Here is a 47,852-nt window from a genome sequence, read left to right on the forward strand (position 1 = left end):
TCCCGGACCTGCCCGACCTGCCCCGCGCCACCCGCGAGGGCGCCGCCGGGCTGCTGGACCTGGTCGCCCTGGACGCCGTGCGCACCCGCGCCGGGTACACGGCGCACACGGCGGACCCCGTCACCCCCGACGCACCCGACACCCGTCCGGACGTCGGGCCCGCCGCGAACCACCGGCTGGACGTCATCCTCACCACCCGTCCCGAACTCCTGCCCGAGTGGCTGGGCCGCGCCGCACGGGGCGGACGGAGGGTCAGTCACGTCCACGTCCCCGACCTGCTGGACCGCGCCTCCCGGGACAGCTCGCTGCGCCCCCTGGTCGCTCCCGTCGTCGGGGAGCGCGGCACCTGGCTGGCCTCGCACAACACCGCGTGGTCGTTCATCGCACGCGAACCCCTGCCCACCGACGTCCACACCGACGCCGCCTGGAAGGAGGGCACGTCGGCGCGACGCCGCCGGTCCCTGTTCGCCCTGCGCGGCACCGACCCCGCAGCCGCCCGCGACCTCCTCGCCGAGGTCCTGCCACAGGAGAGCAGGAGCGAGGAGAGACGCGCACTCCTGGAGGCCCTGGCGGTCAGCCTCGGCCCCGACGACGAGGCGGTGCTGGACCAGGCCCTGGACGACCGCGCCGCCAGCGTGCGCGGCCTCGCCCTGGCCCTGCTCACCCGACTGCCGGACAGCGCCCACGCGCACCGGCTCCGCGCCCACCTGCGGGCCCACCTCGGGCGCTACCAGGGACCTCCGCGCGCCGTCGACGTGGTCGACATGGACGTCCCGACCGCCGACCAGCTGCGCGACCTCGCCCTGGTGCCGCCGAAGAAGCGGCCGGAGGCGCGCCGGGCCCGCTGGGAGCTCGGCCGCGTCCTGATCACCCACGCGCCGCTGGACACCTGGACGGCGTTCCTGGGAACCGACCCCGCCGGAGTCCTCGACCTGGCCGAGGACGAGCAGGACCTGCGCGAGGCCCTGGCCGACGCGGCCTGCCTCCAGGCCGCCCCCGACTGGGCCCGCGCCGTCCTCGACCACCCCGGGGCCGGGCTGGCCCAGCTGCTCCGCGCCGGAGGCCGCAACCGGGAGTGGCCGCGCACCCAGGAACTCCTGGCCGCGCTGCCGGTCGGGGAGCGGTGCGACCGGGTCGTGGCCGCACTCGCCTCCGTGGCTGCCGGCCCGACCACCGGGAAGACCGACCTCCACGTCCTCGGAGAGGTCCTGCGCACGGTCGACGCCCCGTGGACCCGCGCGCTCTCCGACGAGGTCACGCGCCGGCTCATCGGCCCGATCGGGACCCGCGACTCACGCGGCTACCGCTTCCTCTGCGAGGCCGCCGCCGAGCACATGCCACCCGAACACCTCGACCTCCTGCCCAAGGAACCACCCCTCGAGGAGGAGGGCCCCGCCTACCTCCGCCTCCGCGACACCCTCCGATTCCGCCTCGACATGCACAGGGAGCTCTAGTTGACCACCTCCGCCACCGGCTCTGGCATCAGCACCGACGCCGCCAGCGCGCTGCGCCCGCACGCCGAGCAGACCTACGCCGCCGAGCTCGAGGCCCTGGCCGGGGCCGACGACCGCCAGCGCCCCCCGGGCTGGCGGCTCTCCCCGTGGGCGGTCACCCAGTACCTGCTGGGCACCACCCTCGACGACGGCACCGAGATCACGCCCAAGTACATCGGCTCGCGCCGGGTGGTCGAGGTGGCCGTGGCCACCCTGGCCACCGACCGCGCCCTGCTGCTCATCGGTGTCCCCGGCACCGCCAAGACCTGGCTGTCCGAACACCTCGCGGCGGCGGTCTCCGGTGACTCCACCCTGCTGGTCCAGGGCACCGCCGGGACCTCTGAGGAGGCGGTCCGGTACGGCTGGAACTACGCCCGCCTGCTCGCCGAGGGACCCTCGGAGGCCGCGCTCGTCCCCAGCCCGATCATGACCGCCATGGCGCGCGGTGCGATCGGCCGCATCGAGGAACTCACCCGTATGCCCTCCGAGGTGCAGGACGGCCTCATCACCGTGCTGTCGGAGAAGGCGCTGCCCGTGGCCGAGCTCGGCGTCGAGGTGCAGGCCCAGCGCGGGTTCAACGTCATCGCCACCGCCAACGACCGTGACCGGGGGGTCAACGACCTCTCCAGCGCGCTGCGCCGCCGCTTCAACACCGTGGTCCTGCCCGTCCCGGACAGCGCGGAGGACGAGGTCCGCATCGTCACCCAGCGGGTGGAGCAGCTGGGGCGCTCACTGGAACTGCCCGAGGTACCCACCAGTCTCACGGAGATCCAGCGCGTCGTCACCGTCTTCCGCGAGCTGCGCTCCGGAGTCACCGAGGACAACACCACCAAGGTGAAGTCGCCCAGCGGAACCCTGAGCACCGCCGAGGCGATCTCCGTGATCACCAACGGCATCGCGCTCGCCGCCCACTTCGGTGACGGGAGGCTGCGTCCCGCCGACGTCGCCGCCGGAATCCAGGGCGCCGTGGTCCAGGACCGCGTCTCCGACGGGGTGGTCTGGCGCGAGTACCTGGAGACCGTCGCCCGCGAGCGCGACGGCTGGGACGACTTCTACCGGGCCTGCCGCGAGGTGGGCGCCTGATGGGACGACCCCGACAGGGCACCGACAAGGTCAGTGTCCTCGGTGTCCGCCACCACGGTCCGGGTTCGGCCCGGGCCGTGGCGGCCGCCCTGGACGAGATCAAGCCCGACATCGTACTGATCGAGGGCCCGCCCGAGGCCGACGCGATCACCTCCCTGGTGGGCGGACTGGAACCGCCGGTGGCCCTGCTGGTCCACCTGGCCGACACCCCCAAGGCGGGGACGGCGCGTTCCAAGGAGGGGTGGGGGTTCTGGCCGTTCGCGTCCTTCTCCCCGGAGTGGGCCGCCCTGGTGCACGCCCACGGACGCGGAGTCCCGGTGCGCTTCTGCGACCTGCCCGCCGCCCACACGATCGCCGAGCGCATCGAACGGGCGGAGGCAGCAGAGAAGGAGGCCGTCGAGAAGGAGGCGGGGCAGGAGGAGGACGACCAGCCCGCGCCCCCGAGCGAACCCCCCAGGGTCCGCACCGACCCCCTCGGGGTGCTCGCCGAGGCCGCCGGGTACGACGATGCCGAACGCTGGTGGGACGACGTCGTGGAACAGCGCGGTGACGGCGAACCCTCGCCCTTCCCCGCGATCGCCGACGCCATGGCGGCCGTCCGCGCCGAGAGCGGGCCGGAGACCGGTCGCGACGCGCGCCGCGAGGCGTACATGCGCCAGACCCTGCGCGCCGTGCTCAAGGAGGGGTACGAACGGGTGGCCGTGGTGTGCGGTGCCTGGCACGCGCCCGCCCTGCGCGACCTGTACGACTACCCGGTCAAGGACGACGTCGCCCTCCTGAAGGGCCTGCCCAGGGTGCGGACCACCGCCACCTGGGTGCCGTGGACGCACGGGCGGCTCGCCACCGCCAGCGGCTACGGCGCCGGAGTGACCTCACCCGGCTGGTACCACCACCTGTTCACCGCCCCCGACCTGCCGATCCACCGGTGGCTCACCGACGCCGCCCGCCTCCTGCGCGAGGAGGGTCAGCCGGTCTCCTCCTCGCACGTGATCGAGGGCGTCCGGCTCGCGGAGAGCCTGGCCGTGCTGCGCGGACGGCCGCTGGCCGGGATCGACGAGGTCTCCGAGGCGGTCACCGCCGTCCTCTGCGAGGGCGAACAGAGCCGGGCCGCCCTCGTACACGGGCGGATGGTGATCGGCGAACGCCTCGGCTCGGTGCCCCCGGACACCCCCATGGTGCCGTTGCAGCGCGACCTCATGGCCGCGCAGAAGCGGCTCCGCCTCAAGCCCGAGGCCTTCGACCGCGACCTCGACCTCGACTTGCGCAAGGAGAGCCAGCGCGAACGCAGCGTCCTGCTGCACCGGCTGCGCGTGCTGGGGGTCGAGTGGGGGGTGCCGCGCGCAGCCGAGCACCACTCGAAGGGGACCTTCCGCGAGTCCTGGCGGCTGCGCTGGGACCCCGACATGGACGTGGCGCTGATCGAGGCCGCACCCTGGGGGACCACCGTGGTCTCCGCGGCCACCGCCCGCGTGGTGGAGATCGCCGCCGAAGCGGAACTCCCCACCCTGACCGCGCTCACCGAACAGTGTCTGTTCGCCGAACTCGGCGACGCGCTGCCCGACGTGCTCTCCCTGCTCACCGACCGCGCGGCCACCGACAGCGACATCACCCACCTGATGTCGGCGCTCCCCCCGTTGGCCCGGTCGGCCCGGTACGGGAACGTGCGAGGGACCGACGGCGCGCACCTGCGCGCGGTCGCCCGAGAACTCCTGGCCCGCGTGTGCGTGGGCCTGGCCCCGGCGGTGCGCGGGCTGGACGACGACGCGGCGGCCCGGTTCGTCCGGTCGATCGACCAGACCCACGGCGCCGCCACCCTCCTGGACGAGGACGCGCGCGGCTGGACGGAGGCGCTGGAGTCCCTCGCCCGCCGCGACCAGGTCCCGGGGCGGATCGCGGGGAGGGTCAACCGCATCCTCGCGGACGCGGGCCGGATCACCACCGAGGAACTGCACCGGAGGCTCGGCCTGACGATGTCGCCCGGCACCGAACCCACCCGCGCGGCCGCCTGGCTGGAGGGCTTCCTCCAGGGGAGCGGGCTGATCCTGGTCCACGACGAGCGGCTGCTCGGCCTCATCGACGCGTGGCTGCTCAGCCTGTCCGAGGAGCGCTTCGTCGCGATCCTGCCGCTGCTGCGCCGCACCTTCGGGGCCTTCGGCGCGGCCGAACGCCAGGAGATCGGTACCGCCATCACCAGGGCGGACGGCGGCCGGACCACCACCGCGCGGGTGCGGCGCCCCGTCGACACCCGCCGCGCCGCCCCGGCCGTGGCCGCCGTGACCGCACTACTCGAAGGGAGCCGCGCGTGAGCACGGAAACCACCGAACGCGCCCGCCGCTGGCGCCTGGTCCTGGGGGAGAGGTCCCAGTGCGCGACCCTGACCGGGCGCGACCAGACCATGGACTCCGCGCTGGCCGCCCTGTACAACAAGGGCGACGGGTCCGCCGCCTCGGGCGACGACCGCGCCGGTGACCTGAGCTCCTCGGCGCCCCGGGTCGCGCGCTGGCTGGGCGACATCCGGGAGTACTTCCCGTCCACCGTCGTGCAGGTGATGCAGTCCGACGCCATGGACCGCATGGGGCTGCACCAGCTCCTCCTGGAACCGGAGATGATGCAGGCCGTCGAGCCCGACGTGCACCTGGTCGGGAGCCTGCTCTCCCTCAACCAGGTGATGCCCGCCGAGGCGCGGGAGAGCGCCCGCACGATCGTGCGGGGGGTCGTCGACGACCTGGAGAGAAGGGTCGCGCAGAAGACCCGGTCGGTCATCCGCGGTGCCATCGACCGCTCGGCGCGCACCCACCGTCCCCGCCGGGTCTCGGACATCGACTGGAACGCCACGATCCGCCGCAACCTGGCGCACTACCTGCCCGAACACAACACGGTGATCCCGCAGACCCTCGTGGGGTACGGCCGCCGCAGCCAGGGTGTGCAGAAGGACGTGGTCCTGGCCATCGACCAGAGCGGTTCGATGGCCTCCTCCGTGGTCTACGCCAGCGTCTTCGGTGCGGTACTCGCCTCCATGAGCACGCTGAAGACGTCCCTGGTCGTCTTCGACACCGCCGTCGTCGACCTCACCGACCAGCTCACCGACCCCGTCGAGGTCCTCTTCGGCACCCAGCTCGGCGGCGGCACCAACATCAACAAGGCCATCGCCTACAGCCAGACGCTCATCGACCGCCCGCAGGACTCCATCTTCGTCCTGATCAGCGACCTCTACGAGGGCGGCGTGCGCGCCGAGATGCTCCAACGAGTGGCCGCCATGAAGTCCGCGGGTGTTCAGGTGGTGGTCCTGCTGGCCCTCTCCGACGAGGGCGCGCCGTTCTACGACCGCCAGAACGCCTCCGCCCTCGCCGACCTCGGCGTCCCGGCGTTCGCCTGCACCCCCGACGCCTTCCCCGAGCTCATGGCCGCGGCGATCCAGGGCCAGCCCCTGGACGCCTGGGTCGACAAGCACCTGGACGAGTGACCCGACCCCGGGCGGGGCCGAACCCCCTGCGGCCCCGCCCGGCACTCAGTCCAGGCAGAACTCGTTGCCCTCGATGTCCCGCATCACGATGCACGACTCGTTGACGCCGTCGGCGCGCATGACACGGACGCACTCGGCGCCGAGGGCCTCCAACCGTTCGCACTCGGCCTGGAGCGTGGAGAGGCGTTCGTCCCCGACGAGACCGGTACCGGCACGCACGTCGAGGTGCACCCGGTTCTTGACGGACTTTCCCTCGGGGACGCGCTGGAAGAACAGGCGGGGACCCTTGCCCGAGGGATCGACGCAGGCGAACGCGGAATCCTGCTGCTCGGGCGGGAGCGCGCGGTTGAACTCGTCCCAATCGGTGAATCCCTCCGGGGGCGGTGGGACGACGTACCCCAGCACCTCGCACCAGAACCGGGCCACACGCTCGGGACTGGCGCAGTCGAAGGTGACTTGGAACTCTCTGATCGTGGTCATCGGCCCACCCTAGATCGCGGACCTCCGATCGCCCAGGGAATATCGCTGGCTTCGGGCGGGCGGGTGGGGCTAGCCTGCGTCCATGCCGCTCGCGAAAGAGCTGGCCGCCCTCTAGCGGCGGCCTGATCCCTCACACAGTTCCGACCGCCGCATCAGCTTCCATGCCGGTGCGGTCCTTCGGGCTGCCCGGTGTCCTCCTCTCCACACCGGACGTACCCGTGAACACTTCTCTGTCCACAGGCAGGGGCGGCGGCACCACCGTGCTCGTCACCGTCCTGCTCTCCACCCTCCTCCTGCCGCTGGCGCTGACCGGGGCCTCCGTCGCGCTGCCCGACATCCAACGCGACCTGGGCGTGGGGCTCACCTCCGCCCAGTGGGTGGTCAACTCCTACAACGCCTGCTTCGCCGCCTTCCTGGTCAGCGCGGGGTCGATCGCCGACGCGGTCGGACGCCGCCGGGTCTACGCCTTCGGCGTGGTCCTCTTCTTCGTGAGCGGACTCCTCAGCCTCCTCGTCCAGGACATCGGGGCGCTGGTCGCCCTGCGTGCCCTGGGCGGTGTGGGGGCGGCGGCCGCCGTGGCCGGAGGGGGGTCGATGCTCGCCCTGGCGTTCGAGGGACCGGCGCGCGCGAGGGCCTTCGGACTGCTCGGCACCGTGCTGGGCGCCGGAACCGCCTTCGGGCCCGCGGTGGCCGGACTGCTGGTCGAGAACCTGGGCTGGCGGTTCGCCTTCGCCGGACCCGCGCTGGTGGCCGGGGCGGTCCTGCTGCTGGTGACGCGGGTTCCCGCGATGCGCGGTGACGGACGGCCCGTGGACTGGCTCGGCGGAGCCCTGTTCACCGCCGCCCTGCTGAGCCTGATCGGCGGCCTCGTCGAGGGTCCGAGCCGGGGCGCGCCGGTACTGGCCGGTTTCCTGGCCCTGTCGGCGGCCCTGTTCGGCCTGTTCACCCTGGTGGAGCGCCGTCGCGACGAGCCCCTGGTGGACCTCGGCCTGCTCGCCAACCGCCGGTTCGTGGCCTACGCGCTGGCCGCCGCGACCTTCATGTCGGTGCTGGTGCCGCTCCTGGTCTACCTGCCGTCCTACCTGATCAACGTGGTCGGTCTCGGCGCGGGCACGGCGGGGCTCTGGTTGCTGTTCATGACCGTGCCGACCCTGGTGCTGCCCACGGTGGGTGCCGAACTGGCCCACCGGTTCCCGCCCACGGCGGTGGTCGTCGGCGCGCTGCTCCTGCTGGGAACGGGTGTCCTCGGCTTCACCACGCTGGGCCCGGACTCCACCCCGTGGACGGTCATGCTGCCGTTCCTGTTGGTCGGAACGGGTGTGGGCCTCACGGGCGGGATGATCGACGGCCTGGGGTTGGGTGCGGTCCCGCCCGAGCGGGTGGGCACCGCCGCAGGGGTGTTCAACGCGACCCGGCTCAGCCTGGAGACCGTCTCCATCGCCGTGGTCGGCGCGGCCCTGGCGGTGCTCACCGGCGGTCAGCTCGTCGGCCCGGCGTTCACCGGGGCCCTGCACGGCGTCGCCCTGTCCCTGGGCGGGTTCGTGCTGGTCGTGATCGTCGCGGTCCTGGTCCTGACCAGGGCGCCGCGCCCGCGGGTCACCACGGGGGCGTAGGAGCGGGCCCGTGATCCGGGGTCCGACGCCGTGGCGCGCCGGATCCCGGACCGGTCCGGGACCTCCTCTGACACCGTGGACCGGGAAAACAAGATCCGCCGATTTCGTGCTTCTCCTGCGGAACTGGGTACCACCTGGGCATCGTTGTGGGGATGATCGGAGGACGCATGACCGACTGGCCGACGGGCAGCTTCGTGTCCAGGCTCGGTCCCCGGACCGTGGACCGCCTCCTCGCGCTCGCGCCGCCGAGGCACATCCCCACCAACCGGGTCCTGATCTCCCAGGGAGACGCGGAGGAACAGGTCATGCTCCTGTGTCCGCCGGAGAACGGCACCACGGCAGACCCGGCGTGCGTCAAGATCACGTCGGTGCTGCGCAACGGCACCGAGGCGATGTTCGGCATCCGCAGGTGGGGCGACCTGGTCGGTGAGTTGGGCATGTTCCGGGACACCCGGCCCAGCGCCACGGTCACCTCGTGCGCCCCGCACACGATCCGGATCTACCCGCACCAGGTCTTCGAGGGCTTCCTGGAACAGCACCCCGAGGCCTGGCGCGCGATGCTCGCCGTGATGGGGGAGCGGCAGGAGTGCGCGGACCGCCAGCGGGCGGAGTTCGCGGGCTACGAGGTGGAGGCGCGGGTGGCCCGCATCCTCGTCGACATGGCGCAGCGACACGGTGTGCCCACGGAGGAGGGCGTCCATCTCGGGGTGCGACTCTCCCACACGGACCTGGGGAAACTCGTCGGCGCACGCACGGACGCGGTCGGCAACGCGATCCGACGCTTCCGGTCCGAGGGCATCCTGATCACCAGCTACCGGCGTGTGGTGATCGTGGACATGGAGCGCCTGAACGGTGTCTTCGAAGCCGCTTTGTAATCCATTTTGTCCTGAATTGCCGATTGATCGGTGGTCCGACGGTCACCGTAGGCGACAGACTTCACCTGGGCATCACGCCCAACCTCTCGCTCCGCACTGTTCGTGCCCTCTCCTCCGGGCCCCTCCCCCTGTGCGGAGAGGAGTGGTCGGGCTGCCGGAGTGGTGAGGACGGCACCATTCCGGCAGCTACCCCCCGTCTCCACACCGCCCCGGTGGCCGTCCCCCTGCCACCGGGGATCTTCGTGTCCTCCTCGACGACCGACCACGCCGCGCCGAGCCTTCCGACCCTCGATGCGCCACGTCGCAGTGCCGGGCAATTCGTTGGGAAACGGACCCATAACCGGGGTTCAACGGGGAACGACGGCTACGGTGTGTGGTCACGAAGGAACGGGGGCGAGGATGTTCGAAGGACTGCGCAACGGGATCAGGCGCGCCCGCCAACGACGCGGGTTCGAGCGCGAGACCGCCGTCATCATCGTCAAGTGCACGATCGCGGCCACCGTCGCCTGGGTCGTGGGCACCTTGCTGGGAGCCTCCAGCCAGGTCGGATTCGCCCCCTTCACCGCCCTGCTCGTGGTCCGGCCGAGTGTGTACGGCTCAGTGCTCCAGTCCGGTCGCTACGTGGCGGCGGTCTTCGCCGGAGCCCTGCTCGCCGGATTGACGGGCCTCACGGTCGGAGCCCAGGTGTGGTCCTTCACCGTGCTGCTCCTGATCGCGCTGATCGTCGGACAGGCCAGGTTCTTCGGTGGCCAGGGCACGCAGCTGCCGGTGGTGGCCGCCTTCGCCCTCGCGGGCGGTACCGCGGAGAGCGCCTCCGACCTCGGATACCTCCTGCTGATGGTCTGCGTCGGCGCAGCCTCGGCCCTGGTCACCAACACGGTCCTGGCCCCGGTCATCCGGTTCCGGGACGCGGAGAACGCGGTCCGGGACCTCGCCGACGGACTCCGCTCCCTGACGGGGGAGATCGGCGAGGGTCTGCGCCAGGGGTGTGGGGGACTCGACCTGGACCACTGGGTCCGGGCCAGCGACGGGCTCGACGGTTCCGTCCGCAACGCCCAGGAAGCAGTGCGGCGTCAGGAGGACCGGGCCCGGCTCAACCCCCGGAAGCTGGTTTCCGGCGGCCGTGTCGACCCCCGCGCGCTGGAGACCTACGGGGAGTGGATCTCCGCGCTGAGCCGGGCTTCCCGGCACGTGCAGTCCATCGTCCGGACCCTGCGTACCACCACCCGACGCGGGACGCGGTTCCCCGAACCCGAGGACGCCTTCCTGCGGGAGTTCGCGCCGCTGGTCGAACGCGTCTCGGACGTCTTCCGTACCGTGCACGACACCGAGGAGCCCGGGCACTCGACCGCCTCCGACGATCTCCGCGCGAAGGTCGACGAGGCGCTGCGCCTGGTGGACGAGGAGCGCGACGCGCTGCGCGAGCGCTGGGACGACCGGAACTGGCCGGTCTACAGCGCCCTGATCACCGACGTCGAGCGGATCTTCGAGGAGATCCATCAGGGGCAGGAGAACACCGAACGCCACGATGGCGGGTGAGCCCGCCCGGGGGCGTACCCGCGTGCCGAACGGGCAGGGTTCGGACATGGATCGGACACCGACACACACGGGGACCACACGGCCCCTCCTGCTCACCCGGACCCTCTCCCTCCTGGGAGTCGCCCTCCTCGTGGGCGCCTGCTCCACGACCGACACCAACGGCTCGGGTTCGGGCGGCCAGCCCGGAGACGGAGCGACCGGGAGCGAAGGCCTCGGACAGCCCGAGACCCTGGCCACCGACCTCGACGTCCCATGGGGGATCGACTTCCTTCCCGACGGGTCCGCCCTGGTCGCCCAACGGGACTCCGCCGTCGTCGCGCACGTGACCCCGGAGGGCCAGGTCACCGAGGCGGGCACCATCGAGGGCGTCCGGCACGGGGGCGAGGGCGGCCTGCTCGGCCTGGCCGTCGACCCCGACTTCCCCGAGCAGCCCCACGTGTACGTCCACCACACCACCGACACGGACAACAGGGTGAGCCGGGTGGAGTACGACTCCGGCACGCTCGGCGCATCCGAGGTGATCCTGGACGGCATCCCCGCCGCGAACACCCACAACGGCGGCCGGATCGCCTTCGGGCCCGACGGGTACCTGTACGTGGCCACCGGCGACGCCCAGGAGACGGACAGCTCACAGGACCCCGACTCCCTGGCCGGGAAGATCCTGAGGATCACCGATGACGGCGAACCCGCCCCCGACAACCCCTTCGACAACCACGTGTACAGCTACGGCCACCGCAACGTGCAGGGCCTGGCCTGGGACGTCGAGGAGAACCTGTACGCGACCGAGTTCGGCCAGGACACCCTGGACGAGGTCAACCTCATCGAACCGGGCAACAACTACGGCTGGCCGGAGGTGGAGGGGCCCGGCGGCGGTGACGAGTTCACGGACCCACTCGTCACCTGGGAGCCCGCCGAGGCCTCACCGAGCGGCGCCGCGATCGCCGGGGACTCGCTGTACGTGGCGGCGCTGCGCGGCGCCCGACTCTGGGAGATCCCCCTGAACGGTGACGGCACCGTGGGCGAGCCGGAGCCGCACTTCGTCGACGAGCTCGGCCGGCTGCGCACGGTGGTCGCCCACCCCGACGGCGACACCCTGTGGTTGAGCACCAGCAACCTCGACTCCTGGGGGTCGCCCGCCGATGACGACGACCGGATCATGACCGTGCCGCTGGAGCGAACCGGGAACTAGTCGAGCAGGCCCCGGGCGACGACCTCCTCGGCCAGGACACGCCGGATCTCGTCGTCCTCGCCGACGTGGCCGGGGTGCTCGGCGCCCTCCCTCAGGCGATCGCGCACCGCGGCCACCACCTCGTCGCTGACCAGGACACCGGACAGCGGTGCGGCCTCGGCCGCCTCGCGCCAGCGGCGCATCGCGTCCAACCGGCCGTGCTCGACGGATTCGCGGGTGAGGAGGAACAGGCCGTCGACGTTGCGGTCGTGGGAGTCCTCGTCCAGCAGGTCCACGTCGACCACGACGACCGGCTGCGGGGCACCGCCGTCGGGGGCGGGCCGCAGGTGGTAGACCCGCCAGACGCGGCCGTTGGTGAGGAACACCCAGTCCACGCCCTGCTCGACGGCCAGGCGCCGGGCCATCTGGATGTTGCGCAGGTCCAGGTCCTGGCCGATCCGGCGTACCTCCACCGGGGCGAACAGCTCACCGTCGAGGACGATCGCGTAGTCGATCGAGTCCCCGCTGGTGCGGTACTCCGTGGTCAGGTCCTGGTACTTGCTGAAGTTCAGGCCGACACTGAAGAAGTCGGCGACCAACAGGCGGGTGTCGCCGTCGTTGGCGTCGCGCTCCGCGAGGTCGGCGAGAGGACCGGCGAACCGGTCGACCGCGGCGGCCACCCGACCCCTGACGGCGGTCTCCCAGCCCAGAGTGGTGGTGAACTGGCCAGTCCTGGCCATGACCTGGGTCTCTTCCGTGTCCATGCCGTCCGTTTCCGTGTCTGGGGCAGCCCCGCCACACGGTCTTCTCCGGTGGCCGGGGAACACGCGGGCGAGGGGGAGAATCCGCCTCAGATGCTACATCTCCGGTGCGTGAACGCCGTCCCCGAGGGCCCGCGCCAGCGCCTGTTCGGCGTCCCGGGCGGAGGCCAACAGGAGTGCGTCCTCGTGGTGCCGCGCCACGAGGTGCAGGCCAACGGGGAGGCCGTCCTCGGTGATGCCCGCGGGCAGGCTCAGAGCCGGGTGCCCAGTGAGGTTGAACAGCCAGGTGAACCCGACGCTCATCACCTCGCCCGGTCCCGAGTGCGGGTGGGCCCGGTTCGGAGTCGTGGGAGTGGCGAGCAGGTCCACGGAGCGGAGGAGGCCGTCCAGTGCCGACAGGTCCCGCCGCCCGACGGCGGCGAGACCGGCGCGGGTACCTCGTTCCCTGCGTGTGTGCCAGGTCCTCGTGGGATCGGTGAGCGCGATCTCGGACCGCGTCACCGTCACCCCGCCCGACCGGGCCCAGCGCCGCAGTGCCCGTTCCGCGAGCTCCACGACCTCCGGTTCCGGCTCGTTGAACCCCAGCGTCGGCGACCACGCGACTCGGATGTGTGGACGCACCGCGACGGGACTGCCGCCGAGTACGGCGCTTCGGTACAGCTCAGCGTCCGCGACCGTGCGGGTGATCGGCCCGCCGACCGTCAGCCCGGCCCGGTCCCGCGCGGGAAGCAGCCCCGTGGTCGGTTTGTAGCCGATCACCCCGCACCAGGCCGCGGGGATGCGGGTGGACCCGGCACCGTCGCTCGCGGTCGCCAACGGCACGGCGCCGGTGGCCACCGCGACGGCCGAGCCCGCGGAGGAACCGCCTGGGACGCGCTCGGTGTTCCAGGGGTTGAGTGTGGGGCCCTGGTCCGTGCTTCCCCAGGTCTTCCACGGGGTCCCGGGGCCGGGCACCGAGGTGGCCCCGATCGGCACCGCCCCGGCGGCGACCAGTCGTCGGGCCTGGTGGGATCCGGTCCCCTCCGTGGCCTTGACCGCCAGGGGTACCCCCGCCAGAGGAAGGGGGACGCCTGCGGCCAGAGTCGCGTCCACCCGGGCCGCGCACTCCAGCGCCGCCTCCGGCCAGACCTCGACGAAGGCGCGCAAGTGTCCGGTCCGGTCGACGGCCTCCAGTGCCTCCCGGACGGTCTCGACCGCGCTTGCGGCACCCCGCATCACCCTGTCGGCGATCGCGTCCGCCGTGGACGGTGGCTGCTTCTCCATGCGCCCGAGGGTAGGGGCGGCAGCCAGCGGGGGCGGTGGTCCGCACCGCTCCCCTCGACCCCTTCGAGGCCGGGACGGGTATCGAGGACGACCTCGTCACGCGTGGCGGCGAGTGCCGCGCGGGCCTTCCGGGGGTCACGACGCGAGAGCCTCCTGGGTCATGCCGTGCGGGGCGTCCACCACCAGGGCGCCGTCCGTTGACGCTGTGCGGGGCCACGTACTCGGACAGGCAGCTGTTGTCTCCGTCCGGTGAGGCTTCAGGCGTGCGGCATGTCCACCCTCTCAGCGTGTTGGCGGTGTTCAGGGCACGAGCGCCTGTTGCCGGACAGGCACCTGATCCCTCTCCCGACTCTGGGCCCTGCCAGTCGGTCTGGTCGGCTCAGGCTCGTGTGGCTCCCTCCCGGACGACGCGTCGGTGGAGGAGGACGAGCACACCCAGGGTGAGGGTGAGCGAGGCCAGGGTGATCCCCGCCGCGTGGAAGGGCTCGGCCCCGGTGGCGGGGGCGGTCGGCGGTCGGGCGGGGTCGTCCGGAGCGGACAGCCTCGTGGCCGTGAGGCCCACGGCCCAACCCACGAAGACCACCGCGAGGGCGGCCTCCACGCACAGCAGACGCCGGTGGGTGGCCAGGAAGCCCCACCCGCTGATGTGCCGGGCGAAGATCTCCTGGGCCCGGCTGCGCACGTGGACCACGCACGCGGCCATGGCGGTCAACAGGAGTACGGCGCCCGCGCCGACCAGGTTGAAGGTCTCCGTGCGCAGCGCGTTCACTGTGAGCGCGTGGGCTCTGCGCGCACTGGTGCCGAGAGTCTCGACCATGGAGATGTAGCGGGAGGCCTCCGGGCTCCGCGCACGGAAAGCCTCCACCACCCCGGGATCGGGGAAGACCGTCTGTCTCGCGGACAGGTGATTGACGTAGGAGTTGTCGGACAGGACCTCCCCGTTGGGCAGGACGATGACCACGGGTTCGTACAGCAGGGGCAGGGTGCCGCCCAGGCGTTCCTCCGCGCCGTAGGTGAACAGGGACTGGCCGTCGGCGGCGGGCTGGACCCGCACGTCGAACACTCCGCCCGGGGACCCGTTGACGCCGAGCCAGCCGGTCACTCCCTCGGCCAGGGCTCCGGAGTGGCCGGAGGCGGAGGCAGGGAGGAGGACCCGTACGGTTTCTGCGGGGGCGTACGGTCTTCCACCGGGAGAGAGGACCTCCTCCTCGTCCAGGTAGGTGTCGTTGACCAGCAGCACCGGGTTCTCCAGGGGCGCGGGGCACTCGGGGGTGGACGCGACGATCTCGGAGGGGTGCATCTGGGCCGCCAACACCAGGTCTCCGTCCGTGTCGGTTCGCCGCAGCCACGGGCCGAGGGTGTCGTCCACCGCCTGATCGTCCGCCCAGCCGTAGTTGGCGCTCAGCGCGGGCCGGGAAGTCTGTCCGTACGTGTCATGCACCTCCACGCCGAGCCCCTGCTCCCGGGCCTCCCGGGCGGTGGTCACCACCGAGCCCAACAGCACCAGAGTCAGTGCCAGGGCAGGGACACGCACCAGGTAGACGGCGGCCACGGTGCCGCGAACGGGCAGCCGCCCCCGGAGCGCGGGCAGGATGCCCGTCGCACCCACCAGGGCCAGGAACACCGTGTGGGTGAGCAGGCAGGCCAGGGTCAGCGCGGCCAGGAACCCCAGCGCCAGCAGCGAGTAGTAGCCGAGCTGGTTCCCGCCGTTGTAGACGCCGAGGAGCGCCAGCACGGCCACGGCCGACACGGGCAGGACGAGCGCCCACAGCCGCAGGACCCGGCCCAGCTCACCAGCGAGCAGCCGACCGTAGGAGTGCCCCTGGAGGCGCCGGACCGCGTGGTCGCGCGAGTCGAGCAGGACCCCGGCGCCCGTGGCGGTGACCGTGGTGAGCACGGCGACGGCCACGAGGTGTGACAGGTGGCCGCCGGTGAGGAAGTGCCACAGCTGGGTTCTCTGGATGCCGGGTGCCTCGGACAACCCGTGTTCGGCCAGGGCCTCGCGCAGTGCGGGAGCGGCCTCCGGCGCGCCGAACACCAGGTAGTAACCGTGGGGGCCCACGTCGCCGAACTCGGAGATGTGATGGGTCCGGACGGCGAAGGAACGGCTGAAGGACGGATAGCCCTCGTCCAGCCAGCGGCCGTACCGGGAACCGGGGTCGGAGACCGCCAGGTACAGGTGGGCCAGCGAGGACGGCGTGTGGACGTCCAGGACGCTGTAGCCGATGGCGGCGTCATGGGCGTCGGCGACCTCCTGCACGGAGCGTGCCACCTCGGCGTTGTCGTGGGTGCCGTCGCTCTCGGTGATCCAGACCAGTCGCGGGTCGTCAAGAACGTGAACGGTCTGCTCGGCGGTGGAGGCCAGGAGGAAGGCGAGCAGCGCGGCGAAGGCGACGCACGCCGTGTAGGCGAAGGAGAGGGTCCGGTTGGGCACCTGGCGGTCCTGTCAGGGCGAGGTGGACCCGTGGGCGGGCGCGCCCACGGGGTCCCGGGACTGGGTCAGCAGCCGTTGCGCCAGTACTGCTGGTTGTTGGCCATGGCCCGCGAGGCCTCGGCTCTGGCCCAGAAACCAGCCGAGGCGTTGACCCGCTCGGTGTGGGTGCCCACGGCGGTGGCTCCGTGGCAGTTCTTCGGGTGGTGGTAGTGGGACCGGACGAATCCCTGTCCAGGGATTCCGGTGAGGCTGCGTTCCCACACCCCGCCGCCGACGCGGGAGGTCTGGGCGAGGGCGGTGCCGGTGGTGATGACGAGGACGGTGACCACGGTGGCGGACAGACGGAGGAGGGCTTTCATCGAGGGCTCCCTGCCGGGGTCTAGCAGTCGTTGCGCCAGTAGCTCTGGTTGTTGCCGTTGGCACGCGGCGCGTTGGCCCGGGCCCACTGCCCGGGGTTCCTGTTCACTCGGACGGTGCGCGTTCCCACCGCGGTGGCCCCGTGGCAGGCGGATCCGTGGAGGTAATGGGAGTAGACCTCGCCCGATCCGGGAACTCCGGTGATGCCCCAGAGCCATTCACCGCCGCCCACATAGGAATGCGTTGCCAGGGCTGCCGTTCCGCCGCCCAGGGCGATCACGACGGCGGTGAGGAAGGTGGCGAATACACGGGAAATGGACTTCACGGTGGCCCCTAGCAGCCGTTGCGGTAGTAGGACTGGTTGTTGGTCCAGGCCTTGGGGGCGCTGGCGTAGGAGGTGTGGCCTGGGGCGGTGTTCCTGGAACGGTCGGTGTAGGTGCCCACGGCGGTCGACCCGTGGCAGTTCTGGGCGTGGTGGTAGTTCGAGTACACGGAGGAGATCGTGACTCCGTGGTGCCAGGTGCCGCCGCCCACGCGGGTGCCCGCGAGGGCCGCACCCGCGGCTCCGGCGGTCACCCCCACGACGACGAGGGCGACGACGATTCCTTGGTTGACGGTATTCCGCATTCGAGAACCCCGGTCCGATTGTTCTCCGTGTCGTTACCCCGAAACGGGGGAGCGGCGGAGGAGAGTGGCAACATCAAGAATTCGCAGTTGAGTGGGCGGGACGTTCCACCCCTCTGAAATCCAGTACTACCGCGCCCTTTTGGGTATTTCTCTAGTGTGGCCGGATGTGGACACGATCCAGACGCATGGTCGGATCCGGGGTAATGGCGGTCGCGAATCGGTATTCTGGGGAATTGTTCTTTTTGTTCCTAGCGACGCCGCCTGTGGCGCTCACTCGCCTCCCGTAACAGGGCGAGGGGTGACAGTCGACCATGACCGGCTGGCCTTCCCCGCCCGGTCCGAGTCGACTACCTGTTTGTCCACAACCTGTGGACAGAGCACGGGAGGCCCCGACCCCCTGTGGGGTCGGGGCCTCCTTCTGGGAGTCAGCCCTGCTCGGGCGCTGAGACCAGGGCCTGGAGCGTGGTCGGTCCGACCTCGCCGTCCGCGTGGAGCCCGGCCTGCTCCTGGAAGTCCACGACGGCCTCATGCGTGGCTTCGCCGAAGACGCCCGGCTCGGGGCTGTGGGTCCGGTAGCCGTCGCCGCTGAGGTCGTGGCCGAGCTTCTCCGCCAGAGCGGTCTGCACGGCGCCGACCGCGTGGCTCTCGTCGCCCAGGACGACGCTGCCCGCCTCCTCGGCCAGGAACTCCCAGCTGCGGGAGTCCAGGATGCCCGTGACCTTCAGGTCGGTGGCCTGCTGGTAGTCGAGCAGGGCCTCCACTGTGGCCTCGTCGAACCGGTCGTCCAGGACCTCACCGGGCTCGAAGGAGCCCTCGTCGGCCAGCAGTCGCTTGGCGACCTCGATGTTCCACCCCATCTCACCCTGCTTGTACTCGGGCCACTCCGCGTCCTCCGACACCGTGGACACCGTGGTGGCGATCCAGTCCGCGTGCGCCACCGGGTCGGTGAGGACCATCGGGCCCACGCACAGCGGGTTCTCGTCGAAGTCGCCGTCACGGCTCACGACGCCGACCAGTTCCCAGTTCCCCTCTTCCCCGCGGACCAGGGGGCCGCCGGAGTCGGAGATGCACATCTGCGCCTCGTCCGTGGGGTGCTCCGAGCAGAGGTCGCTCCCAGGGTCCATCTCCGCGCAGCGATCGGGGGAGACGACCTCGGTGTCCAGCTGCTGGAGGGTGTCCGGCTTGCCCTCCTCCCCGAACTCGTCGAGCATCCCCCAGCCCAGGCCGCGCACAGCGGAACCCGGGGCGGCGGACTCGGCGCCGACGGCGACGGGGGTCTCCTCGACGGGGGAGTCCAGTTTGAGCAGCGCGACGTCGTTGCGCAGCAGGTACTGCGAAAGCGGGTAGTCGGGGTCGGCACTGACGTCCTCCACCTCGTACTCGGGGTGGAGGACGACATCGACGACCCCGCGCTCGCTTCCGCCCTCGTTCAGGTCGGTGCTGCCCACCCGCACGGTGAGCTGTTCGGGGTCGGTGCAGTGGCCCGCGGTGAGCACCCACTGGTCGTCGACCAGCGCGCCCCCGCACAGGTGCTCGCCGCTGTCGTCGTACAGGGCGGCCATGAACTCGTACCCCTCGGTGGCGTCGTCACCACCGATGATCGCGCTCGCCGGGGCCGCCAGGGCGGTCGCCCCCAGGAACGCTCCCACCCCCAGCACGCCCGCGATCGTCGCGCCCCGTCGGCTCCTGCGGCTGTCAGCCATGCCAGACCTTCCGTCCCGTGTTGCGGCTCGCTGTCACCCCAAACCTAGGAACCAGGGGCGTTCCGGACATCGGCCGCGAGGACCAAACACCCCTCCGACGATGGTCGGACATGTCGCGGGGGAGGGGGCCAGAAGGTGTAGAGGCCACGGACGCCAAAGGCGGGTGCCGGTCTCTTCCCTGGGCAAGCGAGCGGCGCCGTTAGCCTGTTCGCATGCCGGAACAGCCTCCCTTCAGCCCCACAGTCGCCCTGCTGACGGTGGGCCGGGTGTGGGAGGCCGCCTTCAACGCGGCCTTGAAACCACTCGGACTGACCACGCGCAAGTACGGATTGCTGGGACACGTTCGGGGAACGCCGGGCATCTCGTTCAGCGAGCTCGCCCGCCGGTCGAGGATCACCGTGCAGAGCGCCCACTCGGCGGTGGCCGCCTTCGTCGCGGCGGGCCTCGTCGACGACGGGACCGCCCAGGCGGGGGCCGCGTCGAAACTGCGGGTCACCGCCGAGGGTGAGGCGCTCCTCGCCCGTGCGGCCGAGGTGGTGGCCAGGCTGGACGAAGAGTTCGCCATCGAGTACCCGGAACTGACCGAGGCGCTGCGCCTCGGCATGGCGAGGGCGGTGGCGGGCCCCGAATAACCTTCAGCTAGCCTGAAGGTTATGGAAGCACTACTTCTGTCCGTCCATGTCGTGGCGGGCATTCTCTTCGTCGGTCCCGTGGCCGTGGCCACGAGCCTCTTTCCCCGCTACGCGCCCGTCACCGACGCCGCCCAGATCGAACGCGGCCCCGAGACGGCCCGCCTGCTGCACCGGATCACGCGGGTCTACGGCGCCCTCGCACTCGTGGTTCCGGTCGTCGGTCTGGTACTCGCCATCGTCCAGGGCAGGACCACAGAGATCTGGATCGTCGTCGCGATGGTGCTCACGGCGGTCGCGGGGGCCCTGCTCGTGCTCCAGATCAGCCCTCGCCAGCGCGACGCGCTCGCCTCACCCGACGACGGTACCCAGCTCCGCCGCCTCAGCATGGTGGTCGGTGTCTTCAACCTGCTCTGGGTGGTCGTCGTGGTGCTCATGATCGTGCGCCCGGGATCGGACTACTCATGAACGGGCTGCTCCGCACCCTGGCCGTGCTTTCGGCGCTCGAACTCGTCAGCGGCCTCGCGCTGCTGCTCAACCTGGTCACCGTGCACGACGACACGGTCTCGAGCGTGCTCGGACCGACCCATGGCGCGCTCTACCTCGCGGTCGCGGTCACCGCGCTCCTCGGCCGGGGCCTCACCACACGGACCCGGATCGGCGCGGTGATCCCGTTCCTGAGCGGACCCCTCACCGTGGTCAACGTACGCAGGGAGGCACGAGCCGCGTGAGCCTCCGTCATCACCTGCGCCGACCGCCGTCCGTCACCGCCGCAGAGGCGGTCCGGCTTGTCGAGGAGGGCGCGCTCGTCGTGGACGTGCGCCGTGAGTTCGAGTGGAACCGGGCGCACATCCCGGGTGCCGTCCACATGCCGCTCGAACACCTGAGGGAGCGCGGTCACGAACTGCCCGAGGAGCGTCTCCTCATCACCTTCTGCACCGGTGGAATCCGGTCCGCCGGTGCGGCCAACCTCCTGGTGGAGTACGGCTTCGACGCCGTCAACATGAGTCGGGGACTCGTCGAGTGGCGCGCCGCGGGCGGGCCGCTCAGTCAGTGACCGGGGCCCGTTTCGCTCATCCGGTCGGCAGACGGGAACCAAGGGTCAGCCCGAGCCCCTCGGCGCCGGGTTCGACCGCGCTGACGGCCCATGCCCGCTCGTCGAGGCGGGTTCCCTTCGTGGTCGAGTAACCCCCCACCACGAGGATCCAGGATCGGCCGTCCTCCCGCAGGAGTCGGGCGGTCGAAAGGGAGTCGTCGGAGAACACCACGGGGAACGACTCGGGAAGCCGGGCGAGGTCCTCGGCGTCGGTCTCCACGAAGACGCGGGCCCCGGGGAACAGGTGGCTGTACCCCGCGAAGGCGGTGGTCGCTGAGCGCATGCGCGTCCCCTGAGACGGTGGGCAGGGCCTGATGTGACCACACTTCCAGAACCCCGGCCCAGTGCCCGGCCCCGTCCCCGCGTGTCCTCGGCTGCACTCCGACACGCGGGCCGTTCCAGGTCAGGCGGTGTCCCCGTGAGCGGTCACTGATCGCCGCGCAGGTAACGCGTCACCATGTCCACCAGCTCGTTCTCGAACGTCTCGACCGGTTCGCCCTTCAAGTCGGCCATGCGCCTGTGCGTGTTCATCTCCACCGTGGTCACGATCAGCGCGGCCGCGGTGTCGAGGTCCCGCACGCGGACGTCCGGATGCCGGGCGAGAAGTTCGCGTACCTGACTGACCCGCAATCTTTCGTGCCGGTCGATCGTGTCGAGCACTTCCTGTGAGAACGACGCCTCCTCGATCATGATCCGCAGCAGCTGCGGATCGTCGCGGTGGTTGTCGATCGCATCGCGGACCAGTGCCCGGACGATCGTCTCCAGACCGCCGGCGGACAGATCGAGCTGATCCGCCTGGGCCCACCTGCCACGTTCCATGTGCCGAACCAACAGCTCGGCGAGGATGGCGTCCTTGTTCGGGAAGTACTGGTAGAGCGAGCCGATGGAGACCCGGGCGCGTTCCGCGATGCGGTTGGTCGTGCCGGCGGCGTAGCCGTGCTCGGCGAAAACATGAGCAGCGGCGGTGAGGATGCGCTCGTGGGTGAGCGCGGCGCGCACCTGGACGGGCTTGCGACGTGGTTGAAGACGACGATCGGCGGGTGGCATCCGAAGGTCTCCCTTGGGGTGTGAAAAGCGAGTAGTCAAAGAGATGAGCTATTGCTCATAATAGGGCCATGAACTGCGAAGACATGATCCTCATCGACTTCGGCGGCGCGCTGTGATCCCCAGGGTGGCCCTGCCCGAGTCGCGCACGATGATCACGCTGGAGGTGCGTCGCCGGGAGTTCCTCACACCGGGGTTCGCGAGCGTGACCTTTGGCGGCCCAGCCGTGCGGGACCTGACCGTCGTCGGCAACGACCAGGCGGTTCGTCTGTTCTTCCCCCGCGAAGGACAGACGGCGTTGAGGATGCCGACCCTCTCGAACGAGGCCTGGATGGCCCAGCTGCTGGTGATGCCGAAGTCGGTCCGCCCATGGGTCCGCAACATGACGGTCCGGCGCGTGCGGCCCGCGGACGACGAGATCGACATCGAGTTCGCCCTCCACGGCGACTCACCCATGTCGGCCTGGGTGCGCCGGGTCGGGCCAGGTGACCAGGCCGGAATCTTCGACATCGGCACGACGTACCGGCTACCGGAGCACGCGGAGGGGCAGTTGCTGGTCGGCGACGAAACCGCGCTGCCCGCCATCCTGTCGATCCTCGACGGAACGCCTCCGTCGCTGCCCACGGAGGTCTACCTGGAAGTGGCCTCCGCGTCCGAGATTCGGCCCGTCGAGGCTCCCGCCGGCGTCCGCGTCCACTGGCTCCGCCGGGACGCCGGAGACCTGCGGCCGGGCACCTTGGCGCTGGACGCGGTGCGTAGGGCGTCGCTGCCCTCCGGGCGCTTCTACACGTGGGTCGCGGGAGAGTCCGGCATGGCCACGACGGTGCGCCGCCACCTGGTCAACGATCGTGGCGTGCCCAAACGTGACATCTCGTTCGTCGGCTACTGGCGTCAGGGTCGGTCCGCCCCCGGCTGAGGACCTCGTCGACCAAGCAAACCGGTTGGACGCCCTGAGCCGACCGACGACGGTGGAAGAGGTCGGGACACCTTCCACGCGAAAACGGCCCCTGGCCGCGAACTCGGTTCGCGACCAGAGGCCGTCTTTCGTACGGAGCGGATGACGGGAATCGAACCCGCGCTATCAGCTTGGGAAGCTGAAGTTCTGCCATTGAACTACATCCGCGTCGGATCGCCCGGAGGCTGACCAACGCTCGCCATCCTAGCCCACCTCTGGGCCCGGTAGGCAAGTCGGCGGGGTGTCGAGTGCGGCCCACGGCCCGTTCTCGCAGGCGGTAGGTTCGGAGCGTGCTGCTCTCCGATCGCGATATCAGGTCAGAAATCGACTCCGGGCGGGTCCGGATCGATCCCTTCGAACCCTCTCTTGTCCAGCCGTCGAGTATCGACGTCCGCCTCGACCGGTTCTTCCGGGTCTTCGAGAACCACAAGTACCCCCACATCGACCCCTCGGTGGAGCAGCCGGACCTCACCCGGCTCGTCGAGACCGACGGGGAGGAGGCGTTCATCCTCCACCCGGGCGAGTTCGTGCTGGCTTCCACCTACGAGGTGGTGAGCCTCCCCGACGACATCGCGAGCCGGCTGGAGGGCAAGAGTTCCCTGGGGCGGCTGGGGCTGTTGACTCACTCCACCGCAGGGTTCATCGACCCCGGGTTCTCCGGGCACGTCACCTTGGAGCTCTCCAACGTGGCCACCCTCCCGATCAAGCTCTACCCGGGCATGAAGATCGGCCAGCTGTGCATGTTCAGGCTGACCTCGCCTTCTGAGCGTCCGTACGGTTCCGCGGCCTACGGATCCCGCTACCAGGGGCAGCGCGGGCCCACGCCGTCGAGGTCGCACCAGAACTTCGCGCGGACCCGGATCGTCGAGGGGTAGGGCCCGCTCTGGGCACAGAGAGGCCCTTACGTTACGGTTATGTACTGACACGTTCTGTCGTATTTGGCGCTTGTCGCGCAATTGTGATCCAAGTCGCCCCCGTCTGGGTGGTGGCATAGATCACATATAGGTGCTTTGTGGCGTCGGCAACCCGTGCCACAGGTCGACGGACGGGTTTTATGGCGGTTAAACATGTTATCTGGTAGTGACATGCCGCCTGAACTGTGCGTTCATATCTCGGTAAGGTGGCGCCCCGACGTGAACCAGGTAGTGGTTACGCCCGATTCGGGTGCGCACGAGGGGGCTCTGCGCGGACCGGCTACCTGAAGTAACCGCAGGCCGAGCGCGGGGTAACACGCCCCGCTCGGCCTCGCGACAGGGACAGCCCCTTAGAGGAGACCGTGCCAGTAGTACGCGCAGACCACCTGTACAAGGTGTTCGGTAGACAGTCGAAGGCGGCCGTCGAACGGCTCGCCGACGGCAGCCACCGCGACACCATCGCCGACCTCGACGTGACCGCTGCCGTCATCGACGTGTCCTTCGAGGTCCAACCCGGCGAGATCTTCGTCGTCATGGGCCTGTCCGGATCGGGTAAATCCACCCTGATCCGGATGCTCAACGGACTTCTCGACTCCACGGCCGGATCAGTCGAGATCGACGGCGTGGACATCACCACGCTCAGCAGGAAGAACCTGCTCAAGCTCAGGGGCGAGAAGATCAGCATGGTCTTCCAGCACTTCGCCCTGCTTCCCCACCGGACGGTGCTGGAGAACGCCGCCTACGGGCTGGAGCTGCGCGGGTTCTCCCGCGCCGAGCGCTTCGCCAAGGCCAAGGAGACCCTCGCCCTCGTGGGGCTCGAGGGCTGGGAGGACAAGCTCCCCCAGCAGCTCTCCGGCGGCATGCAGCAGCGTGTGGGCCTGGCCCGCGCCCTCGCCGCCGACACCGACATCATCCTGATGGACGAGGCCTTCAGCGCGCTCGACCCGCTGATCCGCCGCGACATGCAGACGCAGCTCTTGGAGCTCCAGGAGACGCTGGGCAAGACGATCATCTTCATCACCCACGACCTCAACGAGGCCATGCGCCTCGGCGACCGGATCTGCGTGCTCCGCGACGGACGCGTGGCCCAGATCGGCGAGGCCTCGGAGATCCTCAACGCGCCCGCGAACGAGTACGTCGAGCGCTTCGTGGAGGACGTCGACCGCAGCCGTGTGCTGACGGCGGCCGAGGCGCTCGCGGACGTTCCCGTCGACGCCGCGGCCCCGCAGGTCACCGCTGACACCCTCGTCGCGGACCTGTACACCAGCGTCGCCACTGAGAACAGCCTCCGGGTGGTCTCGGGCGACGGCGAGGTGCTGGGCATGGTCACCCGGGAGTCGGTGCTCGCCGCTTTGGTCCAGAGTGACAACGCGGAGGTGGCCAGGTGACCCCCGTCAACTTCCCTCCGTCCCTTCCCATCGGTGACGGCTTCGAGGCGTTCAACTCCTGGCTGAAGAGCCACTTCGGGTTGTTCTTCGACCTCACCGGCGACTTCATCCGCTGGGCCGTCTCCGTCCTGGCCGGGTTCTTCGTCGAGCCGGCGGCCGGACAGCTCGCGTTCATCGCCGCCGTGATCATCGCGGTCCCGCTGGTGCGCTCGCGCCGGATCCCGCTGCTCGCCATCGTCGTGGTGGTCTCGCTCCTCTACATCGCCGAGGCGCAGTTCGCCCTGGTGACGGGCTTCATCAACAGCGTTCCGGGGCTCTTCGTCTGGGCCATGAACCTGTTCGACACGAACGTCGAGCCCACCTTCGTCGTCTCGCTGGTCTTCCTGATCGCGACGGCGGGCCTGGGCCTGGTCGACCGCGCCAACCGCGTGCGCACGGGAATCGTCGCCGGTGGCTGGCTCGCGCTGGTGCTGCTGGGCTGGCTGATCCTGCCCATGCTGGTCACCAACCCGATGTCCCTGCTGATGATCCTGCTGCTGAGCCTGCTCGCGCTCTCGGTGGCGGGCTGGCGCCTGGGCGTCTTCGCGCTGATCGCCCTGACCGTCGTGGCCTCCGTCGGCCAGTGGTCCAACGCCATGGACACCCTGGGTCTGGTGCTGGTGGCCAGCCTCATCGCGGTGGTCATCGCGATCCCGATCGGCATCCTGGCCGCCTACAACGAGTTCGTCAGCAAGGTCGCCAAGCCGGTCCTGGACCTGATGCAGACGCTCCCGGCGTTCGTCTACCTGATCCCGGCGATCTTCTTCTTCTCCATCGGTGCGGTGCCCGGTGTGGTCGCGACCATCGTGTTCGCGATGCCGCCCGGCGTGCGCCTGACCGAACTCGGCATCCGGCAGATCGACAAGGAGCTCGTCGAGGCGGGTGAGGCCTTCGGTGCGCCCAAGCGCAAGATCCTCACCGGCATCCAGCTCCCGCTCGCCCTGCCGACGATCATGGCGGGCGTCAACCAGGTGATCATGCTGGGCCTGTCCATGGTCGTCATCGCGGGCATGGTCGGCGCGGGCGGGCTCGGCAGCCAGGTCTACCAGGGCATCACCCGCAACGACGGCGCGCTCGGTTTCGAGGCCGGCATCGCGGTGGTCATCCTGGCGATCTTCCTGGACCGCCTGACCGCCGCCGTCACCCGCAAGAGTCCCCAGGCCAGGGTCAGTTCGTCCTGACAACGGTTTTTTCGCAGCAGTCCTGATGGAAGGAATCCAGATGTACAGCCGTAAGCGCATGATGGCCCTGGCCGCGGCCGGTATGAGCGGGGTGCTCCTGTTGACCGCCTGTGGCGGCAACGGCGAGGACCTCACCGGTGGCTCCGGCGAGGACCAGAACGGCGGTTCGGGCACGGGTGACGACCTCCAGGACGTCAACATCGCGCTGATCGCCTGGGAAGAGGCGATCGCGGTCACCCACATGTGGGAGGCCATCCTGGACGAGAAGGGCTACAACGTCGAGGTCACCGACGTCGACGTGGCCCCGATGTACCAGGGCGCCGCCAACGGCGACGTGGACCTGTTCCTCGACACCTGGCTCCCCGCCACGCACCAGCAGTACTGGGACGACTACGGGGACCAGCTGGAGGACCTCGGCTCCTGGTACGACAACGCGATCCTGACGCTGACCGTCCCCGAGTACATGGAGGACGTCAACTCGATCCCCGACCTCCTCGACCACGCGGACGAGCTGGACAACCGCATCGTCGGCATCGACCCGGGCGCGGGGCTCACCGACACCACCCAGAACTCCGCCATGCCGGGTTACGGGCTGGACGACGAGTTCGAGCTGGTCACCTCCTCCGGCGCGGCGATGCTCGCGGAGCTGGACTCGGCGATCGCCGACGAGGAGCCCATCGTCGTCACCCTGTGGCGTCCGCACCCGGCCTACGCCAAGCACGACCTGAAGGACCTCGAGGACCCCGAGGGCCTGATGGGCGACGCCGAGACGATCCACGCGGTCGGCCGTGACGGCTTCGCCAACGACTACCCGCAGCTCGCCTCCTGGCTCGAGGGCTGGGACATGAGCGACGACGAGCTCGCCACCCTGGAGGCGCTGACCGTCGGTGACGACGTCGACGACCCCGACGCCGGTGCCCGCGAGTGGCTCGCCGACAACCCCGAGTTCCTGGAGCGCACCCTGGGCGACGACGCCGAGGGCCTGAACTTCTAGAACCCAGAGTGTGTTCCCTGTCACGGGGAGTGCCGAATGTCCCCTTTCATGGGGTAGACATACGATGACGGCCGCCTTCACGAGCGTGGGGGCGGCCTTCGTCTGCGCGAGGTTGCGAGGGAGCTTGGACATGAAGAGGCGAGGGACGGGACTGGCCGCCGCGGGTCTGAGCGGTGTGCTCCTGCTGTCCGCCTGCTCCGGGGAGTCGGGCTCCGGCGCCCCGGACGACGGCGACGACCTCCGGGAGGTCAACATCGCGTTGATCGCCTGGGAGGAGGCGGTGGCCGTCACCCACATGTGGGAGGCGGTCCTGGAGGAGAAGGGTTACGACGTCACCGTCACCGAGGTCGACGTCGCCCCGGCTTTCCAGGGGGTGGCCGACGGTGAGCTCGACCTCTACCTCGACATGTGGCTTCCGGTCACCCACCACGAGTACATGGAGCAGCACCGGGACAGCATCGAGAGCCTGGGCTCCTGGTACGACAACGCCGTCCTCACGCTGACGGTCCCGGAATACATGGAGGACGTGCGGGAGATCGACGACCTCCCCGCACGCGCGGAGGACCTCGGCGGCACCATCGTCGGCATCGAGCCGGGCGCGGGCCTGACCCAGGTCACCCGTGACCAGGCCATGCCCCTGTACGGGCTGGAGGAGGACTTCGAACTGGAGACCTCCTCGGGCGGGGAGATGATGCGGCGTCTGGACGAGGCGATCATGGAGGAACGGCCGATCGTCGTGACCCTGTGGCGTCCGCACCCGGCCTACGCCCAGTACGAGCTGCGGGACCTGGAGGACCCGCAGGGCGGGATGGGCGGCACCGAGGGGCTGCACTCGATCGGGCGCGCGGGGTTCTCCGAGGACTACCCGGAGCTGGCCGAGTGGATGCGCAACTGGACCATGGACGACGAGGAGCTGGCCTCCCTGGAGGCGCTCACGGTCGGTCCCGGTGTCACCGACCCCGCGGCCGGAGCGCGTCAGTGGCTCGCCCAGAACCCGCTGTTCCTGGAGCGCACGCTGATGGACGACGCCGAGGGGCTGGAGTTCTGACCCGGACGACGCGGATGGTCCGGACGTGACGACGGGGCCGCCTCCCGGAGGGGAGACGGCCCCGTGGTGTGTTCGGTGGCCGTGGGCTCAGGGGGCGTAGTAGCCGCCCTGGGCGCCGCCGATGCTCCCCTGGTTGGCCTGGCCCGGCTTGTCGCGCCGGGGCAGCGCGTAGGCGGACAGGAGCCCGCCGAGGAAGCCGAACAGGTGCGCCTGCCAGGAGACGCCGGGGTGCTGGGGCAGGACCCCCCAGATCATCGTTCCGTAGAAGATGACCACGCAGATCATGATGACGATGTCGACGGTCCGGCGTTCGATGATGCCGCGTAGCACCGTGTAGCCGAAGTAGCCGAAGACCAGCCCGCTGGCACCCACCGTCACGACGTGTGAGGGGGTGAACAGCCACACGCCGACACCGCTGACGACGGCGACGATCAGTGTGGTGAGCAGGAACCGGCCCAGGCCGCTGAAGGCGACGAGGGCTCCGAGCACCAGGAACGGCAGTGAGTTACCGATCAGGTGGGCGAAGTTGCCGTGCATGAAGGGCGCGGTCAGCACGGTCCAGGGCGCGTCGGGATTGCCCGCCTGGATACCGAACTGCCGGTCGAGGTGTCCCCCGAGCGGGGTGTCGATGATCTCGAAGACCCACATGGCCGCGAGCATGCCCGCGACGGTCAGGATGGCGGTGATTCTGGACTGCTTCACCCCATCGAGACTAGATGAAGCAGGCTTGCGTCGGTATGTTCCTGGGGCGCGTGTGGGCGAAATGATCTGTTGTGTTCACAGATGACTGCTCTGTCGCGGCCGTTCGGAGGAGGGCCGGTGGCGTGCCCGGCGGCCTCAGGAGGTCAGGGAGCGCTTGCGCGGCGGGATGCCCGCGACCGCCATGAACGCCTCCACCTTGGCCGGGTTGGTCATTCCGGTCAGCGGCAGGTAGGTGCGTGAGGTCCGGCGGCTCTTCAGCGAGGGGAAGCGTTTGGGGCGCCCGGTGTGGTCGCACAGGCCCAGGGAGCGGATACGACCGGGAAGCACGTAGTAGGAGCCGATGTCGATGAACGGCACCCGGACGACGTAACCGCCGCGCTCGTAGCGGAACTCGTCCTCGGAGACCTCCAGCACCGGTGCCTTGATCCGGTGTCCGTCGAACGCCGAGGCGGCGCCGAGGAGCGCGAGGATGACGCCGAGCACGATGTTGGCCCAGTGCCCGGGGTCGACGGCCACGACCACGACGCCCAGAGTGAGCAGAGTGTAACCACCCCACAGCTCCACGTACTTGCGGCCGACGGGGCAGACCAGGCGGACCGGTTCGGACACGGCGGATGCCTCTCTCGCTGGGCGGGGCGCTGAGGATGACGGAAGTCGTCAGTGGGAACCCTATCCGCTTCGCGGGTGCGGGCATCTCGGTTTCGGTCAGCTCGCCTGTGGGGTTCAGGACAGGCGCAAGGAAGTTTCGTCCCCTGTGTCGCATTCCTTGAAGTGGTGATCGGGTTGCCCCATGAATCTCCACCAGATTCTCGGAGGGGCATGGCAGGGGAGAACGATGCCTTCCTGTGTATGTATTGAGCTATATGTGAAGTTATGGGCTGTTTGTCCTGTTCTCTCTCGGTAGTTGCGTGCTTCGAGGCGGTAGTTAAACGTCGTTTACGTTTGTGCTTTTGCAGTGGAACGCCTTCGTTGACCCCGAATGCTTTTCCGGTGTGTCCGAATCCCGCCGTCCTGGACTCCGGTGGCCGGTGTCCGCTTGACCTGGCATGATGTGAGGATGTCCTGGTTGTTACCGGTGTATTGGGAGTTCGTGACTCGATTGGGTGCTCATGAGCGCGGGCCGGTTGCGGATGGGTCACGAAACCGGCATTGGGGCTATACAGACATTTCCCTTAATGGTCTTCTAATCGACTAATCGCCTAGTTTTGGTGGGTTGTGCCCTGCGGGCACCAACCCGTGGCCTGTTCGCATGAGTGATCAAGGGTGTGACTATGTTCAAGCGCCGAAAGACGTTGGCACTCGCCGCCGCGGCGACGTCAGCGGTCATGGTGGCCAGCGGCTGTGGAGGAGGGGGTGACGGTGGTGGCGACGGCGGCACCAAGGAGGTCACCTGGGTCATCAACAGCCTCCCCGGCGCCTGGCAGGCCACCAGCCTCGCGGGCGGAAGCGTCTACGTCGTCCAGATGCTGTCCGGCGTGCTCCCCTACACCGGTCAGTGGCAGCCGGACGCGACGTACGAGTACGACATGGACGTCCTCGCTGAGGAGCCCGAGCTCATCAACGACGACCCCGACGAGGGTCCGTTCGAGTGGTCCATCACCCTCGCCGAGGACGCCGTCTGGAGCGACGGCGAGCCGATGACCGGTGAGGACCTGCGCGTCTCCTGGATGCTCGGTACCTCCCCGGACGAGGGCTACTGCGGCGGGTGCGACCCCCGCGCCGCCGCGAGCTTCGACAAGGTCGACAACGTCGAGGCCGACGGCAAGACGGCCACCTTCCAGCTGAAGGAGGGGCTGGCCGACCCTGAGTGGATGGGGCTGTTCGACGCCCACAGCCAGGCCGGCGGCTTCCTGCCCGCGCACCTCGCCGAGGAGAACGGCTGGGACGTCGACGACGCGGACGAGCTGGGCGAGTACTACGCCTGGCTGCACTCCGAGCGTCCCGAGTGGTCCGGCGGCCCGTACATGATCACTGCCGGCGACCTGGAGAACGAGGTCGTCAAGGAGCCGAACCCCAACTGGTTCGGTGAGGCGCCCGCGCTCGACAAGATCACCATGCCGTACAACACCGACGAGGGCACCTTCGTGAACGCCTTCGTCAACAACGAGATCGACGGTGGCAACCCCGCCGACTACAGCGAGGACGTCATCCTCCAGCTGGAGGACGTCGCCAACGCCGACGTGACCGTCGCCGAGGGCGCCACCTGGGAGCACGTCGACCTCAACCTGAAGAACGAGACGCTCCAGGACGTCGAGCTGCGCCGCGCCATCTTCACCGCGATCGACCGCGACGACATCGCCAACCGCAACTTCGGCGCCGGCTACCCGGACTACGAGCTGAAGAACAACCACGTCTTCGGCAGCGACAGCCCCTACTTCGTCGACCACTTCGAGGGCGAGACGCAGGGCACCGGTGACATCGACGAGGCCAAGACCATCCTCGAGGAGGCCGGTTACGAGCTCGACGGCGACACCCTCACCCTCGACGGCGACGAGATCGGTCCGTTCCGCCTGCGCAGCACCGACTCGACCGTCCGCAACACCTCGGTCCAGCTCATCCAGGCCCAGCTCTCCGAGATCGGCATCACGACCAACATCGAGATGACCGACGACCTCGGCGGAATGCTCGCGGCGACGGAGTACGACATCGTCCAGTACGGCTGGTCCGGCTCCCCGTACTTCACCAGCAACCCGGACCAGTTCTGGCACTCCGAGAGCGGCAGCAACTTCGGCGGCTACGCCAACGACGAGGTCGACGATCTGGCCGGCCTGGTGGCCAACGCCCCCGACCTGGACACTGCCGCCGAGCACGCCAACGCGGCCATGGAGATCGTGGTCCCGGAGGCCTACGTCCTCCCGATCATGGCGGAGCCGAACTACTTCTTCGCCAACTCCGACCGCCTCGTGAACGTTCACGACAACCTTCAGTCCAGCTACCGAGCCACCTACAACATCGGTGAGTGGGACGTCGCCAGCTAGTCCGGCGCACCCCCCAGGTCCGCCCCCGGGACACCCTCCCGGGGCCGGACCGGTCCTCGTCCACCCCTGAAGGATCACTCCCATGCTCGTTTACACGATGCGGCGCATCCTGGGCGCGCTACCCGTCCTGGTCCTCGCATCCATCCTCACCTTCGTGATGATCGACGTCACCGGTGACCCGCTCGCCGACATCCGGATGGCCCAGCCACCGCCCACAGAGGAAGTCCTGCAACAGGCGGAGGAGCGGCTCTACCTCGACCGCTCCATGCCGGAGCGGTACTGGCTGTGGGTGACCGGAATCGGCGGAAACGGCGACATCGGACTGCTCCAGGGGGAGTTCGGCCCCTCCACCCAGGGCCCCCACTACGACATCGGCGCGGCCATCGCCGAACGCCTGTGGACCACGCTGCGCCTGGTGGGCGCGGCCATGATCTTCGCCCTCGGCCTGGCGATCATCACCGGTGTGGTCAGTGCCCTGCGCCAGTACTCCAAACTCGACTACACCCTCACCTTCGTCGGCTTCCTCGCCCTGGCGCTGCCGACCTTCTGGTTCGCGGGCATCATGCAGGCGGCGGGGGTCAAGTTCAACCAGTTGGTGGGCGACCAGGTCTTCGCCACCATCGGCGACGGGCGTTTCAGAGCCGAGGGTGCGCCGTTGTGGGACCAGTTCCTCAACGCCTTCGCGCACATGGCGCTGCCCACGATCGTGCTCATGCTGATCAGCTTCGCGTCGTGGAGCCGCTACCAGCGCACCTCGATGCTGGAGGTGATGAACAGCGACTACGTCCGGCTGGCCCGGGCCAAGGGCCTGCGCAACCACACGGTCATCAGGCGTCACGCGCTGCGCACCGCGCTCATCCCGCTGACCACCGTGGTGGCGATCGGCGTCGCGGGCGTCATCGACGGGGCCATCCTCACCGAGGTGGTCTTCCAGTGGCGCGGTCTGGGCGACTTCTTCATCACCGCGGTGGACAACAACGACTCCTTCGCGCTGATGGGGTGGCTGCTGCTCAGCGGCACCATCGTCATCCTGGCCAACCTTGTCGCCGACCTGCTGTACGCCGTGCTGGACCCGAGGATTCGCTATGAGTGAGAACGGCATGTCGAAGAGCGCGCGCCGTGACCCGGCGAAGAAGCGGAAGAAGAGCAGCGCCGACCAGACCCAGCTCCAGACCATCCTGATCCGGTTCACCCGACACCGGCCCGCGATGATCAGCCTGGTCCTCCTGGGGATCATCGCCCTGTTCGCGTTCGTCGGACCCTTCTTCTGGACCTGGGACCACACGGTCTACCGCGAGATCCCCAGCAACCAGCCTCCGTCCGGAGTGCACCCCCTGGGCACCTCGGCCGCCGGACACGACGTCCTCGGCCAGCTCATGCGCGGCGCCCAGCAGACGTTGAAGGTCGCCTTCACCGTCTCACTGCTGTCGACGGCGGTCGGCTCCGTGTGGGGCGCCACCGCCGGTTACTACGGCGGCCGGGTGGACGCGTTCATGATGCGCGTCGTGGACATCTTCCTGATCGTGCCCCTGCTCGTGGCCGCCGCGGCCATCGCGGGCAACAGCGGGGCCGGGACCTCGTGGTCCGCGATCGCGCTGATCATCTCGATCTTCTCGTGGGCCACCATCGCGCGTGTGGTGCGCGGCGTGGTCCTGTCCCTGCGGGAACAGGAGTTCGTGGAGGCGGCCCGCGCTTCGGGCGCCTCGGCGCCGTGGATCATCCTCCGGCACCTGCTGCCCAACGCGGCCGGGCCGATCATCGTCGCCGCCACCCTGCTGGTGGCGGTGGCCATCCTCGCCGAGGCGGGCATGTCCTTCCTCGGACTGGGCATCCAGCTGCCCGACATCTCGCTCGGCCAGATGATCGGCAGCGCGCGCACGGCGGTGTCCACGCGGCCGTGGCTGTTCTATCCGCCCGGTGTGCTGCTGGTGCTGATCTGTCTGACGATCAACTTCATCGGTGACGGCCTCCGGGACGCCCTCGACCCACGACAGACCAGGGTGCGGCGATGACGACTGAGTACGAGAACAAGGAACACACCGCCGTGGCGGACACCGACGACGTGGTGCTGGAGGTCAGCGATCTCAGCGTCACCTTCCCCTCCGACGACGGCCCGCTGCCCGCGGTCCGACAGGTCTCCTACAAGGTGCGCCGGGGCGAGGCCCTGGGCATCGTGGGGGAGTCGGGATCGGGCAAGTCCGTGACCTCCATGGCGATCATGGGCCTGCTGCCCAGGAACGCGCGCGTGGAGGGCTCGGCCCGGTTGCTGGGCCAGGAGATCATCGGGCTCAACGACAAGCAGATCAGCGAGGTCCGGGGGCAGAGGATCGCGATGATCTTCCAGGACCCGCTGACCTCGCTCAACCCCGTGTACACGATCGGCTACCAGATCGCCGAGGCGGTGCTCGCCCACCGGAAGGTGGGCAAGAAGGTCGCCATGGCGCGGGCGCTGGAGCTCCTGGAGATCGTGGGCATCCCGTCACCCGAGCAGCGGCTCAGGCAGTACCCGCACGAGCTGTCCGGCGGTATGCGCCAGCGGGTGGTGATCGCGATCGCGATGGCCAACGACCCGGACGTGATCATCGCGGACGAGCCCACCACGGCGCTCGACGTGACCGTCCAGGCGCAGGTGCTGGACGCCCTCCAGAGGGCCCGTGAGGAGACCGGGGCCGCCCTGGTGCTCATCACCCACGACCTCGGTGTGGTGGCCGGCCAGGTCGACCGGGTGGGCGTGATGTACGCGGGCCGGATCGTGGAGATGGGGTCGGTGGAGGAGGTCTTCTACCGGCCGCGCATGCCCTACGCGCTGGGGCTGCTCGGGTCGCTGCCGCGACTGGACGGCGACCGCGGCGACCGGCTCACCCCCATCCTCGGGGCCCCGCCCTCGCTGCGGGACCTGCCCGGGGGCTGCGGGTTCGCGCCGCGCTGCCCCATGGCCAGGGAACGCTGCCACGAGGAGGAGCCCCGGCTGCTGCTCATCGAGAACGGGCCGCAGGAGGGCGAGGCGACCGCGCACACCGCCGCCTGCCACTTCAGCGAGGAACTCGTGGACGCGGAGGCGAGCGACCTCTTCCGGTCCACCTCCGTGGACACCGAGGGGCTGGGGTCCGTCGCCGAGATGGAGGCGGCGGAGGCCCACGTGGCCGAGGCCCGCGAGGGATACCTGGGGGAGCTCGGTGCGGAGGCCGACCGTGAGGTGGCCGCCAAGGCGGAGCCCGAGGTCCTGCTCACCGCCACCGACCTGGTCAAACACTTCCCGATCCGCTCCAAGGGGCTGATGCGGCGCAGGGTGGGCGAGGTGCAGGCGGTCTCCGGGATCTCGCTGGACCTGCGGGAGAGGGAGACCCTCGCGCTCGTGGGTGAGTCCGGCTGCGGCAAGTCCACCACGGCGCGCCTGCTGCTGAACCTGATCAAGCTCACCTCGGGCGAGGTCTCCTACATGGGTCAGCCGCTCCAGGACCTCTCCGACCGCAGGATGCGGCCGCTGCGCAAGGACCTCCAGCTGGTGTTCCAGGACCCCTTCGCGTCCCTGGACCCGCGCATGACGGTCTCGGACATCATCGCCGAGCCCATGCGCATCCACGGGAGCGGGCACCGGGACGCCCGGAAGCGGGTGTCCGAACTCCTCGAACTCGTGGGGCTCAACCCCGAGCACGGCTCGCGGTACCCGCACGAGTTCTCCGGAGGCCAGCGTCAGCGCATCGGCGTGGCCCGGGCGCTGTCGCTCAACCCCAGGGTGCTGGTGCTCGACGAACCGGTCTCGGCGCTGGACGTGTCCATCCAGGCGGGCGTGATCAACCTGCTGGAGGACCTCCAGGACGAGCTGGGGCTGTCCTACCTGTTCGTTTCGCACGACCTCTCGGTGGTCAAGCACATCGCCGACCGCGTGGCCGTGATGTACCTCGGCAAGATGGTGGAGACGGCCACCACGGACCAGCTGTTCAGCGCGCCCGCGCACCCGTACACGCAGGCGCTGATCTCGGCGATCCCGCTGCCGGACCCCGTCAAGGAGCGGACCCGGGAGCGGATCACCGTCACGGGTGACATCCCGAGCCCGGCCAACCCGCCCTCGGGCTGCCGGTTCCGGACCCGCTGCCCGAAGTTCGCCAACGAGCTCTCGGACGCCGAGCGCGCCAGGTGCGTGGAGGAGCCGCCGGAGCTGAAGGACCGGGGCACCGGTCACCGGGACGCCTGCCACTACTCGAAGGCGATCGAACTCATCTAGGTGCCGCACACGGGGCGGGTCGGGGACTCCGGCCCGCCCCGTACGTGTCTGGGCCCATTTGAGACGCCCCTTTTGCCATCGAACCGCCGGTGGCGTCATGGCGTGGACGGAAAGCGTCGGTTACGTTCTCCTGGCATGCTCCCGATCGGTACTTCCGGAGGAGACACATGACCCCCGCAACCCCCCGCCGTTGGCTGGCCGCACTGGCCGTGGCCCCGCTGGTGGCCCTCACCCCCGTCGCGCCGTCGTGGGCCGACACCGCCGAGCGGGCCGACGACCTGCGCACCGACCTCGACGCGATCCTCGCGGACCCCGCGCTGGAGGGCGCGACCTCCGGTGTGGTGGTGACCGACGCCGACTCCGGCCAGACGCTCTACTCGCGGGACGCGGACACCCAGCTGCTGCCCGCCTCGAACATGAAGATCTTCACGGCCGCCGCCGCGCTGGAGGCGCTGGGAGGCGAGCACACCTTCGCCACCGAGGCCGTGGTGGAACGCCGCCCCGGGCGCGGTGACGTACCGGAGCTGTACCTGGTCGGCGGCGGTGACCCGACCCTGAACGCCGAGGACCTCGACTCCCTCGCCTCGGACGTGGCCGCCTCCGGGGTGACCTCCGTGGGCGACGTGTTCGCCGACGACTCGTGGTTCGACGACCAGCGCCTCGTGGACGACTGGTGGCCCGAGGACGAGGCGTACGCCTACTCGGCGCAGATCTCCGCGCTCACGGTGGCCCACGGCGAGCGCTACGACACCGGCGTGACCGAGGTGACCGTCACCGCCGCCTCCGCGGGCGATCCCGTCGACGTGGACCTGGGCGCCGCAGAGGGCTACGTCGAACTCGACAACCAGGCCGTCACCGCCCCCGCCGGGGAGGGCACCGGCATCACGGTCGGCCGTCCGGTGGGCACCAACACCATCAGTGTCACCGGGTCGCTGTCGGTGAACGCCGGACCGGTGGTGGCCGTGCGCACCGTGGACGAACCCGCCGGGTTGGCCGGGCACCTGTTCGCGCGGGCCCTTGAGGAGAACGGGGTGGCCGTGAAGGGCGAGGTCGCCCAGGGCGAGGTGCCCGCCGAGTGGCACCGGCCCAGGGTGGTGGGGAAGCACACCTCCATGCCGCTGAACGAGGTCCTGGTCCCGCTCATGAAGTTCAGCAACAACGGGCACACGGAGATGCTGACCAAGACCCTCGGGCGCGAGTTCCGGGGTGAGGGCTCGTGGGAGGCGGGACTGTCCGCCCAGGAGGCCGCGCTACAGCAGGCGGGCGTGGACACCTCGGACCTGGTCCTCACCGACGGCTCCGGGCTTTCCCGGGGTAACCGTGTCACCGCGAACACCGTCGTCGACCTGCTCGACAGCGCCAAGGACGCCGCCTGGTACGAGGAGTGGCACCACTCGCTGCCGGTGGCGGGCGACAGCGACCCGTTCGTCGGGGGCACGCTGGCCAACCGGATGCGCGGCACCGCAGCCGAGGGGGCGGCGCAGGCCAAGACCGGCACGATGACGGGGGTGAGCGCCCTGTCGGGCTACGTGCAGGGCCCGGACGGCGCCGAGCTGTACTTCAGCATCGTCAACAACGAACACACGGGCGGCGCGCCCACCGGGGTGCAGGACGCCGTGGTGGTCAGGCTGGCCGAGTACGTGGGTAACCAGGCGGGGTCGGGCACGGTCGCCCTGCGCGGCGGCGCCACGGATGGCGGAGCGGTGGAGTGCTCGTGGGAGCTGACCTGCTGATCCCGATCCGTCAGAGCTGAGGGGAGGGGCCCACGGGGGAGGAAGCCCGTGGGCCCCTCCCGTGTTCGGAGTGCGTTGAGCCGGTGTGGATGTCATTCGTTCCTGTAGCCGAACGGCTGTACCTGTAGCTCCATCGAACCGATCTCCGATCTCAGTTGTTTGAGATTCCCGAGATGGCTGAAGGCCCTGGGCCTCCCGCATCAGTCTTCGTCCAGCCTGAGGATGCCTTCGCGTAGCCATCCGGGAGTTCAGTTGCACGCCTCTGATTGACGCAAAGGTGCGGGTGTTGCTGCACGTCCCGCATCCATGAGGACGGTAGGTCGGCTCGAATGGCTCCTAGCTTCAACCGAACCTAGATGGGGAACTCCCCGATCCAGTCCCGTTCGAGGATGTGCTTAGGCAAGTATCCGGACTCCACGTCGAAACGGAAGTTGGGGTCGACCAGGGCGGTGTCATATCCCCAGCAAGCAAGAGCGAACAGACCGAGTGGAACGCCCCCGTCAGTCTTCTCAGCCCGTTCGGGGGTCGCGGTGTGGAATGACCGGAAGAGCTCCAGGCCCAAGGCCAAAGATTCATTGAAATTTTCGCTGTTCCGTCGGACCAGATGCATGAAGGTGTCCATCGGCGGAAAAACCAGCTTGTTCAGAGTCTCGCCATTGCCAAAGCCATCGGGACGGGCCGGATCTGACAGCTCCATCGCCTCAGAGAGGTGATCGAAGAGGCCGGGGCGATTCAAGACGAAGGCCTGAAGGGCTGAGATCCAGGGATAAATGTGTGGACTGTACGTCGTACCTCTGCTCTCGCCCGCCGAGCGCAACACATCCACCGGGATCTCGCACAGGGATTCGTACCGGGTCTTGTCGCGGCACGTCACCGCTAGGAAGAAGGCCGTCAACCAGTTTCCGGCGCTGGTGAAGTAGTCGGCTTCTACGGTCGTCAGAACACGCTCTTCGCCGTTGATGATTCGAGTGATCTGTCTCCCAGGTTCACCACTCGAAACCGCCAGCGCAGCCTCGCTCATCTGCATCCAGTTGACCCAGGCCTCCCAAGTCTCCAACCGGTCCGCGTCCGTGTCCATGGCAATGCAGACCTTGGTCTGAAATTTGACACCATTCAGGGGGCCGCCCGCATCAAAAGGTGAATCGATCAGCCACTGAACGTAGAACTTCCGCTCCTCGGGAACCTCATCGATGAAGTTCGCGTAGTTTGGATTGCTGATGTCATGGCGCTCAACCATGTACGTCAATTTCCAGCCCTCCGATTCGGAATGTCGTAGAGGCCAAGGCTATAGCCAGAGTGCTTTTCGTTAGTTGAGGGTGCTTCGCCCAGGGCTTTCTGTTTCTGTTCGGGCGTGATGTTCTTTACCTCTGCATAGTACAATTTGCCCTGGGCTCGTGCCTTCTCAATCATTCGCGCGATTTGCAGCTCGTTTGGATTTCCGACCGGTTTCTTCAAGCCCCGATCCTTCATGTCTTCCTGGGTGGCCTCTAGGTATTCAACGGATCCCTGAGATACCTTCCTTAGTCCATCGCCGTCTGGAATCGTCCTTTCTCCGAGCTCTGTGGTTTGGCTGCTCTTTGCCTCCACAATCAGGATACCACCGTCCTCCAGAGGCCAGATCTGATCAAACTGATAGTTCCCTGACCCTGGGGCGCCCTGGATATCAAACGGGCGCACGTTCCCGTCGCCATAGTAATCCTTGACCTTTGGTAGATCAATGGGTTGTCCGTTCTTGTCTGTAAACGAGTGCTCCCCGTCAAACAAATCTCGGACAGCCGCCTCGGCCCCTCTTTCTCCGTAGCTCTCACTCTTTTTGGTCATGTCATTGTGTAGTGGGGCGTGTTTTTTCTCGCTCTCAATTACCTCTGGATGCTTACCGGAATAGTCCCGATGCTTTTCCCTAACGTTTGCGAGTTCTTTCTCAGCCTTCAGGTCTGCCTCGATCGCGTCCTTGCGACTCTGGGCATAGTCATCCATATTGGCACTGTTCCTGCTTCCTTCGACGGAGAAGTATTCCCTGTCTCCCGTGAGCCGATATTTCGGCGGATCCGCGTCCGGAAGTGTGTCCAAGGCAATCCAGGGAGATCCATCCGAAACGCGCCCAAGCTGTGGGATTTTAAATCCCAGGATGGTTCGTTGGATTCTGAACCTGCTGCCGTTCTTGTTGTAGAATTCCTGGAAGAACTCCGGTCTTCCCTGTCTGATCCTTTCGTTCAGGAAATCCGTGAACTTCTTGGCGAATTCCTTGTGCGGCATGTCTGGAGTCAGGCCGATCGCCTTGGCGATATCCCTGGAAACTTCTCCGCGCGTCTTTCCCTTGAACTTTCGCGAATCTTGGTTTGCATCGTCGTCTCTGGTGAAGCGGTTGAATTCGGATTCCTCGGGCGACGTTCTACTCGGTTTCCCATCAGAGGTATCTCGTTCGCCTCCGCGATCCGAAGGTCCCGCTGAATCTCCTCTGTCGGGGCCAAGATCGTCACTACCGGTTCGGTTGAGGGTCGGCTCGAAGTCTCTTCTGAAAGACCCCTGGTCTGTGTTGTCGTGGCGGGAGATGGAACCGTCCCCTTCGGAACGGTTGGTGTTGGTGGAGCCGCTGTCGCTGTTCCGGTCGGGGGTAGTGAGGTTGCCTTCGGAGTTTCGTGCGATGGGCCCGCGGTCGCGTGCTTGTGGGGTGTTGCTGTGGTTGTTCGAACCGATGTCGCTTGTAGACCGGTGTCCGGAGCGGTCGCCGTCGATGTTGGTCAGGTTCAGGTTCTGCTCACCGGAACGGTCGTGGTTGCTACTGGACTGCTCCGAGTGGCTGTCGTTGCCTCTGGCAGCCGCGCCCACGAGCTCTCTGCCCCGGCTTTCAGGCTGCGCGTCGGATCTCCACTCGTCACTGACTCTGTTCAGCCGGTCCGAAACGGAGGCGGCGTCGGGGTGGTTGTCGAACCCGCTGTCTGAGCCTCGGCTGGGAGTTTCGGTGTCGGAGTCCCGTCGACTGACACCGAACTCCTGCTCGATGGCCTGTCCCCGGGCGGTGAGGTCGGCCCGGTCCTCGGGGGAGATCACCCTCTCGAAGACGTCCTCGCCCAGCTGCGCCTGCCGGGTCGTCGGTTCCTGGTTTGAGTTGTCGGCGGGTTTCCGGGGTTTGTTGGTTTCGGGCTCGGGAGAGGAACCGGGTTGGCCGGGGCGGCCACTACCCCCTGAGGTGGAATCGCTGGTGGCGGTGTTCAGGCGGTCCAGGGACGCGGTGACCTGAGCGACCTGGGACGGGGTCATGTTGCTGGTGTCGATGTTGACGACCGGCGCCCTGTTACCGCCGTAGGTGGGCACCTCGGGCAGGTTCGGCAAATCCACCCCGCCGCCGCGGTTGGAGCCGCCCATGCCGTCCAGGATCGCCATGCCGCGCCAGGCCATCAGCGGCACGCCCACCACCGCGCCCACACCCGTGGCGGTCAGGACCGCGCCGCCCACGGTCGCGCCGATGTTGAGCAGCGCGGTCCCGATCACGTACCCGGGCCGTTCGCCCCATTCCTCCCAGGGCACCACCGAGTGCGCCAGGTCCTTCCACGCACCCTTGACACTGTCCGCGCTGGCACGCCCGAACTCGCCGGTCTCGGTGTCATACAACCCCACCAAAGACGCGGCCGAGGTCAGGTTGTCCCAGTGGTACTCCTTGAGCGAGTCCCCCCAGGACTGCTGGAACCACCCCTGGGAGGAGTGGGCGCCCACCATCGCCCCCACACCCTCGACCGCGCCCACGCCGAAGTCCCATGTGGCGGCGCCGGCGTCGATCCACCACCCGTGGTCGGTCCCGGCGCCGGTGACGCCCCATTCGGTGGCCAGTTCGGTCAGATCCTGCTCGAAGCCGTGGTAGAACACGTTCGGATCAAGGTCGGCCTCACCCTCGGGATACTTCTCGAAGCCGGTGCGGTGGGGGATCTCCTTGTTGATGGCGTTGGCGCAGGCGTTCTCGATCTCGGTGTAGTCATCGATGATCCGCCCGCCCTTGTCGATCAGTTCCTGGTTCTCGGCCACCAGGGGGCTTTCGTTGCCCATGATGCGGTCCCAGCGTCCGTCGGCCTTGCGCCAGTCCTCGCCTTCGGCGGCGATGCGGGCCCGTAGGTCGTAGGCCTCTGAGCGCAGGCTGGACCAGCGTTCCTTGATGCCCTCCACCTCGCTGGCGAAGGTCTCCAATGCGGTGGCGGCGTCGGCCAGGCCGCCGGAGACCTCTTCACCGTCGGGGGCGATGGGGTCCAGAACCGCGTGCAGGGTTTCGGCTTCGGGTGCTGAATAGCAGGTGGTCAGTCCGGACCAGGCCGAGGTGATGCTGTTGCCGGTCTGGCTGATGGATTCGCCGATGGTGCGCAGCCCGGAGGCCATGGAGTTCACGTACTCGGGTGTGACCGGGGGTTCGGGGAAGGTCAGGGGGTAGATGACCTCATCGGCGTCGATCAGGCTCTCTTTTTGTTCCTTGACGGTTTTGGGGGGTGGCCGGGGTGGTTCCGGGGTCGCCGAGGATCACGAGAGGGCACTCCGAACGAGAGGCGAGCGAGGGGAAAGGAGAGGGGTGGGGGTGGGGCAGACCCTGTACGGGGGACAGGGGACCAAGGGGCGAGGGGTGTTAGAGGAGGGTGGCGCCGTCGGGGGGTGGCGGTGGGGTGGGTTCGGGGATGGTGCCGGCGGTGCTTTGGGCCTCGGCGGCCATCTCGCGGTCGCCTTCCATGTAGAAGGTGGTGGCGTCGCTGGTGCCTTCCAGGGCGGAGGCGGTCAGGGAGAGCATGTCGCCGAGTTTGCCGAAGTGGTGTTCGGCGAACTCGCCCAGGGCGATCCCGATGGGTGGGCTGTTGATGTGGGTGTTCAGTGCTGTGATGCGGGTTTCGAGTTGGGTCATGTGGCCGAGTAGGCCCTCGGTTCCGCCTTCCTCGCCGATGTGCTCGCTGGTTTGGGTCAGGACCACACCGACCTGTTGGGGGTCCACATCCCAACTACCCACGCCAACCTCCGAACGCCTCGGGGCGGAAGACGCCCTCATTCGCCTCCAGGTCCAAGACCGGGTCGGGCTCCGGGGCCTGGGTGGTCTGGACGGTGTACTGCATCCGGTTCAGGGCCGTGCTGAGCCGGTGGAAATCGAAGCGGGCGCGGGTGTGCATCTGCTCGGCGGCCGCCGCGATACGCACCGTGGGGTGCGGGACGTCGACAACTGGTTCGGGTGAGTCCTGATCGGGGGTGAACTCGAACTTCACGGTCCTGCCTCTCACACACGCGTCTGCTTGCCCGGTGTTGGGTGAGTCGCACCGCGAACACCCACGGTTCCGATTCTGGCGGACTTTGTCGCGCTTTGTGGGACTGCGTTCCCGGCCTGGAGGGGTGAATCCGGGAGTTACGGCAGGTCAAGCGATCCTGGGGGTGTTGAGGGCGGCCGAAGCTGGCCTTGTGGCGTGGATCCGTGGGTTGTCCACAGGCTGGAGACGGAGGCTGTTGGCGGGCGGCCCGGGGTGGCAGTGTTGAAAGCCCCCTCTCTCATCCGGCTCCTCTGAAGGACGTTGATGGAAACGCTGACCGTCACCTCGGTGTTCGGCATGGTCGTCGGCCAGGTCGTGTCGCTGGTAGCGCTGGTCCTGGTCCTGCTGGGCCTGGGCAAGCTGGCCAGTCGGCTCATGGACGTGCCGTTCAATCTCCCGCGTCTGGCCCTGGCGGCGCTGGTCGGGGCTCCGCTGGGCTCGGTGGGCGCGATCCTGGCCTACTACGGCAGCTTCGAGGCGCTGAACTCCCTCGAACCGGCCGACCTGGACCAGCCCGCGTACGTGTCGCTCATGCTCTTCGCCATGGCGGTGGGCGCCATGCTCGCCTTCGTCGGCCTGGAACTGCTGTTGCCCCGGGGCACCCGGTTCCGGCCGGTGGCCATGGTGCGGGAGGCCAGGAACTGGTTCGGGCGCCTCGGCAGGTACCGGCGCATCCTGTGGATCCTGGCCCGGCACGGGCTGGGCGGTTACGTGCTGGGGAGACGGGAGGGGATCGACGACACCTCGGTCCAGCGGCGCCTGGCCCGTTCCCTGGTCCGCTCCATGGAGGAGGCCGGGGTGATCTTCGTGAAGCTGGGGCAGGTGCTGGCCACCCGGCGGGACCTGCTGCCGCCGGTGTTCGTGGAGGAGCTCGGGCGCCTGCACAGCGAAGTGGCCAAGGTGCCCTTCGAGCGGATTCGCGAGTGCGTGGAGGGTGAGCTGGGCCGCCCCCTGGAGGAGGTCTTCGCCGCGTTCGACCCCGAGCCCCTGGCCGCCGCCTCCGTCGCGCAGGCCCACCCCGCGCGGCTGCACGGGGGTGAGGAGGTGGTCGTGAAGGTGCAGCGCCCCGGGATCGTTCCGGTGGTCCGCAGGGACCTGGACATCATCCGCAGGCTGGCCCGCCGCTTCGACGAGTACACGGACTGGGGGCCCGCGATCGGGGTGCTCGAACTGGCTGACGGGTTCGCCGGGGCGCTGTTGGAGGAACTCGACTTCGAGGTGGAGGCCGCCAACATCGCGGCCGTCGCGGACGCCACGGGTGGTTCGGAGGTGCGCATCCCCCGCGTGTACGAGGCCTACACCGGTCGTCGCGTGCTGGTGATGGAACGGCTGCACGGCACCCAGGTGGGTGGAGGGGACCTCTCGGCGGAGGAGGGGGAGCGCATCGCCCGGGTCCTGCTGGACTGCTTGTTGGAGCAGGTGTTGATGAGCGGGATCTTCCACGCCGACCCGCATCCGGGCAACATCCTGGTGCTCGACGGGGGCGGCGTGGGGCTGTTGGACTACGGGTCGGTGGGGCGTCTGGACGCCCGGACCCGGGAGGCCCTCCAGATGATGCTGCTGGCCATCGACCGGGGCGACGCCGTCCTGCTGACCGACACCCTGTTGGACGTGGTCGACGACCCGGGGGAGATCGACGCGGAGCGGCTGCGTCGTTCGCTGGGGCAGTTCATGGCGCGGTACCTGCACGGGAGCACCACCGCGAGCATGCGGATGTTCACCGAACTGCTGATGCTGGTCACCCGGTTCGGGCTGGTGCTGCCCGCGGAACTGGCCGGGGTGTTCCGCGCCCTGGCCACGCTGGAGGGGACGCTCGTGCACCTGTCACCGGGGTTCGACACGGTGGCCGAGGCCAAGCGGTACGCCGGGGCACGGATGTCCGAGCAGCTGGGCACCGGGAACCTGCGCGAGATGGCGTCGGCGGAACTGATCGCCCTGATGCCCACGCTGCGGCGGCTGCCGCGCAGACTCGACCGGATCACCGACCAGCTGCACAAGGGCCGGTTCACCGTGCAGGCCCGGCTGTTCGCCCACCCCGAGGACCGAAGACTCCTGCGCTCGGTGGTGTGGCGCGCGGTCATGACGGTGCTGGCCGTGGTCACGGGGTTCATGTCGGTCGGGTTGTTCAACGTCACCGAGACGCAGGGGGTGTCCTGGCTGGAGCTGGCCACGCACACCAAGGCGCTCAACCTGCTGGCGTGGGTGCTGCTGGCCGCCACGGCCATGTTCGTGCTGCGGTTGTTGGTGGACATGGTTCGGGACGGCGGTGACAGGGGGAGGAGGTGACCCGGTCAGCCGTGGATGAGGCGGCGCAGGACCCGGTGGACCTCCTCGGCGTCCGGCGGGGGGCTGGTGGTGCAACAGCACAGGAAGTAGCCGTTGGCAGCCGCGGCCACCCCGGCCCGCATCTCGGGGTCGGGGAGGTAGGGAACGAGGAAGGCGTCCACCGCGGACATCCAGCGGTCGGTCTGTGCGCGGAGCGCGGGGCGCCGGGCGGCGAGCAGGAAGAGTTCCATCTCGGCCAGGGCGTGGGTCCGGTCGGGTTCGGTGCCCTCGGCGATGAGGGCGGCGAACCCGCGCAGGGCCTGCTCAGGGTCCTCGGGGAGGGTGTCCATGTACGCGACGTAGGTGTCGTTCACCCTGGTGAGGGCGGCGACCAGGAGGTCGTCGACGGAGGCGTGGTAGTAGGTGACGGTGCTGGGCGGGACCCCCGCTTCGGCCGCCACCCGGCGCTGGCTGACGGCGGAGACGCCGTCCCGCGTGATGACCTCCATGGTGGCGTCCAAGAGCAGCCGCCGCCGTAGCTCGCCCTTGCGGAGGCGGCCGTCACTGATGTTCTCCGGATCCCGTTCCGGCTGCTTGGTGCTCACGTCACTATCCTGCCGGTCAGTGCTGGCCGCCCATCTCCAGGGCCATGACCCCGGCGATCACCAGAGCGATGCCGCCCACCTGGATCCAGGTCAGGGACTCCCCGAGGAACAGGACGCCGATGACGGCGAGGAGGGCCACGCCCAGGGCTGCCCACACCCCGTAGGCCACCCCGAGCGGCATACCTCGCTGGAGCGTCTGCGAGAGCATGTAGAACGCGCCGAGGTAGCCGACCACCACGAAGATCGAGGGCAGGAGTCTGGTGAACCCCTCGGAGAACTTCAGGGAGGTGGTGGCGAAGACCTCCAGGAGGATCGCTCCGGCGAGCCAGAACCAAGGCATGGGTTCCCCCAGTCACACCGTGGGGTCGGGTGCCCCCGGAAGAAGTTGGTCGATCGAGTAGGTTTCTCCGGAGAAACAACCTGATCGGATGACCCAGATTCTAGGTCGGGCATGATGGCAGGGCAAGCGCAGAAGCGCTTCCGGGCAGCCCGGAACCCGCCCCCCGGTGGACCGCGCCCGTACCCCCTGGGTGTATTCTCGGCGCTCCCGAGTGCGACAGTTCGCCCTCTTTCGGATAACTGCTCCATACCGATACGCACGAGTTCAGAACCTTTTCCGTGCGGGAGCGTCTTACTCATTGCAGTAGATCGGTTCCAGTTTCAGCTACGGAGGTCCAGACGTGACGGGGAAGTCCCACCCGGCGGTGACGCGGCGGTTCGGCATCGGTCTGGTGGCGCTCGCTCTCGCAGCGACCGCCTGTACCTCCGGTGACGCCGAGACGCAGAGCAACGCCGATCCCGCCGACGCCGAGCCGGCTGAGCTGAGCATCACACCGGAGGCCGGTGGCGAGGAGATCGCGCCGAACACCCCCATCCGGGTCAACGCCCAGCAGGGAGTCATCACCGACGTCAGAGTCGACCAGGTCGTGGTCGGTGAGGCGGCGGCCGAGGGCGATGGCGGAGCTGAGGGCGAGGGGGACGCCGAGGGCGACCTCTACGCCATGACCGGCACCCTCAACGAGGACGAGACGGAGTGGGTCAGCGACTGGAACCTGCGCCCCGGCTCCGAGGTCGTGGTGACCGCCACCGCCGAGAACGACGCCGGTGAGGAGACCGAGTTCACCTCCGAGTTCACCACCAAGGAGGCCGTCGCCGGGCAGCGCCTCGAACTCGTCTCCAACTTCCCGAGCTCCGGTGACACCGTGGGCGTCGGCATGCCCGTGGTGATCAACTTCGACATGCCCGTCACCAACAAGACGCAGGTCGAGAACTCCATGAACGTGGTCGCCGAGCAGGAGACCGTCGGCGCCTGGAACTGGGTCACCGACCAGATGGCGGTCTTCCGGCCCGAGGAGTACTGGGAGCCGTACCAGAACGTCACCGTGGACCTGAACCTCGCCGGCGTCGAGGCGTCCGAGGGCGTCTTCGGGGTGCGGAACTACCAGATCGACTTCGAGATCGGCCGTGAGCTGATCGCGACCATGCACGTGCCGGACCACGAGATGATCATCGAGATCGACGGCGAAGAGGAGCGCGTCATCGAGGTGAGCAACGGGGCGGCCAACCGTCGCTTCGACACCACGACGACCGGCACCCACGTCATGATGGAGCGCTACGAGCAGCTCACCATGGACTCCGCGACCGTGGGCATCCCCGAGGACGACCCCGGCTCCTACCTGGTGGACGTGCAGTACGCGGTGCGCACCTCCAACAGTGGCGAGTTCGTGCACGAGGCGTCCTACAACGGCAACATCGGCTCGGCCAACACCTCCAACGGTTGCACCAACCTGCGGATGGACGACGCCCAGTGGTTCTTCAACAACACGCTCATGGGCGACATCCTCGACACCACCGGTACCGACCGCGAGTTCGAGTGGGACAACGGCTGGGGCTACTGGCAGAAGTCCTGGGACGAGTGGCTGGGGGGGGG

The 47,852-nt window shown here is 68.9% G+C and carries 43 protein-coding genes and 1 tRNA gene; 25 read left to right on the forward strand and 19 right to left on the reverse strand.

Annotation, left to right across the window (positions count from 1 at the left end; all coding sequences use genetic code 11):
- From D452_RS0112265 to D452_RS0112280, 4 genes are all read left to right on the forward strand, one after another.
- Window positions 1–1,454, forward strand: a 1,454-nt coding sequence (locus D452_RS0112265; protein WP_017544442.1) for a DUF5691 domain-containing protein, incomplete at its 5' end; no start/stop codon positions are given.
- Window positions 1,455–2,576 carry an ATP-binding protein gene (locus D452_RS0112270; protein ID WP_017544443.1) on the forward strand — a complete coding sequence of 374 codons (1,122 nt, stop codon included), beginning with the start codon at window positions 1,455–1,457 and terminating at the stop codon, window positions 2,574–2,576.
- The gene (locus tag D452_RS0112275) at window positions 2,576–4,882 is read left to right on the forward strand and encodes a DUF5682 family protein (RefSeq protein ID WP_017544444.1); all 2,307 of its coding nucleotides are present in this window, start codon (window positions 2,576–2,578) and stop codon (window positions 4,880–4,882) included. The genes D452_RS0112270 and D452_RS0112275 overlap by 1 nt, the downstream gene beginning before the upstream one ends.
- Window positions 4,879–6,039, forward strand: a complete 1,161-nt coding sequence (locus D452_RS0112280) for a VWA domain-containing protein (RefSeq protein ID WP_017544445.1) — start codon at window positions 4,879–4,881, stop codon at window positions 6,037–6,039. Before D452_RS0112275 ends, D452_RS0112280 begins: the two co-directional genes overlap by 4 nt.
- Before the next feature lie 45 nt (window positions 6,040–6,084).
- On the opposite strand, the gene D452_RS0112285 is transcribed toward D452_RS0112280, so the two are convergent.
- On the reverse strand, window positions 6,085–6,519 hold the full coding sequence (locus tag D452_RS0112285; protein WP_017544446.1) for a VOC family protein: 435 nt from the start codon (window positions 6,517–6,519) through the stop codon (window positions 6,085–6,087).
- A gap of 260 nt (window positions 6,520–6,779) precedes the next feature.
- On the opposite strand from D452_RS0112285, the gene D452_RS0112290 reads away from it, so the two are divergent.
- From D452_RS0112290 to D452_RS0112305, 4 genes are all read left to right on the forward strand, one after another.
- Entirely contained in the window at window positions 6,780–8,132 is a 1,353-nt protein-coding gene (locus D452_RS0112290) for an MFS transporter (protein WP_051061302.1), read from the forward strand.
- A gap of 167 nt (window positions 8,133–8,299) precedes the next feature.
- Window positions 8,300–9,007, forward strand: coding sequence for a Crp/Fnr family transcriptional regulator (locus tag D452_RS0112295; protein ID WP_026129227.1), 708 nt, complete (start codon window positions 8,300–8,302; stop codon window positions 9,005–9,007).
- Between the two features lie 399 nt (window positions 9,008–9,406).
- Window positions 9,407–10,546 (forward strand): FUSC family protein, encoded by a 1,140-nt coding sequence (locus D452_RS0112300; RefSeq protein WP_017544449.1) that lies wholly within the window; start codon window positions 9,407–9,409, stop codon window positions 10,544–10,546.
- Window positions 10,547–10,592: 46 nt separating this feature from the next.
- Window positions 10,593–11,735, forward strand: coding sequence for a PQQ-dependent sugar dehydrogenase (locus tag D452_RS0112305; protein ID WP_026129228.1), 1,143 nt, complete (start codon window positions 10,593–10,595; stop codon window positions 11,733–11,735).
- On the opposite strand, the gene D452_RS0112310 is transcribed toward D452_RS0112305, so the two are convergent.
- From D452_RS0112310 to D452_RS29640, 7 genes are all read right to left on the reverse strand, one after another.
- Window positions 11,732–12,478, reverse strand: coding sequence for a hypothetical protein (locus D452_RS0112310; protein WP_017544451.1), 747 nt, complete (start codon window positions 12,476–12,478; stop codon window positions 11,732–11,734). The genes D452_RS0112305 and D452_RS0112310 overlap by 4 nt on opposite strands.
- Window positions 12,479–12,571: 93 nt before the next feature.
- Window positions 12,572–13,738, reverse strand: a complete 1,167-nt coding sequence (locus D452_RS0112315; RefSeq protein WP_040693673.1) for an amidase — start codon at window positions 13,736–13,738, stop codon at window positions 12,572–12,574.
- 379 nt (window positions 13,739–14,117) lie between these two features.
- Complete coding sequence (locus D452_RS0112320; RefSeq protein ID WP_017544453.1) at window positions 14,118–16,172, reverse strand: bacteriocin-associated integral membrane family protein; 2,055 nt, start codon at window positions 16,170–16,172, stop codon at window positions 14,118–14,120.
- Window positions 16,173–16,237: 65 nt separating this feature from the next.
- A complete protein-coding gene (locus D452_RS0112325) occupies window positions 16,238–16,531 on the reverse strand; it encodes a lactococcin 972 family bacteriocin (RefSeq protein ID WP_017544454.1) in 294 nt (97 codons plus the stop codon).
- Between the two features lie 20 nt (window positions 16,532–16,551).
- The gene (locus D452_RS0112330; protein WP_026129229.1) at window positions 16,552–16,854 is read right to left on the reverse strand and encodes a lactococcin 972 family bacteriocin; all 303 of its coding nucleotides are present in this window, start codon (window positions 16,852–16,854) and stop codon (window positions 16,552–16,554) included.
- Between the two features lie 8 nt (window positions 16,855–16,862).
- The gene (locus tag D452_RS0112335; RefSeq protein ID WP_017544456.1) at window positions 16,863–17,156 is read right to left on the reverse strand and encodes a lactococcin 972 family bacteriocin; all 294 of its coding nucleotides are present in this window, start codon (window positions 17,154–17,156) and stop codon (window positions 16,863–16,865) included.
- Window positions 17,157–17,581: 425 nt separating this feature from the next.
- Complete coding sequence (locus tag D452_RS29640; protein WP_083927512.1) at window positions 17,582–18,859, reverse strand: trypsin-like serine protease; 1,278 nt, start codon at window positions 18,857–18,859, stop codon at window positions 17,582–17,584.
- 212 nt (window positions 18,860–19,071) lie between these two features.
- Between D452_RS29640 and D452_RS0112345 the strand changes: the two genes are divergently transcribed.
- From D452_RS0112345 to D452_RS0112360, 4 genes are read left to right on the forward strand one after another with little or no spacing between them, the layout of a single operon-like run.
- The gene (locus D452_RS0112345; RefSeq protein ID WP_017544458.1) at window positions 19,072–19,491 is read left to right on the forward strand and encodes a MarR family winged helix-turn-helix transcriptional regulator; all 420 of its coding nucleotides are present in this window, start codon (window positions 19,072–19,074) and stop codon (window positions 19,489–19,491) included.
- A 21-nt stretch (window positions 19,492–19,512) separates the two neighbouring features.
- Complete coding sequence (locus tag D452_RS0112350) at window positions 19,513–19,956, forward strand: membrane protein (RefSeq protein ID WP_026129230.1); 444 nt, start codon at window positions 19,513–19,515, stop codon at window positions 19,954–19,956.
- A complete protein-coding gene (locus D452_RS0112355) occupies window positions 19,953–20,219 on the forward strand; it encodes a hypothetical protein (protein WP_017544460.1) in 267 nt (88 codons plus the stop codon). Before D452_RS0112350 ends, D452_RS0112355 begins: the two co-directional genes overlap by 4 nt.
- Window positions 20,216–20,545, forward strand: coding sequence for a rhodanese-like domain-containing protein (locus D452_RS0112360; protein ID WP_017544461.1), 330 nt, complete (start codon window positions 20,216–20,218; stop codon window positions 20,543–20,545). Before D452_RS0112355 ends, D452_RS0112360 begins: the two co-directional genes overlap by 4 nt.
- Before the next feature lie 16 nt (window positions 20,546–20,561).
- Here the strand turns inward: D452_RS0112360 and D452_RS0112365 are convergent, their stop codons facing one another.
- Window positions 20,562–20,867, reverse strand: coding sequence for a hypothetical protein (locus tag D452_RS0112365; protein ID WP_017544462.1), 306 nt, complete (start codon window positions 20,865–20,867; stop codon window positions 20,562–20,564).
- 143 nt (window positions 20,868–21,010) lie between these two features.
- Window positions 21,011–21,631, reverse strand: coding sequence for a TetR/AcrR family transcriptional regulator (locus D452_RS0112370; RefSeq protein ID WP_026129231.1), 621 nt, complete (start codon window positions 21,629–21,631; stop codon window positions 21,011–21,013).
- A gap of 112 nt (window positions 21,632–21,743) precedes the next feature.
- Here D452_RS0112370 and D452_RS0112375 point away from each other — a divergent pair, with 112 nt between their 5' ends.
- Window positions 21,744–22,544: a siderophore-interacting protein gene (locus D452_RS0112375; RefSeq protein ID WP_017544465.1), complete on the forward strand. Its 801-nt coding sequence runs from the start codon at window positions 21,744–21,746 to the stop codon at window positions 22,542–22,544.
- Window positions 22,545–22,680: 136 nt separating this feature from the next.
- Here the strand turns inward: D452_RS0112375 and D452_RS0112380 are convergent.
- Window positions 22,681–22,751 (reverse strand) — tRNA-Gly (locus D452_RS0112380).
- Between the two features lie 122 nt (window positions 22,752–22,873).
- Here D452_RS0112380 and dcd point away from each other — a divergent pair.
- The 5 genes from dcd (at window position 22,874) to D452_RS0112405 (ending at window position 28,147) form a co-directional block, all read left to right on the forward strand.
- On the forward strand, window positions 22,874–23,458 hold the full coding sequence (dcd, locus tag D452_RS0112385; protein WP_017544466.1) for a dCTP deaminase: 585 nt from the start codon (window positions 22,874–22,876) through the stop codon (window positions 23,456–23,458).
- A 401-nt stretch (window positions 23,459–23,859) separates the two neighbouring features.
- Window positions 23,860–24,885 (forward strand): quaternary amine ABC transporter ATP-binding protein, encoded by a 1,026-nt coding sequence (locus D452_RS0112390; RefSeq protein WP_193374230.1) that lies wholly within the window; start codon window positions 23,860–23,862, stop codon window positions 24,883–24,885.
- The gene (locus D452_RS0112395; RefSeq protein WP_017544468.1) at window positions 24,882–26,105 is read left to right on the forward strand and encodes an ABC transporter permease; all 1,224 of its coding nucleotides are present in this window, start codon (window positions 24,882–24,884) and stop codon (window positions 26,103–26,105) included. Before D452_RS0112390 ends, D452_RS0112395 begins: the two co-directional genes overlap by 4 nt.
- A gap of 40 nt (window positions 26,106–26,145) precedes the next feature.
- Window positions 26,146–27,099, forward strand: coding sequence for a glycine betaine ABC transporter substrate-binding protein (locus D452_RS0112400; RefSeq protein WP_017544469.1), 954 nt, complete (start codon window positions 26,146–26,148; stop codon window positions 27,097–27,099).
- A gap of 130 nt (window positions 27,100–27,229) precedes the next feature.
- A complete protein-coding gene (locus D452_RS0112405; protein ID WP_017544470.1) occupies window positions 27,230–28,147 on the forward strand; it encodes a glycine betaine ABC transporter substrate-binding protein in 918 nt (305 codons plus the stop codon).
- 87 nt (window positions 28,148–28,234) lie between these two features.
- On the opposite strand, the gene D452_RS0112410 is transcribed toward D452_RS0112405, so the two are convergent.
- Together D452_RS0112410 and D452_RS0112415 are read right to left on the reverse strand one after the other, a co-directional pair.
- Window positions 28,235–28,849 (reverse strand): rhomboid family intramembrane serine protease, encoded by a 615-nt coding sequence (locus tag D452_RS0112410; RefSeq protein ID WP_017544471.1) that lies wholly within the window; start codon window positions 28,847–28,849, stop codon window positions 28,235–28,237.
- A 135-nt stretch (window positions 28,850–28,984) separates the two neighbouring features.
- Window positions 28,985–29,458, reverse strand: coding sequence for a hypothetical protein (locus D452_RS0112415; RefSeq protein WP_017544472.1), 474 nt, complete (start codon window positions 29,456–29,458; stop codon window positions 28,985–28,987).
- Window positions 29,459–30,120: 662 nt separating this feature from the next.
- On the opposite strand from D452_RS0112415, the gene D452_RS0112420 reads away from it, so the two are divergent.
- The 5 genes from D452_RS0112420 (at window position 30,121) to dacB (ending at window position 37,785) form a co-directional block, all read left to right on the forward strand.
- Window positions 30,121–31,827: an ABC transporter family substrate-binding protein gene (locus D452_RS0112420; RefSeq protein ID WP_017544473.1), complete on the forward strand. Its 1,707-nt coding sequence runs from the start codon at window positions 30,121–30,123 to the stop codon at window positions 31,825–31,827.
- Window positions 31,828–31,909: 82 nt separating this feature from the next.
- On the forward strand, window positions 31,910–32,920 hold the full coding sequence (locus D452_RS0112425) for an ABC transporter permease (RefSeq protein WP_017544474.1): 1,011 nt from the start codon (window positions 31,910–31,912) through the stop codon (window positions 32,918–32,920).
- On the forward strand, window positions 32,913–33,839 hold the full coding sequence (locus D452_RS0112430) for an ABC transporter permease (protein ID WP_017544475.1): 927 nt from the start codon (window positions 32,913–32,915) through the stop codon (window positions 33,837–33,839). Before D452_RS0112425 ends, D452_RS0112430 begins: the two co-directional genes overlap by 8 nt.
- Entirely contained in the window at window positions 33,836–36,052 is a 2,217-nt protein-coding gene (locus D452_RS0112435) for an ABC transporter ATP-binding protein (RefSeq protein ID WP_017544476.1), read from the forward strand. The genes D452_RS0112430 and D452_RS0112435 overlap by 4 nt, the downstream gene beginning before the upstream one ends.
- A gap of 167 nt (window positions 36,053–36,219) precedes the next feature.
- The gene (dacB, locus tag D452_RS0112440; protein ID WP_017544477.1) at window positions 36,220–37,785 is read left to right on the forward strand and encodes a D-alanyl-D-alanine carboxypeptidase/D-alanyl-D-alanine endopeptidase; all 1,566 of its coding nucleotides are present in this window, start codon (window positions 36,220–36,222) and stop codon (window positions 37,783–37,785) included.
- Window positions 37,786–38,137: 352 nt separating this feature from the next.
- Here the strand turns inward: dacB and D452_RS0112445 are convergent, their stop codons facing one another.
- The 4 genes from D452_RS0112445 to D452_RS0112460 form a co-directional block, all read right to left on the reverse strand.
- Window positions 38,138–39,022 carry an immunity 49 family protein gene (locus D452_RS0112445; RefSeq protein WP_017544478.1) on the reverse strand — a complete coding sequence of 295 codons (885 nt, stop codon included), beginning with the start codon at window positions 39,020–39,022 and terminating at the stop codon, window positions 38,138–38,140.
- Window positions 39,023–39,027: 5 nt separating this feature from the next.
- Window positions 39,028–42,159, reverse strand: a complete 3,132-nt coding sequence (locus D452_RS29245; RefSeq protein ID WP_152498580.1) for a hypothetical protein — start codon at window positions 42,157–42,159, stop codon at window positions 39,028–39,030.
- Between the two features lie 232 nt (window positions 42,160–42,391).
- Window positions 42,392–42,763 carry a DUF6507 family protein gene (locus D452_RS0112455; RefSeq protein ID WP_026129233.1) on the reverse strand — a complete coding sequence of 124 codons (372 nt, stop codon included), beginning with the start codon at window positions 42,761–42,763 and terminating at the stop codon, window positions 42,392–42,394.
- Entirely contained in the window at window positions 42,756–43,013 is a 258-nt protein-coding gene (locus tag D452_RS0112460) for a hypothetical protein (protein WP_017544481.1), read from the reverse strand. Before D452_RS0112460 ends, D452_RS0112455 begins: the two co-directional genes overlap by 8 nt.
- Window positions 43,014–43,316: 303 nt before the next feature.
- Between D452_RS0112460 and D452_RS0112465 the strand changes: the two genes are divergently transcribed.
- Window positions 43,317–45,338, forward strand: a complete 2,022-nt coding sequence (locus tag D452_RS0112465; RefSeq protein WP_017544482.1) for an ABC1 kinase family protein — start codon at window positions 43,317–43,319, stop codon at window positions 45,336–45,338.
- A 5-nt stretch (window positions 45,339–45,343) separates the two neighbouring features.
- On the opposite strand, the gene D452_RS28215 is transcribed toward D452_RS0112465, so the two are convergent.
- Together D452_RS28215 and D452_RS0112475 are read right to left on the reverse strand one after the other, a co-directional pair.
- Window positions 45,344–45,922: a TetR/AcrR family transcriptional regulator gene (locus D452_RS28215; RefSeq protein WP_017544483.1), complete on the reverse strand. Its 579-nt coding sequence runs from the start codon at window positions 45,920–45,922 to the stop codon at window positions 45,344–45,346.
- 16 nt (window positions 45,923–45,938) lie between these two features.
- Window positions 45,939–46,262 carry a DMT family transporter gene (locus D452_RS0112475; RefSeq protein WP_017544484.1) on the reverse strand — a complete coding sequence of 108 codons (324 nt, stop codon included), beginning with the start codon at window positions 46,260–46,262 and terminating at the stop codon, window positions 45,939–45,941.
- Window positions 46,263–46,602: 340 nt separating this feature from the next.
- Between D452_RS0112475 and D452_RS0112480 the strand changes: the two genes are divergently transcribed.
- Window positions 46,603–47,852, forward strand: a 1,250-nt coding sequence (locus D452_RS0112480) for a L,D-transpeptidase (RefSeq protein ID WP_017544485.1), incomplete at its 3' end; no start/stop codon positions are given.

It is taken from the genome of Nocardiopsis prasina DSM 43845 (assembly GCF_000341265.1).
GTDB classification, from domain to species: domain Bacteria; phylum Actinomycetota; class Actinomycetes; order Streptosporangiales; family Streptosporangiaceae; genus Nocardiopsis; species Nocardiopsis prasina.

What these genes read in the sequence shown, in the direction of transcription:
- D452_RS0112275 (WP_017544444.1), top strand. Translation starts at nt 2,576, where the DNA reads ATGGGACGACCCCGACAGGGCACCGACAAGGTCAGTGTCCTCGGTGTC.
- D452_RS0112285 (WP_017544446.1), bottom strand. Translation starts at nt 6,519, where the DNA reads ATGACCACGATCAGAGAGTTCCAAGTCACCTTCGACTGCGCCAGTCCC.
- D452_RS0112295 (WP_026129227.1), top strand. Translation starts at nt 8,300, where the DNA reads ATGACCGACTGGCCGACGGGCAGCTTCGTGTCCAGGCTCGGTCCCCGG.
- D452_RS0112300 (WP_017544449.1), top strand. Translation starts at nt 9,407, where the DNA reads ATGTTCGAAGGACTGCGCAACGGGATCAGGCGCGCCCGCCAACGACGC.
- D452_RS0112305 (WP_026129228.1), top strand. Translation starts at nt 10,593, where the DNA reads ATGGATCGGACACCGACACACACGGGGACCACACGGCCCCTCCTGCTC.
- D452_RS0112310 (WP_017544451.1), bottom strand. Translation starts at nt 12,478, where the DNA reads ATGGACACGGAAGAGACCCAGGTCATGGCCAGGACTGGCCAGTTCACC.
- D452_RS0112315 (WP_040693673.1), bottom strand. Translation starts at nt 13,738, where the DNA reads ATGGAGAAGCAGCCACCGTCCACGGCGGACGCGATCGCCGACAGGGTG.
- D452_RS0112325 (WP_017544454.1), bottom strand. Translation starts at nt 16,531, where the DNA reads ATGAAAGCCCTCCTCCGTCTGTCCGCCACCGTGGTCACCGTCCTCGTC.
- D452_RS0112335 (WP_017544456.1), bottom strand. Translation starts at nt 17,156, where the DNA reads ATGCGGAATACCGTCAACCAAGGAATCGTCGTCGCCCTCGTCGTCGTG.
- D452_RS29640 (WP_083927512.1), bottom strand. Translation starts at nt 18,859, where the DNA reads ATGGCTGACAGCCGCAGGAGCCGACGGGGCGCGACGATCGCGGGCGTG.
- D452_RS0112345 (WP_017544458.1), top strand. Translation starts at nt 19,072, where the DNA reads ATGCCGGAACAGCCTCCCTTCAGCCCCACAGTCGCCCTGCTGACGGTG.
- D452_RS0112350 (WP_026129230.1), top strand. Translation starts at nt 19,513, where the DNA reads ATGGAAGCACTACTTCTGTCCGTCCATGTCGTGGCGGGCATTCTCTTC.
- D452_RS0112355 (WP_017544460.1), top strand. Translation starts at nt 19,953, where the DNA reads ATGAACGGGCTGCTCCGCACCCTGGCCGTGCTTTCGGCGCTCGAACTC.
- D452_RS0112365 (WP_017544462.1), bottom strand. Translation starts at nt 20,867, where the DNA reads ATGCGCTCAGCGACCACCGCCTTCGCGGGGTACAGCCACCTGTTCCCC.
- D452_RS0112370 (WP_026129231.1), bottom strand. Translation starts at nt 21,631, where the DNA reads ATGCCACCCGCCGATCGTCGTCTTCAACCACGTCGCAAGCCCGTCCAG.
- D452_RS0112400 (WP_017544469.1), top strand. Translation starts at nt 26,146, where the DNA reads ATGTACAGCCGTAAGCGCATGATGGCCCTGGCCGCGGCCGGTATGAGC.
- D452_RS0112405 (WP_017544470.1), top strand. Translation starts at nt 27,230, where the DNA reads ATGAAGAGGCGAGGGACGGGACTGGCCGCCGCGGGTCTGAGCGGTGTG.
- D452_RS0112420 (WP_017544473.1), top strand. Translation starts at nt 30,121, where the DNA reads ATGTTCAAGCGCCGAAAGACGTTGGCACTCGCCGCCGCGGCGACGTCA.
- D452_RS0112425 (WP_017544474.1), top strand. Translation starts at nt 31,910, where the DNA reads ATGCTCGTTTACACGATGCGGCGCATCCTGGGCGCGCTACCCGTCCTG.
- D452_RS0112430 (WP_017544475.1), top strand. Translation starts at nt 32,913, where the DNA reads ATGAGTGAGAACGGCATGTCGAAGAGCGCGCGCCGTGACCCGGCGAAG.
- D452_RS0112435 (WP_017544476.1), top strand. Translation starts at nt 33,836, where the DNA reads ATGACGACTGAGTACGAGAACAAGGAACACACCGCCGTGGCGGACACC.
- dacB (WP_017544477.1), top strand. Translation starts at nt 36,220, where the DNA reads ATGACCCCCGCAACCCCCCGCCGTTGGCTGGCCGCACTGGCCGTGGCC.
- D452_RS0112445 (WP_017544478.1), bottom strand. Translation starts at nt 39,022, where the DNA reads ATGGTTGAGCGCCATGACATCAGCAATCCAAACTACGCGAACTTCATC.
- D452_RS0112465 (WP_017544482.1), top strand. Translation starts at nt 43,317, where the DNA reads ATGGAAACGCTGACCGTCACCTCGGTGTTCGGCATGGTCGTCGGCCAG.
- D452_RS0112475 (WP_017544484.1), bottom strand. Translation starts at nt 46,262, where the DNA reads ATGCCTTGGTTCTGGCTCGCCGGAGCGATCCTCCTGGAGGTCTTCGCC.